Annotated in this window: 54 protein-coding genes and 1 riboswitch (2 of these 55 only partly in view); of the genes, 38 read left to right on the forward strand and 16 right to left on the reverse strand. The window is 64.0% G+C overall.

Annotated features, from left to right (window positions below):
- From BTM36_RS10060 to BTM36_RS10120, 13 genes are all read left to right on the forward strand, one after another.
- Positions 1–673 carry the 3' portion of an ABC transporter ATP-binding protein gene (locus BTM36_RS10060; RefSeq protein WP_077236152.1) on the forward strand. Its footprint begins 134 nt before the window's first position, so the window shows 673 of its 807 coding nt (coding positions 135–807); its start codon lies off the left edge, out of view; its stop codon occupies positions 671–673.
- Complete coding sequence (locus tag BTM36_RS10065) at positions 670–1,407, forward strand: ABC transporter ATP-binding protein (protein ID WP_077236153.1); 738 nt, start codon at positions 670–672, stop codon at positions 1,405–1,407. The genes BTM36_RS10060 and BTM36_RS10065 overlap by 4 nt, the downstream gene beginning before the upstream one ends.
- Positions 1,407–3,068: an AMP-binding protein gene (locus BTM36_RS10070; RefSeq protein ID WP_077236154.1), complete on the forward strand. Its 1,662-nt coding sequence runs from the start codon at positions 1,407–1,409 to the stop codon at positions 3,066–3,068. Before BTM36_RS10065 ends, BTM36_RS10070 begins: the two co-directional genes overlap by 1 nt.
- Positions 3,069–3,090: 22 nt before the next feature.
- Entirely contained in the window at positions 3,091–3,570 is a 480-nt protein-coding gene (locus tag BTM36_RS10075; protein ID WP_077236155.1) for a MaoC/PaaZ C-terminal domain-containing protein, read from the forward strand.
- Positions 3,567–4,322, forward strand: coding sequence for an enoyl-CoA hydratase/isomerase family protein (locus tag BTM36_RS10080; protein ID WP_006461436.1), 756 nt, complete (start codon positions 3,567–3,569; stop codon positions 4,320–4,322). Before BTM36_RS10075 ends, BTM36_RS10080 begins: the two co-directional genes overlap by 4 nt.
- Positions 4,319–5,269: a nitronate monooxygenase family protein gene (locus BTM36_RS10085; protein WP_077236156.1), complete on the forward strand. Its 951-nt coding sequence runs from the start codon at positions 4,319–4,321 to the stop codon at positions 5,267–5,269. The genes BTM36_RS10080 and BTM36_RS10085 overlap by 4 nt, the downstream gene beginning before the upstream one ends.
- Before the next feature lie 325 nt (positions 5,270–5,594).
- Positions 5,595–6,344: a GntR family transcriptional regulator gene (locus BTM36_RS10090; protein ID WP_077236158.1), complete on the forward strand. Its 750-nt coding sequence runs from the start codon at positions 5,595–5,597 to the stop codon at positions 6,342–6,344.
- 55 nt (positions 6,345–6,399) lie between these two features.
- Positions 6,400–7,182 carry a transporter substrate-binding domain-containing protein gene (locus tag BTM36_RS10095; RefSeq protein ID WP_077236159.1) on the forward strand — a complete coding sequence of 261 codons (783 nt, stop codon included), beginning with the start codon at positions 6,400–6,402 and terminating at the stop codon, positions 7,180–7,182.
- A 163-nt stretch (positions 7,183–7,345) separates the two neighbouring features.
- Positions 7,346–8,017, forward strand: a complete 672-nt coding sequence (locus tag BTM36_RS10100) for an amino acid ABC transporter permease (protein WP_006461432.1) — start codon at positions 7,346–7,348, stop codon at positions 8,015–8,017.
- Positions 8,014–8,670: an amino acid ABC transporter permease gene (locus BTM36_RS10105; protein WP_006461431.1), complete on the forward strand. Its 657-nt coding sequence runs from the start codon at positions 8,014–8,016 to the stop codon at positions 8,668–8,670. The genes BTM36_RS10100 and BTM36_RS10105 overlap by 4 nt, the downstream gene beginning before the upstream one ends.
- On the forward strand, positions 8,651–9,385 hold the full coding sequence (locus tag BTM36_RS10110; protein ID WP_077236161.1) for an amino acid ABC transporter ATP-binding protein: 735 nt from the start codon (positions 8,651–8,653) through the stop codon (positions 9,383–9,385). Before BTM36_RS10105 ends, BTM36_RS10110 begins: the two co-directional genes overlap by 20 nt.
- A 242-nt stretch (positions 9,386–9,627) precedes the next feature.
- A complete protein-coding gene (locus BTM36_RS10115; RefSeq protein ID WP_077236293.1) occupies positions 9,628–9,927 on the forward strand; it encodes a type II toxin-antitoxin system HigB family toxin in 300 nt (99 codons plus the stop codon).
- Positions 9,928–9,937: 10 nt separating this feature from the next.
- Positions 9,938–10,309: a type II toxin-antitoxin system HigA family antitoxin gene (locus BTM36_RS10120; protein ID WP_077236163.1), complete on the forward strand. Its 372-nt coding sequence runs from the start codon at positions 9,938–9,940 to the stop codon at positions 10,307–10,309.
- 46 nt (positions 10,310–10,355) lie between these two features.
- On the opposite strand, the gene BTM36_RS10125 is transcribed toward BTM36_RS10120, so the two are convergent.
- A complete protein-coding gene (locus tag BTM36_RS10125) occupies positions 10,356–10,901 on the reverse strand; it encodes a hypothetical protein (protein WP_077236165.1) in 546 nt (181 codons plus the stop codon).
- A gap of 294 nt (positions 10,902–11,195) precedes the next feature.
- Between BTM36_RS10125 and BTM36_RS10130 the strand changes: the two genes are divergently transcribed.
- From BTM36_RS10130 to puuE, 5 genes are all read left to right on the forward strand, one after another.
- Positions 11,196–12,254, forward strand: a complete 1,059-nt coding sequence (locus BTM36_RS10130; protein WP_077236166.1) for an adenosine deaminase — start codon at positions 11,196–11,198, stop codon at positions 12,252–12,254.
- A gap of 457 nt (positions 12,255–12,711) precedes the next feature.
- On the forward strand, positions 12,712–13,470 hold the full coding sequence (locus BTM36_RS10135; RefSeq protein WP_039874068.1) for a GntR family transcriptional regulator: 759 nt from the start codon (positions 12,712–12,714) through the stop codon (positions 13,468–13,470).
- Positions 13,471–13,707: 237 nt separating this feature from the next.
- Complete coding sequence (locus BTM36_RS10140; protein WP_077236168.1) at positions 13,708–15,183, forward strand: NCS1 family nucleobase:cation symporter-1; 1,476 nt, start codon at positions 13,708–13,710, stop codon at positions 15,181–15,183.
- Positions 15,184–15,223: 40 nt separating this feature from the next.
- Positions 15,224–15,958, forward strand: a complete 735-nt coding sequence (locus BTM36_RS10145; protein ID WP_077236170.1) for an aspartate/glutamate racemase family protein — start codon at positions 15,224–15,226, stop codon at positions 15,956–15,958.
- 64 nt (positions 15,959–16,022) lie between these two features.
- Positions 16,023–16,955 (forward strand): allantoinase PuuE, encoded by a 933-nt coding sequence (gene puuE / locus BTM36_RS10150; protein WP_006461423.1) that lies wholly within the window; start codon positions 16,023–16,025, stop codon positions 16,953–16,955.
- An 81-nt stretch (positions 16,956–17,036) separates the two neighbouring features.
- On the opposite strand, the gene BTM36_RS10155 is transcribed toward puuE, so the two are convergent.
- On the reverse strand, positions 17,037–18,290 hold the full coding sequence (locus BTM36_RS10155) for a urate hydroxylase PuuD (protein WP_077236171.1): 1,254 nt from the start codon (positions 18,288–18,290) through the stop codon (positions 17,037–17,039).
- Between the two features lie 225 nt (positions 18,291–18,515).
- A complete protein-coding gene (locus tag BTM36_RS10160; protein WP_077236172.1) occupies positions 18,516–19,340 on the reverse strand; it encodes an outer envelope protein in 825 nt (274 codons plus the stop codon).
- Between the two features lie 710 nt (positions 19,341–20,050).
- On the opposite strand from BTM36_RS10160, the gene BTM36_RS10165 reads away from it, so the two are divergent.
- The 16 genes from BTM36_RS10165 (at position 20,051) to prmC (ending at position 35,065) form a co-directional block, all read left to right on the forward strand.
- A complete protein-coding gene (locus BTM36_RS10165) occupies positions 20,051–21,082 on the forward strand; it encodes an ABC transporter substrate-binding protein (protein ID WP_006461420.1) in 1,032 nt (343 codons plus the stop codon).
- Positions 21,083–21,168: 86 nt separating this feature from the next.
- Entirely contained in the window at positions 21,169–21,954 is a 786-nt protein-coding gene (locus BTM36_RS10170) for an ABC transporter ATP-binding protein (protein WP_077236174.1), read from the forward strand.
- A gap of 27 nt (positions 21,955–21,981) precedes the next feature.
- Entirely contained in the window at positions 21,982–22,761 is a 780-nt protein-coding gene (locus BTM36_RS10175; RefSeq protein WP_006461418.1) for an ABC transporter permease, read from the forward strand.
- Positions 22,762–22,967: 206 nt separating this feature from the next.
- Positions 22,968–24,512: an ABC transporter ATP-binding protein gene (locus BTM36_RS10180; RefSeq protein WP_039873925.1), complete on the forward strand. Its 1,545-nt coding sequence runs from the start codon at positions 22,968–22,970 to the stop codon at positions 24,510–24,512.
- Positions 24,505–25,599, forward strand: a complete 1,095-nt coding sequence (locus tag BTM36_RS10185; RefSeq protein WP_077236176.1) for an ABC transporter permease — start codon at positions 24,505–24,507, stop codon at positions 25,597–25,599. Before BTM36_RS10180 ends, BTM36_RS10185 begins: the two co-directional genes overlap by 8 nt.
- 16 nt (positions 25,600–25,615) lie before the next feature.
- Positions 25,616–26,536 carry an ABC transporter permease gene (locus BTM36_RS10190; protein WP_077236177.1) on the forward strand — a complete coding sequence of 307 codons (921 nt, stop codon included), beginning with the start codon at positions 25,616–25,618 and terminating at the stop codon, positions 26,534–26,536.
- A gap of 94 nt (positions 26,537–26,630) precedes the next feature.
- Complete coding sequence (locus BTM36_RS10195; RefSeq protein WP_077236178.1) at positions 26,631–27,770, forward strand: BMP family ABC transporter substrate-binding protein; 1,140 nt, start codon at positions 26,631–26,633, stop codon at positions 27,768–27,770.
- Positions 27,771–27,827: 57 nt separating this feature from the next.
- Complete coding sequence (locus BTM36_RS27750) at positions 27,828–28,076, forward strand: hypothetical protein (RefSeq protein ID WP_139347118.1); 249 nt, start codon at positions 27,828–27,830, stop codon at positions 28,074–28,076.
- Between the two features lie 12 nt (positions 28,077–28,088).
- Positions 28,089–28,898 (forward strand): septum site-determining protein MinC, encoded by an 810-nt coding sequence (gene minC, locus BTM36_RS10200; RefSeq protein WP_077236179.1) that lies wholly within the window; start codon positions 28,089–28,091, stop codon positions 28,896–28,898.
- A 79-nt stretch (positions 28,899–28,977) separates the two neighbouring features.
- On the forward strand, positions 28,978–29,793 hold the full coding sequence (gene minD / locus BTM36_RS10205) for a septum site-determining protein MinD (protein ID WP_006465130.1): 816 nt from the start codon (positions 28,978–28,980) through the stop codon (positions 29,791–29,793).
- A 1-nt stretch (position 29,794) separates the two neighbouring features.
- Positions 29,795–30,064: a cell division topological specificity factor MinE gene (gene minE / locus BTM36_RS10210; protein ID WP_006465131.1), complete on the forward strand. Its 270-nt coding sequence runs from the start codon at positions 29,795–29,797 to the stop codon at positions 30,062–30,064.
- A gap of 95 nt (positions 30,065–30,159) precedes the next feature.
- Complete coding sequence (locus BTM36_RS10215; protein ID WP_006465132.1) at positions 30,160–30,861, forward strand: response regulator transcription factor; 702 nt, start codon at positions 30,160–30,162, stop codon at positions 30,859–30,861.
- Between the two features lie 223 nt (positions 30,862–31,084).
- A complete protein-coding gene (hemA, locus tag BTM36_RS10220; protein WP_006465133.1) occupies positions 31,085–32,377 on the forward strand; it encodes a glutamyl-tRNA reductase in 1,293 nt (430 codons plus the stop codon).
- 117 nt (positions 32,378–32,494) lie between these two features.
- Positions 32,495–33,574: a peptide chain release factor 1 gene (prfA, locus tag BTM36_RS10225; RefSeq protein WP_006465134.1), complete on the forward strand. Its 1,080-nt coding sequence runs from the start codon at positions 32,495–32,497 to the stop codon at positions 33,572–33,574.
- Positions 33,575–33,737: 163 nt separating this feature from the next.
- Entirely contained in the window at positions 33,738–34,232 is a 495-nt protein-coding gene (locus BTM36_RS10230; protein WP_006465135.1) for a disulfide bond formation protein B, read from the forward strand.
- A complete protein-coding gene (gene prmC, locus BTM36_RS10235) occupies positions 34,232–35,065 on the forward strand; it encodes a peptide chain release factor N(5)-glutamine methyltransferase (RefSeq protein WP_077236181.1) in 834 nt (277 codons plus the stop codon). Before BTM36_RS10230 ends, prmC begins: the two co-directional genes overlap by 1 nt.
- A gap of 41 nt (positions 35,066–35,106) precedes the next feature.
- Here the strand turns inward: prmC and BTM36_RS10240 are convergent, their stop codons facing one another.
- From BTM36_RS10240 to BTM36_RS10275, 8 genes are all read right to left on the reverse strand, one after another.
- Positions 35,107–38,703, reverse strand: a complete 3,597-nt coding sequence (locus BTM36_RS10240) for an indolepyruvate ferredoxin oxidoreductase family protein (protein WP_077236182.1) — start codon at positions 38,701–38,703, stop codon at positions 35,107–35,109.
- 525 nt (positions 38,704–39,228) lie between these two features.
- Positions 39,229–40,263 (reverse strand): cytochrome-c peroxidase, encoded by a 1,035-nt coding sequence (locus BTM36_RS10245; protein ID WP_139347119.1) that lies wholly within the window; start codon positions 40,261–40,263, stop codon positions 39,229–39,231.
- Between the two features lie 163 nt (positions 40,264–40,426).
- Positions 40,427–41,308 (reverse strand): phenylalanine 4-monooxygenase, encoded by an 882-nt coding sequence (gene phhA, locus BTM36_RS10250; protein ID WP_077236184.1) that lies wholly within the window; start codon positions 41,306–41,308, stop codon positions 40,427–40,429.
- An 80-nt stretch (positions 41,309–41,388) separates the two neighbouring features.
- The gene (locus BTM36_RS10255) at positions 41,389–42,114 is read right to left on the reverse strand and encodes a GNAT family N-acetyltransferase (RefSeq protein WP_077236185.1); all 726 of its coding nucleotides are present in this window, start codon (positions 42,112–42,114) and stop codon (positions 41,389–41,391) included.
- A gap of 14 nt (positions 42,115–42,128) precedes the next feature.
- Positions 42,129–43,361, reverse strand: a complete 1,233-nt coding sequence (locus BTM36_RS10260) for a multifunctional CCA addition/repair protein (RefSeq protein ID WP_077236186.1) — start codon at positions 43,359–43,361, stop codon at positions 42,129–42,131.
- Between the two features lie 10 nt (positions 43,362–43,371).
- Positions 43,372–44,073 (reverse strand): glutathione S-transferase family protein, encoded by a 702-nt coding sequence (locus BTM36_RS10265; RefSeq protein ID WP_006465142.1) that lies wholly within the window; start codon positions 44,071–44,073, stop codon positions 43,372–43,374.
- A 44-nt stretch (positions 44,074–44,117) separates the two neighbouring features.
- A complete protein-coding gene (locus BTM36_RS10270) occupies positions 44,118–45,086 on the reverse strand; it encodes a complex I NDUFA9 subunit family protein (RefSeq protein WP_077236187.1) in 969 nt (322 codons plus the stop codon).
- A gap of 59 nt (positions 45,087–45,145) precedes the next feature.
- On the reverse strand, positions 45,146–47,158 hold the full coding sequence (locus BTM36_RS10275; RefSeq protein WP_077236188.1) for a lytic transglycosylase domain-containing protein: 2,013 nt from the start codon (positions 47,156–47,158) through the stop codon (positions 45,146–45,148).
- Positions 47,159–47,192: 34 nt separating this feature from the next.
- Between BTM36_RS10275 and BTM36_RS10280 the strand changes: the two genes are divergently transcribed.
- Positions 47,193–47,789 (forward strand): 5-formyltetrahydrofolate cyclo-ligase, encoded by a 597-nt coding sequence (locus BTM36_RS10280; RefSeq protein ID WP_254426972.1) that lies wholly within the window; start codon positions 47,193–47,195, stop codon positions 47,787–47,789.
- 103 nt (positions 47,790–47,892) lie between these two features.
- Here the strand turns inward: BTM36_RS10280 and metF are convergent, their stop codons facing one another.
- The 4 genes from metF to metK form a co-directional block, all read right to left on the reverse strand.
- A complete protein-coding gene (gene metF, locus BTM36_RS10285) occupies positions 47,893–48,735 on the reverse strand; it encodes a methylenetetrahydrofolate reductase [NAD(P)H] (RefSeq protein ID WP_077236191.1) in 843 nt (280 codons plus the stop codon).
- Positions 48,732–49,085 (reverse strand): phage holin family protein, encoded by a 354-nt coding sequence (locus BTM36_RS10290; protein WP_006465147.1) that lies wholly within the window; start codon positions 49,083–49,085, stop codon positions 48,732–48,734. The genes metF and BTM36_RS10290 overlap by 4 nt, the downstream gene beginning before the upstream one ends.
- Before the next feature lie 145 nt (positions 49,086–49,230).
- Complete coding sequence (gene ahcY, locus BTM36_RS10295; protein ID WP_039876876.1) at positions 49,231–50,649, reverse strand: adenosylhomocysteinase; 1,419 nt, start codon at positions 50,647–50,649, stop codon at positions 49,231–49,233.
- A 31-nt stretch (positions 50,650–50,680) separates the two neighbouring features.
- Positions 50,681–50,770, reverse strand: a riboswitch (S-adenosyl-L-homocysteine riboswitch).
- 142 nt (positions 50,771–50,912) lie between these two features.
- A complete protein-coding gene (gene metK, locus BTM36_RS10300; RefSeq protein ID WP_077236193.1) occupies positions 50,913–52,076 on the reverse strand; it encodes a methionine adenosyltransferase in 1,164 nt (387 codons plus the stop codon).
- Between the two features lie 189 nt (positions 52,077–52,265).
- Between metK and BTM36_RS10305 the strand changes: the two genes are divergently transcribed.
- The 3 genes from BTM36_RS10305 to dapF are packed head-to-tail and all read left to right on the forward strand — an operon-like array spanning position 52,266 to position 54,900.
- Complete coding sequence (locus BTM36_RS10305; protein WP_077236194.1) at positions 52,266–53,114, forward strand: lysophospholipid acyltransferase family protein; 849 nt, start codon at positions 52,266–52,268, stop codon at positions 53,112–53,114.
- A complete protein-coding gene (locus BTM36_RS10310; RefSeq protein ID WP_077236195.1) occupies positions 53,111–53,995 on the forward strand; it encodes a lipid A biosynthesis acyltransferase in 885 nt (294 codons plus the stop codon). The genes BTM36_RS10305 and BTM36_RS10310 overlap by 4 nt, the downstream gene beginning before the upstream one ends.
- Before the next feature lie 41 nt (positions 53,996–54,036).
- Positions 54,037–54,900 carry a diaminopimelate epimerase gene (gene dapF, locus BTM36_RS10315; RefSeq protein WP_006465152.1) on the forward strand — a complete coding sequence of 288 codons (864 nt, stop codon included), beginning with the start codon at positions 54,037–54,039 and terminating at the stop codon, positions 54,898–54,900.
- 93 nt (positions 54,901–54,993) lie between these two features.
- On the opposite strand, the gene BTM36_RS10320 is transcribed toward dapF, so the two are convergent.
- Positions 54,994–56,231: the 3' portion of an SEL1-like repeat protein gene (locus tag BTM36_RS10320; RefSeq protein WP_077236197.1), read on the reverse strand. It continues 382 nt past the right edge of the window; the window shows 1,238 of its 1,620 coding nt (coding positions 383–1,620); its start codon lies off the right edge, out of view; its stop codon occupies positions 54,994–54,996.

Below are 56,231 nucleotides of genomic sequence, written 5' to 3' on the forward strand. Positions count from 1 at the left end.
GGATCTGCGCGCCGGCATCGTCACCACGCTGGTCGGCCCCAATGGCGCGGGCAAGACCACGCTGTTCAACCAGATCACCGGCCACCTGGTCCCGGATGACGGGGAGATCCTGTGGCGCGGGCAATCCCTGATCGGTCGCCGCCACTTCCAGATTGCGCGCATGGGTATCGCCCGTACCTTCCAGGACCTGCGCCTGTTCAACCAGATGAGCGTGGAAGAAAACGTGTTGACTGTGATGGAGCCGGTGTCGTGGATCTGGCAACCGGGCGGGCGTGCCGCGCGCCAGCAGCGCCTGGAACGGGTGCACGATATCCTGGCACGCACCGGCCTGGCGACCAAGGCGCGCACCCGTGCCCTCGACCTCTCCTATGCGGAACGCAAGTTTCTCAGCATGGCCCGCATCATGGCCGCCGATGCCCGCATCTGGCTGCTCGACGAACCGGCCTCGGGCCTGGACCGCAGCTCCTACGAGCGCTTCCTCGGACTACTGCGCAGCGAGGTCGCCAAGGGCGTGACGGTGTGCATCATCGAACACAACCTCGATATCGTGGTCGGGATTTCCGACCGCATCGCCTTCCTCGATCAGGGCAAGCTGCTGGCCGATGGCCTGCCGGACGAGGTACTGAAGAATCCGCACCTCGCCGCCATCTATTTCGGAGACCAGACCTCATGAATGCCCAAGTCCATCCCGACCCTGCCCCGGCCCTGCTGGAAACCCGCCAGCTGGTGGTGGGCTACGGCGGTCGTCCGGTATTGCGCGATTTCGATTTCCGCCTGCTGCCGGGCGAAGTGCTCTGCCTGATCGGACATAACGGCGCCGGCAAGTCGACCCTGTTGAAGACGCTGTTCGGTCTGGTCGCCCGCCAGGAAGGCCAGGTGCTGCTGGACGGCCAACCGCTGGCGGTAGTGGAACCGCGTCGCCTGTGTGCGGCCGGTGTCTCGCTGGTGCCGGAGGGACGCGGAGTGTTTCCCGGACTGACGGTGGCCGAGACCATGAAGATGGGGCTGTGGGCCGCCGGCGTAGCCGAAGGCGAACGCCAGGCACGACTGGACTGGGTGATGTCGGTCCTGCCAGCGCTACGGCAGTTCTACGGGCGCCGCGCCGGCACCCTCTCGGGCGGCCAGCAACAGATGGTTTCCATCGGCCGCGCACTGCTGTCGCGGCCACGCTGCCTGCTGATGGACGAACCCTCGATCGGTCTGGCACCCAAGTTGTTCCAGGACCTGCTGCAACCGATCCGGCAACTGCAGCGCGAGACCGGCATGGCGATCCTGCTGGTGGAGCAGAACGTCAAGCAGGCCCTGAAGATCTCGGATCGGGTGGTGGTCATGAAGTCCGGTGCCATCATCCGCGAAGCCCTGCCCGCCGAACTGGACGACAACGCCAAGCTGATGGAGCTGTACTGATGCCTGACCAAACTCCGCAAACTCTGCAAACTCTGCAAACTCTGCAAACTCCGCAGACCCTGCTGACCCTGCCCGCGCTGCTGGCCCGTCATGTGGCCGAACGCGGCGACGCCACCGCCTTCATCATCGATGAAGAGCGCATTACCTACGCACAATTCGATGACATGGTCCGACGCAGCGCAGCCTGGCTGCAGGCGCGCGGCGTCAAGCCCGGCGACCGGGTGGCGCTGTGGCTGGTCAACCGCATCGAGTGGTTGGCGCTGTACTTCGCACTGGCGCGTCTGGGCGCGGCCGTGATGACGGTCAATACCCGCTATCGCTCGCACGAGCTGGCCTACATCCTGGAACGTTCCCAGGCCAGTCTGCTGGTGTTGCAACTGAACTTCCGCAAGATCGATTTTCCGGCGGTGCTGGCCGATGTGCCGGCGCAAGCTGCAGCAGCGCTGCGTGAGGTGGTGGTACTGGATGCCGGCGATACGCCACCCGCGCAGGTACTGGGCAAACCCGCAGTGCGCTTCGATCTGCATCGGCTGCCGCCGGTGGCCGCCGACGACCCCATCACGGCCGCCGCACCGGATATGGCCAGTATCCTATTCACCACTTCAGGGACCACCAGTGGTCCCAAGCTGGTACTGCATAGCCAGCGCACGATCTGCCTGCACAGCCAGCGCGCGGCGCCGGCCTATGGCTTCAGCGAGGATGGGGTGCGGCTGCTGGCGGCCCTGCCCTTCGCCGGCGTGTTCGGATTCAATGCGGCGATGGCGACCTTCGTTGCCGGCCAGCCCATCGTGATGATGGATACCTTCGATGGAGAACAGGCTGCGCAGCTCATCGTGCGCCACGCGGTCACGCATGTCTTCGGCAGCGACGAGATGTTCCGTCGCATCATCGAACACGGACAGGGCGAACGCCCCTTCCCCAGTGCACGCGTATTCGGTTTTGCCTGCTTCCATCCGGGCGTGGTGGAATTCACCGAGGCCGCCTGGGCCAGAGGCATCCCCCTGATCGGTCTGTACGGCTCGTCCGAGGTGCAGGCACTGTTCTCGCTGCAAGCGCGCGCGTTGCCGCTGTCGGAGCGCATTCTCGGCGGTGGCCTGCCGGCCAGCCACGCTTTCGGCGTGCAGATCCGCATCCGCGACATCGACAGTGGCGAGCTGCTGGGTCCAGGCCAGAGCGGCGCCATCGAAATCCGCGCCGATACCAACTTCGTGACTTATCTGAACAACCCCGAAGCCAGCGCCCGCGCAATGGACGCCGAAGGCTACTTCCGTACCGGCGACGTCGGATACCTGCGCGCCGATGGCAGCTTCGTCTATCTGACTCGCCAGGGCGACGCCATGCGGCTGGGCGGCTATCTGGTCAGCCCGGTGGAAATCGAGGATGTCATCAAGACCGTGGCCGGGGTCGCCGATGTGCAGGTGGTCTCGGTGGATATCGGCTGCCAGGCGCGGCCGGTAGCCTTCGTCATCGCCGCGCCCGACGCCCGTCCCGATACGCAGGCCATCCTGCACTGCGCCAGCCAGAACCTGGCGCCCTTCAAGGTGCCGGCGCATGTCTGGTTGGTCGATGCCTTCCCGACCACCCAGAGTTCGAACGGCACCAAGATCCAGCGCGCCAAGCTGCGCGACATGGCGCTGCAACGGCTGACCGCAGCCGCCTGACCCTTTTGCCCACGGAGCCAGCATGCCTTCCCTCTACCTCGAAGATTTCCAGCCCGGCCAACGCTTCACCAGCGGCGGACGCACCCTCACGGAGACGGACCTGACCATGTTCTCGATGCTGTCCGGTGACTGGAACCCGATCCACGCCGATGCCGAATTTGCGCGCCACACGCGCTATGGTCAGCGCCTGGTGCATGGCACCCTGGGCATCGCCCTGTGTACCGGGATGCTGCACCAGCTGGGCATCTTCGAACACTCCGTGATTGCCATGCTGGGCTTGCGCCAGTGGGAGTTCAAGCAACCCATCCTGGTGGGCGACACACTGCACCTGGAGCTGGAGATCCTGACGGTGGAAGCCGGCAAGAGCGGACGCAGCGGCAAGCTGGGACGGCGCTTCCGGCTGCTGAACCAGCGCGGCGAGGTCGCCCAGGAAGGCGACAGCGATGTCCTCGTCCTCACCCGCGAAGGCGCGCGCCAGCAGGCGCAGGCGGCGCAGTCATGAGCGCGCAGGTGTTGCGGGAGGACTGCGATGGGCTATGCACGCTGACGCTGAACCGGCCCGACAAGCTCAATGCCCTGACGGTAGAGATGTTCCAGCAGTTGCACGCCCACCTGGGTGCGCTGGAGCAGCAACAGGAGCACATCGGTGCGGTGCTGCTGCGTGGTGCCGGCCGCTGCTTCTCGGCCGGCAACGATCTGCACGACATCGCCGCCGGCCAGGCCCTGCCGCTGCCGCATCTGCAGGCGCGCACCATCGATCGCCTGGCGCGGCTGCCGCAGGTGGTGATCGTGGCGGTGCACGGCCATTGCTACACCGGTGCGCTGGAACTGGCGCTGGCTGGCGACCTGATCGTCTGCAGCCGCTCGGCCAGCTTTGCCGATACCCATGCGCGCTGGGCGCTGACGCCGTTATGGGGCATGAGTCAGCGCCTGCCAAGACGCATCGGCGTGGCCCGTGCGCGCGAGATGATGTTGCTGGGCCGGCGTTACGACGGTCAGCGCGCCGCAGAGATGGGGCTGGCCAATCTCTGCTTCGACGATGCGCAGTTCGAGACCGAACTCCAGGCACTGGTACGCGAGCTGCTGGCCGGCTCCTGGTTCTCTCACCGCGCCACCAAGCGCCTGCTGGAAGAGACCGATGGCCTGCCCCTGGCGGCCGGACTGGCGCACGAAGTATTCCGCAATGCCGGCAAGGGCCCGGACATGGCCGCACGCATCGCCGCCTTCGGCCAGGCCAGCGGGAGGACGGCATGAGCGCCGCCACCCTGGCGGCACGGCTGCGCCTGCCGGTGATCGGCTCGCCCATGTTCCTGGTGTCCAATCCGGCGCTGGTGACGGCGCAATGCGGGGCCGGCATCGTCGGCGCCTTCCCGGCCCTCAATGCCCGTCCACAGGAACAACTGGAGCAATGGCTGTGCCGCATCGAAGAGGACCTGGACGCCCTGCGCCTGGCCCATCCTTCGCGCATCATTGCGCCCTATGCAGTGAACCTGATCGTGCATCCCTCCAACCAGCGCCTGCAGGATGACCTGGCCACCTGCGTGCGCCACCGCGTGCCGATCGTCATCACCTCGCTGCATGCGCCCGAGCAGGTAGTGGCTGCGGTACATGCCTATGGCGGTATCGTGCTGCACGATGTGACCACGCTGCGCCATGCGCGCAAGGCCATCGCCGCCGGTGTGGATGGCTTGATCCTGGTCTGCGCCGGGGCCGGGGGGCATGCCGGCGCGCTCAGTCCGTTCGCCCTGGCGGCCGAGGTGCGCCGCCTGTTCGACGGGCTGCTGGTACTGGGCGGCGCCATTTCCGATGGACGCGGCATCCTGGCGGCACAGGCCCTGGGCTGCGACCTGGTCTATATGGGAACACGCTTCATCGCCTCGGAAGAATCGGCGGCGGCCCCGCTGTACAAGCAGATGATCGTGCAGGGCAGCGCCGAGGATATCGTCTATACCCCCTATTTCTCCGGCGTCCCCGGCAATTACCTCAAACCGAGCATCCGCGCCGCCGGCCTCGATCCCGACCAGCTTCGAGAGGCGCCGGCGCAAGGCATGGATGTGGCCCGCCCCAAGCGCTGGAAGGACATCTGGGGCAGCGGCCAGGGGCTGGGCGCCGTCAGCGAAGTGCTGCCGGCCGCACGCATTGTGGAGCAGCTGGTCGAGCAATACCGGCAGGCCAGGGAAGCGCTGGCCCGGTTGCCCTAGCCACGCCATCGTCCCGCAGGCCGGGACAGGCCCGTCGTCGCCCGCCACCAACGATGGCATGACGACAATGCAATGCACAAAACCGGGGCGGTAGCGATGACCCCGGTGTATCTTTTCCTGCACCAAAAAGCAGCAGAAGGTGCAGTATTAAGCTTCACCTCCACTAGCATCGCACTGCAGCACACTTCACCCCCGCAGTATTCCCCCTGCCCAGCACCCAGCGAAAATCCTTGCCACACAAGCTTTTCGCCACCAATAATCGTCGCCGTGTGTTGTATGCCAATCTTGTATATCAGCGTGGCACACAACTTGCTGATGAGGGGACATGAGCACCAATCCTTCCGTCAAGTCGTCGTCGCAGATTGCGATCCGCATCACCGAGGCCATCCTCGCCAAGCAATTGGCGCCGGGTACCCGGCTGGGCGAGCAGCAACTGGCCGACCTGTTCGGCGTTTCGCGCACCCAGGTGCGGGAAGCGCTGACGCGGCTCATGGCACGCGGCATCGTCACGGTCAGTGCGCGGCGCGGCTGGTTCGTCATCGAACCCACGCCGGAGCAGGCGCGCGAGGCCTTCGAGGCGCGCCGCGTGATCGAGCTGGGGCTGCTGCGACAGGCGCGGGTACGTCCGGTCAGCGGCGAGGCAATCCGGCAACTGCGCGAGCACATCGCCCGCGAAGAGGCCGCCATTGCCGGCGCCGACGTCGGGGCGCGCAGCTTTCTGCTGGGCGACTTCCACGTCTGCCTGTGCGAATGCCTGGGCAACTCGCTGCTGTCGGAAACGCTGCGCGACCTGACCGCCCGCACCACGCTGACGGCGATGCTGCACCAGTCGTCGGAGCAGGCGGAGGATTCGTGTTCGGAACATGTCCTGATCGTCGAGGCGCTGGAACGCGGCGATCTGGAACAGGCTGAGCACCTGATGCAGGCCCACTTGCAACACGTGGAATCAGGTCTCAACCAGGTGCGCAGCAGCGATCCGCTGGAACCGCTGCGGCAGGCACTGGCATCGGTCTCGCGGCAGGGGGCCGCCGCAGGGACCGGCGTCGCGGGCCCGCCAGGCAAACGGCCGCAGTAAGCGCCAGCACCGCGCAGGGCCACTCATCAACGTCGTCAACACTAGGGAAACTGCTATGAAACTGACCAAACTCCTGCTCGGCCTGATGGCCGGCGCCATGATGTTCTCCGCTTCGGCTGCCCGTGCCGACGCCCTGGACGATATCCAGAAGAACGGCACGCTGCGCGTGGCCGTGCCGGCCGACTTCCCGCCGTTCGGCTCGGTCGACTCCGACCTCAAGCCACTGGGCCTGGACATCGACGTGGCCACCCTGATCGCCAAGAAGCTGGGCGTGAAGGTGGAACTGATCCCGGTCTCCAGCGCCAACCGTATCCCCTACCTGACCACCAAGAAGGTCGACCTGGTCATTTCCAGCATGGGCAAGAACGCAGAGCGTGAGAAAGTGATCGACTTCTCGGCCGCCTATGCACCGTTCTTCAACGGCGTGTTCGGCCCGGCCGACCTGTCAGTCAAGGGTGCGGCCGACCTGGCCGGCAAGACCATCGCGGTCACCCGCGGTTCGGTGGAAGACCTGGAACTGACCAAGATCGTCCCGCCCACTGCGACAGTGAAGCGCTACGAAGACAACAACAGCACCATCAGCTCCTTCCTCTCGGGTCAGGTGCAACTGGTGGCCACCGGCAACGTGGTGGCCGCTGCCATCATCGCCAAGAACCCGCCCAAGAAGCCCGAAACCAAGTTCCTGATCAAGGATTCGCCTTGCTTCATCGGTTTGAACAAGGGTGAGAAGAAGCTGCAGGACAAGGTCAACGCGATCCTGGCCGAAGCCAAGAAGGATGGCAGCCTCAACGCCATCTCGCAGAAGTGGCTGGGCCTGCCGCTGCCGGCTGGCCTGTAAATTGCAATAGCCCCGCAGTACCCTGCATCGCCGGTCCGATTCCGCCCGGAACCGGCGATGCATGCAACACCAGATACACGTTTTCAGAGCAAGAGCACCATCGCAGGGCAGGCGGACAACCCGGCAGCACGCAGCAATATAAAGGCAGGGCAGACACGATATCATGGCTTATCAATTCGATTTCCTTTCCACCCTCGACTACACCGACGTCATCGTCAAGGGTGTGGTGACCACCATCGAGCTCATTGCCATCGGCGGCGTGCTCGGCGTGGCCGTGGGCATCTTCGGCGCCTGGGCGCGCACGCAGGGACCGGGCTGGCTCAAGCCCATCGTCAGCGCCTATGTGGAGATGATCCGCAACACGCCCTTCCTGGTGCAATTGTTCTTCATCTTCTTCGGCCTGCCTTCGCTGAATATCCATATCAGTGAAATCAGCGCCGCCATCCTGGCCATGGTGATCAACCTGGGCGCGTACAGCACCGAGATCATCCGTGCCGGCGTGCAGGCCATCCCGCGCGGCCAGATCGAAGCGGCGCAATCGCTGTCGATGTCGCGCATGCAGATCTTCCGCCACATCATCCTGCGCCCGGCGCTGCAGAAGATCTGGCCGGCGCTGTCCTCGCAGGTGGTGATCGTCATGCTGGGCTCGGCCGTGTGTTCGCAGATCGCGGTGGAAGAACTGTCGTTCGCCGCCAACTACATCCAGGGCCGCAACTTCCGCGCCTTCGAGGCCTACATCGTGGCCACCGCCATCTACCTGGTACTGGCCATCCTGTTGCGCCAACTGCTGCGCCTGATCGGCCAATACTTCATCACCGCCCGGAGGACCGCATGATCTCGTTCACCACCTGGGACATCGTCCGCAACCTGATGCTGGCGTGGCGCTGGACCATCCTGCTCTCGCTGGTCACCTTCCTGCTCGGCGGCGCGCTGGGCCTGATCATCCTGTTCATGCGCACCTCGCGCCAGAACTGGCTGCGTCAGGTGGCGCGGCTGTACATCGAACTGTTCCAGGGCACGCCGCTGCTGATGCAGCTGTTCCTGGTCTTCTTCGGCATCGCGCTGTTCGGCATCGAAGTGCCGGCCTGGCTGGCGGCAGGACTGGCCTTGATGTGCTGGAGCGCCTCGTATCTCGCCGAAATCTGGCGCGGCTGCGTGGAAGCCGTACCCAAGGGGCAGTGGGAAGCCTCCTCGGTGCTGGCCATGGGCTACTTCCAGCAGATGCGCTACATCGTGCTGCCGCAGGCCTTCCGTATCGCCATTGCGCCCACCGTCGGCTTCGGCGTGCAGATCATCAAGTCCACTGCGGTGACCTCCATCATCGGCTTCATCGAACTGTCCAAGGCCGGCACCGTCATCACCAACGCCACCTTCCGCCCCTTCACGGTGTTCGCCATCGTGGGCGCCTTCTACTTCGTGCTTTGCTGGCCGCTGTCCAAGTACAGCCAGTCTTTAGAAAGGAAATACAATGCCGCTCATCGCCATTGACAACGTCAAGAAACGCTTCGGCGACAACGAGGTCCTCAAGGGCATCAGCCTGGATGTCGAGCCCGGCGAAGTGATCGCCATCATCGGCAAGAGCGGCTCGGGCAAGTCCACCCTCCTGCGCTGCATCAACGGTCTGGAGAGCATCGACGAAGGCAACATCAGCGTGGCCGGCGCCAAGCTGGGCGCCAGCGAACTGGAACTGCGCAACCTGCGCCTGAAGGTCGGCATGATCTTCCAGCAGTTCAACCTGTTCCCGCACCTGTCGGTGGGTCGCAACGTGATGATCGCGCCGATGATCGTCAAGGGCACGTCCGAAGCCGAAGCCATGGCCACGGCCAAGGCCAACCTGGAGAAGGTCGGTCTGGGTCACAAGTTCGACGCCTTCCCCGACCAGCTCTCCGGCGGCCAGCAGCAGCGCGTGGCGATTGCGCGCGCACTGTCGATGAGCCCGCAGGCCCTGCTGTGCGATGAAATCACCTCGGCGCTGGATCCGGAACTGGTCAATGAAGTGCTGACCGTCATGCGCGGTCTGGCCAAGGAAGGCATGACCCTGCTGATGGTGACCCACGAAATGCGCTTCGCCCGCGAGGTCTGCAATCGCCTGGTCTTCATGCACCAGGGCAAGGTCCATGAGATCGGACCGCCGGAAGAACTGTTCGGCAATCCGAAGACACCGGAACTGCAGCAGTTCATCGGCATGACGCAGGGCGCCTGAGCGACGGCACTGTACTGCATCGATTGCCGGATAGAAGACACCCCAGGTACGGAAGATTTTCCGGACCTGGGGTGTTTTTATTGGGCGATGGCGGACTGGAAAGGGGATGGCTGCTATGGTGCACGCGTCCCAGTCATGCCGTCATGTGATTTCGTACCGACCAGGGACACCACACCACCAAGCAAATCTTGAGATAGTCCCATTTTGGGACTAAAATCAAGGACATCAGGATGAGCAGTGCCATGCGTATCATCGCCCTTTCCACCTTACAGGCGTTCTGGAACCATCCAGCGCATATGGATGCCAGAGAGCCCGGGCACGCATGGTACCGGGATACGCTATTGGCGCACTGGAAGAAACCGAGCGACGTCAAAGCCAGTTTTGGCAATGCCAGCATCCTCAAGGATGGGCGGGTGGTATTCAACCTGGGGGGTAACAAATACCGACTGGTGGTTTGGATCAACTACGACTATCGCGTCGTCTACGTCCGCTTCATCGGCACGCACGCCCAGTACGATCGCATCGACGCGCAGACGATTTAAGGGAAAGACCATGGAGATCAAGCCGATCAAGACAAAGGCCGACTATCGTGCCACGCTGGCGGAAATCGACGGCCTCATGTCGGCCAGGCGGAACACGCCTGATGGGGATAGGCTGGACGTCCTGGTGACGCTGGTCGAGGCCTACGAAGCAAAGCATTTCCCTATCGACCTGCCCGATCCGGTGGAAGCGATCAAATTCCGGATGGAGCAAGCCGGCCTGAGCGTGAAGGATCTTGAGCCCTTCATCGGGCGGCCCAACAGGGTGTATGAAATCCTGAATCGCAAACGCCCGCTGACCTTGTCGATGATCTGGAAGCTCAATCAAGGATTGGGCATACCGGCAGAAAGCCTGATCAAACCCATCAAGCTGGCAAGACCCTGAAGCCAGGCCCTGCCTGCCGGGCGCGTGCTTCAGCCAGTGCCGCCGTTCAACGGTCTAGCTCACACACCTTGCGATCATTCTCATAGAACACCACCGGTCCGGTGGTGAAGCGTTCCTTGGGAATGGCCACCATCAGGTAATCCTTGATGCGGTAGGAAGCGCCCGAGGCCGGGGCGCGATAGAGGTAGTTCAGGCGCAGCCGGCCATCGCGCAGGCGGACCGACAGCGGCGTGAAGACATGCGGACGTTCGGCCGCATCCGGGGCGCTCATGGTGCGGGCCACCAGCAGGTATTGCTTGCGTTCGAAGTGATCTGCCGAGGGGCCGGTGGGGCGCTGGTCACCCTTGGTCGGGGCCGGCTGCATCCAGCGGTCCCATTCGCTGCGGCTGCGGATCAGGGCGCAGAAGACCGGTTGGCGCTGGTCATCCCAGTTCTTCAGGAAGCCCTGGTAGGAACCGCTGAGAATGGTCTTGTAGGGGACCACGGTGGGGTCCTCCTCTTCGGTCCACGGCATCATGGAACAGCCGGCCATGGTGGCCAGCATGGTTCCGGTCAACATCCACTGCACAGTACCCCTGATCGTGTTGCGCATTCGTTTCCCCCAAGAAGCTTAGCATTTAATCATGTCTTGCCGGTCGCTGGCGATATTTCCTTGCATCCCCGTCAAAGTCCCGTCTGACGGGATGCCTGATACCGTGCTACTCAGAGCCTGGCGCCTGCGGATGGTTCAGCATCGCGTACGCAGATGGAGCCCGGTATGGGATTTGCGTGATAATGCGGGGTCCGGAAGGCGGCCATACTGGCGCGAACCCCGTTTGCTTGAACTGGCCCGGGGCCAGCCTATGCCCGCCTCCCCTGTTACCGCCATTTTTGAAGGGTCGTCTCCATGAGCTCAGCAGCCATTTCCTCCACCGCCACCGGCACCGCCCTCGACGGCTTCATCGCCGGCATGCCGAAAACCGAACTGCATCTGCATATCGAAGGCACGCTGGAACCCGAGCTGATGTTCGCCCTGGCCCAGCGCAACCAGGTCGATCTGCCCTACGCCTCGGTGGAAGACCTGCGCGCCGCCTACAACTTCAGCGACCTGCAGTCCTTCCTCGACCTCTACTACGCCGGCGCCAACGTGCTGCGCACCGAGCAGGACTTCTACGACATGACGGCTGCCTACATCGCCCGCGCCCAGGCCGACCAGGTGCGTCATGCAGAGATCTTCTTCGATCCCCAGACCCATACCGAGCGCGGCATTCCAATCGCCACCGTGTTTGCCGGCATCGCCGGTGCGCTGCGCGATGCGCGTCGTCGCGATGGTTTCGGCAGCGTGATGATCATGTCCTTCCTGCGCCACCTGTCGGAAGAAGATGCCTTCGCCACCCTGGAGGCCGCCCTGCCGCTGCGCGAGCAATATGCCGACCTGTGGCTGGGCATCGGCCTGGATTCCTCCGAGCGCGGCAACCCGCCGGAGAAGTTCGAACGCGTCTATGCGCGCTGCCGCGAACTGGGCTTCCGCCTGGTGGCCCATGCCGGCGAGGAAGGCCCGGCCGCCTACGTCATCGGTGCGCTGGACGTGCTGCACGTGGAGCGCATCGACCATGGCGTGCGCAGCGAGGAAGACCCGGCCCTGATGCAACGCCTGGCGCAGCAGCGCACGCCGCTGACGGTGTGTCCGCTGTCCAACCTGAAGCTGTGCGTGGTCAAGGACATGGCAGAACACAACCTGGCGCGCCTGCTCGATGCCGGGCTGGCGGTGACGGTCAACTCCGACGACCCGGCCTACTTCGGTGGCTACATGAATGCCAACTACCACGCCGTGGCGCGCTCGCTCGATCTGTCGCGCCAACAGGTACTGCAACTGGCACGCAATGGCATCGACGCCTGCTTCCTGTCGGACGAGGACAAGGCCATCCTGCATCAGGAACTGGAACAGTACGCCGCCGCCCACTGAGCACAGCCCGCTTTGCCCCGCTTTCCGCCTTCCACGCCCGGCCCTGGCCGGGCGTTTTTGTTGGGCGTGACGCCGGCAAGCACGCTTCTTGCATGCGTGTGGCCCTGAATTGGCAACCGTCCCGTCCGTGAATGACGGCAACTGGACTACGCCATTGAGCAGGATTTTTGCCGGGAATCACGAGACGGATTGCCGACAATCTGTGGAACGCAGATCATGCCCTGCAACATGCCGACAAGCACTGGCCTTCAAGGCAGTACAGGCTGAGCGGCGCTGCATCGCAGCATCGAAACGCGACAGATGGCTGAACCAAAGGGGGACACATTCCTCTCTTTTTGGTGCAGAATAAGCCCCGTTTTGTTGCACATCTGTTCCGCGATTGTTGACGATTCCTGCACTCCCTCGTCATCCGGCGAAGACCTTCCAGACCAGAATGACCAGCCAGAGCACGATCACCATGAACAAAGCCAACAAGACCGCCCGCCCCCCTGCCCCCGCCACGCGTGCCAGTGCCAGTTCCGGTACCAGCGCCCGCGAGCGTGAACACACCGGGGCGGTCGAGGAGAGGATGTACCAGGACATCTACGACGCCATCATGGAACACCGGCTGCCGCCGCGGACCAAGCTGACCGAGCAGACGCTGTGCCAGATCTACGACACGGCCCGCCACACGGTGCGCAAGGTGCTCTCGCGACTGGCCTCGGAGGGCATGGTGGACCTGGAAGCCAATCGCGGCGCCTTCATCGCCAGTCCCTCGCACGCCGAGGTGCGCGACATGTTCGAGTTGCGCAACATCCTCGAACACGCGGTGCTGGAAAAGGTCGGGCAGGCCGCCGGGACGCGCCAGATCGCCGGCCTGCGGCGCATGGTGGAAGAAGAACGGGATTGCTATCTCAACGGCGACCGGCCGCGCTGGATCAGGCTCTCGGCCCAGTTCCACCTGGCGCTGGCGGAACTGACCGGCAACGCGTTGCTGGTGGAGACGCTGCGCAAGCTGGTCTCGCGCACCACGCTGATGATTGCCAAGACGGAGGCGCCGGGCCACAACGCCTGCTCCTTCGATGAACACGAGACCGTGCTGGAAGCGCTGGAACAGGGCGACATCGCCGCAGCCCAGTCGCATATGGCACATCACTTGCATTTGTGCGAGGACCGGGTACGGCCGGATGCGGATGACCAGTTCGATCTGCGCGCCGTGCTCGGCAAGGGACTGTGAACCACGGGCCGGCGCGCATATCCTGATTTCCCCCGACAGGGGGCGTCGGGAAGATGGAAGAAGGAAGTGAAAAAGGAAGTCAGCAACAGACAGGGCCACGTCGCGCGGCTCGCTGCAGCACCGACCGTGTGACCACCACCATGCCGCCAAGAGCATGCAGGAAGTCCGTTGAACAGCCCGGCCCCGGCCGGGCGTGATTCGTTTCGCCCCACCCTTTCTCTCTGATGGAGACCGGCCATGACTACCGATGCTTCCCCCTCTGCTTCCGGCCCTGCGCTTGCTGGCGCCACCGGTGCCACCGGTGCCACCGGCGGCAATGATGCGCGCCTGACCAATGAAGACCTCGCCCCGCTGAAAAAACAGACCTGGGGTTCCTACAACATCTTCGCCTTCTGGATGTCCGATGTGCACAGCGTGGGCGGCTATGTCTTCGCCGGCAGCCTGTTCGCACTGGGCCTGACCAGCTGGCAGGTGCTGATCTCGCTGCTGATCGGCATCAGCATCGTCTACCTGCTGTGCAATCTGGTGGCGCGTCCCAGCCAGGCGCATGGCGTGCCCTATCCGGTGATGAGCCGCTTGTCCTTCGGCGTGCTGGGGGCCAACGTGCCGGCCATGATCCGCGGCCTGATCGCGGTGGCCTGGTACGGCATCCAGACCTACCTGGCCTCGGCCGCCTTCGTGGTGGTGGTGCTGAAGTTCTTCCCCGAACTGAAGCCCTATGCCGATGTCCACGTGCACTCCTTCGCCGGCCTCTCGGCGCTGGGCTGGGGTGGCTTCCTGCTGCTGTGGGTGCTGCAGGCGCTGGTGTTCTGGAACGGCATGGAGACCATCAAGAAATTCATCGACTTCGCCGGACCGGCGGTGTACGTGGTGATGTTCCTGCTGGCCGGCTGGATGATCTACAAGGCCGGTTGGCAGAACGTCGGCCTGAACCTGGGCGAGATCAAGTACAGCGGCTGGGCGGCAGTCTCGGTGATGATCACGGCCATCTCGCTGGTGGTGTCCTACTTCTCCGGGCCGATGCTCAACTTCGGCGACTTTTCGCGCTACTGCCATAGCTTCGCCGATGTGAAGCGCGGCAACTTCTGGGGCCTGCCGGTGAACTTCCTGGCGTTCTCGATCGTCACCGTGGTGACCACCTCGGCCACCATTGCCGTCTTCGGTGAACTCATCACCGACCCGGTGGAAACCGTTTCGCGCATCGACAGCACCACGGCCGCGGTGATCGGCGCACTGACCTTCCTGACGGCCACCATCGGCATCAACATCGTGGCCAACTTCGTCTCGGCCGCCTTCGACTTTTCCAACCTCTCGCCGAGCCGCATCAGCTGGCGTGCCGGCGGCATGATCGCGGCCACGGCCTCGATCTTCATCACGCCCTGGAACCTGTTCGGCAATCCGGAAGTGATCCACTACACCCTGGATGTGCTGGGCGGCTTCATCGGCCCGCTGTACGGCATCCTGCTGGCGGACTACTACCTGGTCAAGCAACGCCAGGTCAAGGTCGAGGACCTGTACACCATGCGTCCGGAGGGTCGCTACTGGTACACCAACGGGATCAACCGCGACGCCGTCAAGGCGCTGGTGCTGGCCGCTGCCGTCTGCGTGGCCTGCGTCATGCTGCCGCAATTGCGCAAGGCGGCCGACTTCTCCTGGTTCATCGGCGCGGCGCTGGGCTCGGTGTTCTACCTGATGTTCACGCGCAAGCGCTGAACGCCGTCGACATCGTCTCCCCTTGCATCAAGGAACAAGCATGCGCATCAAGCTGATCAATCCCAACACCACCATGAGCATGACCGCGGCCATGACCGCCTGCGCCCGCCAGGTGGCCGCGCCCGGCACCGAGATCACGGGCGTGAGTCCGCAGATGGGGCCGGCCTCGATCGAGAGCCACTATGACGAGGCGCTGGCCGTGCCGGGGCTGCTACAGGAAATCGAAGAGGGCGAGCGCGCCGGCATGGATGCCTACGTGATCGCCTGCTTCGGCGACCCGGGACTGTCGGCGGCACGCGAGCTGGCCCGTGGTCCGGTGATCGGGATTGCCGAAGCGGCCATGCACATGGCCAGCCTGGTCGCCCCTTCGTTCTCGGTGGTGACCACGCTGGCGCGCACCAGCGGCATGGCCTGGCACCTGGCCGAGCGCTACGGCATGCAGCGCTTCTGCCGCAACGTGCGCGCCTGCGAGATCGCGGTGCTGGAGCTGGAGAACCCGGCCTCCGATGCGCGTGCCCGCATCACCGAGGAATGCCGGCGTGCGCTGGCCGAAGACGGCGCCGAGGCCATCGTCCTGGGCTGTGCCGGCATGGCCGACCTGTGCGCGGCAATCGGTCGCGACATCGGTGCGCCGGTGATCGATGGCGTCACCGCCGCCGTCAAGCTGGCCGAGTCGCTGGTGGCACTGGGCCTGGGTACGGCCAAGGGTGGCGAATGGGCGCGCCCGTTGCCCAAGGCTTATCATGGTTTGCTCAGCGGTTTTGCACGCATCTGATTTCCCACGCAGCGCCGTTGTCGGGCGCTGCGGTTTTCTTTCTTGATAGCCAAACGAAGAACTTATGTCACAGCAACAAACTTACCCACGCGACCTCGCCGGCTACGGCCGCAACCCGCCGCACGCACACTGGCCCGGCCAGGCGCGGGTGGCGCTGCAATTCGTGCTGAACTACGAAGAAGGCGGCGAGAACTGCGTATTGCACGGCGACCCCGCCTCGGAGCAGTTCCTCTCGGAGATCGTGGGCGCGGCGGCGTATCCGGCGCGGCACATGTCGATGGAATCGATCTACGAATACGGCTCACGGGTGGGTGTCTGGCGCATCCTGCGCGAATTCGAGAAACGCGGCCTGCCCATGACCATCTTCGGCGTGGCCATGGCATTGCAGCGTTCACCCGACGTCACGCAGGCGTTCCAGGAGCTGGGTCACGAGATTGCCTGCCACGGCCTGCGCTGGATTCATTACCAGAGCATGGACATCGAGACCGAACGCGCCCACATGCGCGAGGCCGTGCAGATCTTCCGTGAACTCACCGGATCGGCCCCGCTGGGCTGGTACACCGGCCGCGATTCACCCAATACCCGGCAACTGGTGGTGGAGCATGGCGGTTTCGCCTACGACTCGGATTACTACGGCGATGACCTGCCGTTCTGGACCGAGGTCGAGACCGCCAGCGGCGAAAAGCGTCCGCATCTGGTCGTCCCCTATACGCTGGACTCCAACGACATGCGCTTTGCCACGCCGCAGGGCTTCAACACCAGCGAGCATTTCTACCAGTACCTGAAGGATAGTTTCGACGTGCTGTACGAGGAGGGAGAAGAAGCGCCGAAGATGCTCTCCATCGGCATGCATTGCCGCCTGCTGGGACGTCCGGGGCGCTTCCGCGCCTTGCAGCGCTTCCTGGATTACGTGCAGTCACACGACAAGGTCTGGATCTGCCGCCGCATCGATATCGCCGAGCACTGGCAGAAGACGCATCCCTTCGCGCAACGCTGAAGAGAAGGGCGTCGGATGGCCGGACGCCCTGCATGACATCAACATCAGGACCGATGCCGCCAGCTTCTGCTGGCGGCATTTTTACTTGATGGAGGCACCGCTCTCGAACCACTTGCCGATCACCGCCCGCTCGTCATCGGTGATGTGGGTCATGTTCCCCAGTGGCATGGACTTCTGCACCACGGCCTGTTGATAGATCTGCTGCGCATGCTGGGCGATGTTGTCGGGGCTATCCAGCAGCACGCCCTTGCCCGGCACCGGCATCAGCGTCGGCTTGGCCGCATGGCACTGGATGCAGCGCGCCTGTATCACCTGCTGCACCTGGGCAAACCCGCCAGCCGATGGCGATGGCGCTGCCGCCGCGCCAGCAGCCTCGGCAGGCGTGGCAGCAGCAGCGGCCGGGGCAGCCGGTCTGGCCTGCATCGCCGGGCTCATCCAGATGATCACCGCCAGCAGCAGCAGCACGGCAGCTCCGGGATACCACCAGTTGTAGACGCCCTTGTGGCGCAACACGAAGAACTGCCGGATCAGGGCGCCGGCGGCCATGATGAACAGCAGCACCAGCCAGTTATGTGGCGCGCTGTAGGTCATGCTGTAGTGATTGGAGAGCATCGCGAACAACACCGGCAGGGTGAAGTAGGTGTTGTGCACGCTGCGCTGCTTGCCGCGCTTGCCGTGGATGGGGTCGGGCGCCTGCCCGGCGCGCATCGACGCCACCATCTTGCGCTGGCCCGGGATGATCCACATCAGCACATTGGCACTCATGATGGTGGCCAGCGAGGCACCGCTGATCAGAAAGGCCGCCCGTCCCGAGAACAGATGGCAGGCCGCCCACACCGAGACGATCACCTGCAGGCCCACCAGCAGGTTGACCAGCCGGTCCGCACCGGGACGGTCGCCGATGGTGCTGCAGATGGCGTCGTAGATCAGCCAGTTGAAAAGCAGGAAGGCGATGGCAGTGCCGCCGGCCATCGAGGCCGACATGTCGAACACGTTGCGGTCCACCAGGAACACATTGGCATTGAACAGGTACAGCAGTGAAAACAGGGCGAAGCCCGACAGCCAGGTACTGTAGGACTCCCAGTAGAACCAGTGCAGATGCTCAGGCAAGGCCTTGGGCGCCAGCAGGTATTTCTGCGGATTGTAGAAGCCGCCACCATGGACCGCCCACAGTTCGCCACCGACGCCTTTTTCCTTCAGCTCGGGATCGGTGGGCGCCACCAGGCTGTTGTCCAGCCAGACGAAATAGAAGGATGAACCGATCCAGGCAATGGCCGTGATCACGTGCAGCCAGCGCAGCAGCAGGTTCAGCCAGTCGAGTAGATATGCTTCCATGATGTTCCGCTCTCAAGTACCGCCGATCATTCCCCTCACGACCCGGGGGTGATCCATTTCCGGGATTGCCGCCCCGCCGTTCCGGGCGCGCCATCCATGCACCCGGGGACCGACAGTGTAGCCAATTCCGGCTCGCGCCACGCAGGCGGCGCGCCAACAAAAAATGCCGGATCGAATGATCCGGCATCGCCATGATGCTGCCAGCAGCGGCAGCGACCGGACCGCTTAGAAGTGGTACTCGGCGCGCACCATCGGGGTCTTGGCCAGCGAGCCCGGGACGTTGGACGGGTTGCCGAACTTGTTGCGCCAGTACTGGTATTCCAGGCCGACGCGCAACTTGTTTTTACCCATGCCCATCGAGGTACCCAGGTCGTACATGACCTGGCCATCGAAGTTGACTTCGGGACCGGTGGAGCCACCGAATTCGTTCTTGCCCTTGGCCGCGATGTAGTTCATGTAGCCTTCGAAGGCCCAGCCGGAAGCGCCCAGAGGGATACCCCAGGCCAGGTTCAGCATCGGGTGCGTGTCATACTCATAGCGACTCGCCACGCCAACGGGCTTGTTGCTTTCGAAGAGCGCCAGCACACTCACATTCAGGAAGCCAGGCACATCCATCATCAGGGTCGGACCAATCACCCACATGCGCTTCTTGGACCCGTAGCCCTTGTCGTTCTTGGTGTTCCAGTCAAAACCCAAGGTCAGGCCAACCCCACGCGCCGGGCCAAAGGACAGGTCCTTGCCGCTGATCTTGCCGATATCCAGCGTGTTGCGATAGACGACGTAGAATTCCCGGGCATTGTCATCCTTGTTATCCGACAGCAGCATGTCAATGTTGAGGAAATTGGTGCCGTACTTGTAGCCGCTTGCATGCTGGAAGTTGACGATGTTCTTGCTGATATCCTGCGAATTGTAGGGCTCGGCAAAACGGGTACCGTAACGGTAGCCGATTGAGTTGTCCGCCCAGTCCAGTGCATGAGCTGACATGCTGCATGCCGCCGAGGCGACTACCGCCGCCATCATCCAGTACTTCCCCTTGATACCCGTCTTCATAGTTTCTCCCTGTGTTGCTTGTCTAAAAAATGACTGTTGACCCGGAGCCCGGTTCGATCCTGCGGCGTACTGCACTCTCCCCGCCACAGCATCGAGATCCGCCCCCTTAAGTGCTTGCACTCGTCAAATAAGGCCTGGCAAATTGCTGACAGCACTGCCGACACCCGCACCGACGGCAGCCATTACGCAAAGCCCGTGCCAGCCCTTCCGGGGCTTCGGTTGACTTGTCTGCGGCGGTCTAAAACACGAGTCGCTTTCCCCCGAAAGGACAGGCATCGGCCCGCGCAGGGGCGCAATCCTAGCCGAGTCCGGGCCGAATCCCAAGGGCTCGCGGGCGACACCCCGGGTCCGTCACTTCGATTGTCAACAATCAAACCGCTCTGCCCACAACCGACAGGGAACTGGCAAAGGCGCAGCCGATAAGCCTTCCAGCCTCGTCATCGTATTTTTTTTAGTGCATTTTTATCTATGAAGGTGCAGACAAGCACCAAATTGTCGCAAATGGATTTTTTGATTGTCGACAAAAAATCCAGGCGCTGTCGATCATTGCCCAGTGGCTTGCTGACCGGCCTGCCGACCGGATTGCACTTGCGGCCGCGAGCCGCGGGGAGCGTGAGGGTGCTCAACGGGGTGGGTCGGCGCTTGGCACATTAAATGCTTTTAACCGGTGGGAATCTGCCATTCAAACGAACCAGGAAGGGAAGTCCACCGTGCATTCCAGCAAGTTCTTCAAATTCGGCATCAGCCTGCTGCTGGGCGCCAGCTGCACCCTCGCGGCCGCCCAGGAAACCAGGATCAAGTTCCAGCTCGACTGGCGTTTCGAGGGTCCGTCGGCCCTGTTCCTGGTAGCAAAGTCCAAGGGTTACTTCGCCCAGGAAAAACTGGATGTCACCATCGACGCCGGCAATGGCTCGGGCAATGCGGTCAACCGCGTGGCCTCGGGCACCTATGACATGGGCTTTGCCGACATGGCCGCGCTGATGGAATTCACCGCCAACAACCCGGATGCGCCGGGCAAGCCGGTGGGCGTAATGATGGTCTACAACGACACGCCGGCGGCGATCTTCTCGCTCAAGAAATCCGGCATCAAGAAACCGGCCGACCTGGTCGGCAAGAAGCTGGGGTCACCGGTATTCGACGCCGGTCGCCGTGCCTATCCCATCTTTGCCAAGGCCAACGGCCTGGATGCCACCAAGACCCAGTGGACCAGCATGGACCCGCCGCTGCGTGAAACCATGCTGGCCCGCGGCGATGTGGATGCCATCACCGGTTTCTACTTCACCTCCCTGCTGAACCTCAATGCCCGCGGCATCAAGGATGAAGACATCAACGTGATGATGTATCCGGACTATGGCGTGCGTCTGTACGGCAACGCCATCATCGCCTCCGACGCCATGGTCAAGCAGAAGCCGGAAGCCATCAAGGGCTTCCTGCGCGCCTTCGCCAAGGCCAGCCGTGACGTGATGGCCAATCCGGACGCCGCCATCAAGGTGCTCAAGGAGCGCGACGGCCTGATCGACGAAAAACTCGAACTGCGTCGCCTGAAGCTGGCCATTGCCAGCGCCATCGCCACGCCGCATGCCAAGTCGGAAGGCTATGGCCAGGTCTATGGCCCGCGCCTGACGCTGATGGCCTCGCAGGTCTCGGATGCCTACGGCACCAAGACGCGGGTCAATGCCGACAAGATCTGGAATGCCAGCTTCCTGCCCTCCAAGGCCGAGCTGGACGTGTTCCCGAAGTAAATCATTTATATTTTTTCCGGCCACGACCCTGGCTGGCCACAAAGGGCCAGCCAGGATCCAGGCCGCATCCTTGGCAGACCGTTTCCATGAGCGAACCCTTCGTCGATTTCCGCCACGTCTACCTGGCCTATGATGGCGCCACCGATTTTGCGGTGGAAGACATCGACCTGCAGACCCGCGCGGGCGAATTCATCGCCATCGTCGGCCCCTCCGGCTGTGGCAAGTCGACCTTCATGAAACTGGCCACGGGCCTCAAGCAAGCCAATCGCGGCAGCGTCGTCATCGATGGTCAGCCGGTGACCGGGCCGCTGAAGTTCGTGGGCATGGCCTTCCAGGCGCCGACCCTGTTGCCGTGGCGCACTACGCTGGACAACGTGCTGTTGCCGCTGGAGATCGTCGAGCCCTACCGGCGCGACTTCAAGCAGAAGAAGGCCGAATATACCGAGCGCGCCCTGAAATTGTTGAAGACCGTAGGCCTGGAGGGCTACGCCGACAAGTTTCCCTGGCAACTGTCGGGCGGCATGCAGCAACGCGCCTCGATCTGCCGGGCGCTGATCCACGAACCCAAGATGCTGTTGCTGGACGAGCCCTTCGGCGCGCTCGACGCCTTCACCCGCGAGGAACTGTGGTGCGTGCTGCGCGACCTGTGGGCCGAGCGCCGCTTCAACGTCATCCTGGTCACGCATGACCTGCGCGAAGCCGCCTTCCTGGCCGACACCATCTACGTGATGAGCAAGCGCCCGGGGCGCATCGTGGTGCGCCGCGAAAACCCGCTGCCGCGTCCCTGCGACCTGGAAACCACCTATACCGACGGCTTCAGCGCGCTGGTGCATGAACTGCGCGAGCACATCGGCCATGTGCGCAATACCTGACCCTGATCGACCGGCCAAGGACCCAACATGAAAACACCGTTCAACGGCAAGCTCAACCAGGCCGCCACCACGCTCGCGCCGTGGTTCCTGCTGATCGTCATCCTCGGCATCTGGCAGTTCATCTGCAGTGTCTGGCAGGTCTCGGACTTCATCTTCCCCAGCCCGGCCTCCATCCTGCAGGCCATGGTGGACTATGCCGGGCCGATCACCGAGCATGCGCTCTCGACCTTCTGGGTCACCATGGTGGGCTTTGCCATTGCGGTGTTCGTGGGCGTGACGCTGGGCTTCGTGATCGGCTCCTCGCCCATGCTGTATGCCGCCGCCTATCCCCTGATGACGGCCTTCAATGCCCTGCCCAAGGCGGCCTTCGTGCCGGTGCTGGTGGTCTGGTTCGGAATCGGGGCGGGCCCGGCGATCCTGACGGCCTTCCTGATTTCCTTCTTCCCCATCATGGTCAACATCGCCACCGGGCTGGCCACGCTGGAGCCCGAACTGGAGGACGTGTTGCGCGTGCTGGGCGCGCGCCGCATGGATATCCTGCTCAAAGTGGGCCTGCCGCGCTCGATGCCCTACTTCTTCGCCTCGCTGAAGGTGGCCATCACGCTGGCCTTCGTGGGCTCCACGGTGTCCGAGATGAATGCGTCCAACCAGGGCATCGGCTATCTGCTGGTATCGGCCGGGTCGTCGATGAAGATGCCGCTGGCCTTTGCCGGGCTGGTGGTGATCGGCGCCATGGCCATGGCGATGTACGAACTGTTTGCGATCATCGAACGGCGCACCACCGGCTGGGCGCATCGCGGAAAATGAAACAAATCGGGCTTTGCGCCACAGCGCCGGGGCCAACACGGCGAAAGCGGTATGCGGCGCGGCCCAATTTGTCTATGATGTCGCGCGGACGCGCCGGCTGCTCGCTACCGGCACGGTAGGCCGCAGCAGGCAGTTGAAGAAACCGGGGCAGAGGGGCTGCCCGCGACCATCGAAGCAACAACGATACGAAACCACAGGGAAATCACGTGAGCGCAGTTCCACTCCGTCTTGAAATCAGCCACGTGCGCAAGTCCTATCCGGGCGTGCTGGCCAACGACGATGTCAGCCTGGCGGTCGCGCCTGGCGAGATCCACGCCGTGCTCGGAGAGAACGGCGCGGGCAAGTCCACCTTGATGAAGATCATCTTTGGCGCGGTCAAGCCCGATGCCGGCGAACTCCGCTGGAACGGCGAGACCGTGCAGATCGCCAATCCGCAGGTGGCGCGCAAGCTGGGCATCGCCATGGTGTTCCAGCATTTCTCGCTGTTCGATACCTTGACGGTGACCGAGAACATCGCCCTGGGCCTGGATGCCAAGACCGACCTGAAGGAACTGGCCGAGCGCATCACCCGTACCGGCGAGAAATACGGCCTGGAACTGGAACCGCAACGTCATGTGCACACCCTGTCGGTGGGCGAGCGCCAGCGCGTGGAAATCGTGCGCGCCCTGCTGACCGAGCCGCAACTGCTGATCCTGGACGAGCCGACCTCGGTGCTGACCCCGCAGGCGGTGGAAAAACTGTTCGTCACCCTGCGTCGCCTGGCCGACGAGGGTTGCAGCATCCTCTACATCAGCCACAAGCTCGACGAAATCCGCGCCCTGTGCCATAGCGCCACGGTGATGCGCGGCGGTCGCGTGACCGGCAACTGCGATCCGCGCAATGAAAGCAGCGCCAGCCTGTCGCGCATGATGATCGGCGACGAACTGGTGCGCCTGCAGCGCGAGCGCAATCCCGATTCGCAGCGCAATGAGCGCAAGCTGCACGTCAATCGCCTGTCGCTGCCCAAGGCCCACCTGTTCGCCACAGAACTGAAGGACATCGAGTGCGAAGTGCGGGCTGGCGAGATCGTCGGCATCGCCGGGGTGTCCGGCAATGGCCAGCAGGAATTGCTGGCGGCGCTCTCGGGCGAGGACCAGCGCGCCGCGCCCAACATGATCATGCTGGGCGGCAAGGCGGTCGGTGATCTGTCGCCCAACCCGCGTCGCGCCGCCGGCCTCGGCCTGGTGCCGGAAGAACGCCTGGGACGCGGTGCCGTCCCCACGCTCTCGCTGACGGCCAACATGCTGCTGTCACACCAGAAGGCGCCTTACGTGAAGCGCGGCATGATCGATTTCGCCTTCACCCGGCGCGCCGCAGCCTCCATCATCGAACGCTTCAAGGTCAAGGCGGCAGGCCCCGATGCGCCGGCCAAGAGCCTCTCGGGCGGCAATCTGCAGAAATTCATCGTCGGCCGCGAGATGGAGCGCAAGCCCGCCGTCTTCGTGGTGGCACAGCCGACCTGGGGCGTGGACGTCGGCGCGGCGGCACAGATCCACGGCGAAATCTTGAAACTGAAACAGGAAGGGTGTGCGGTGCTGGTGATCTCGGAAGAACTTGACGAATTGTTCGCGTTATGTGATCGCCTGCACGTCATCGCCAAGGGTCGGCTGTCGCCCTCCATTCCCATTGAGCAAGCCACCCGCGAGCAGGTCGGCGTGTGGATGAGCGGCCTGTGGGATGCCCCCGCCGCCACGGAGGTGGGTCATGGCTGAGCGCATGAGTTTCCCGCTGCGCCTGGAGCTGCGTGGCGCACCGTCGAAGACGATGACCTACCTCTCGCCGGTGATCGCCATCGTCGCCACGCTGCTGCTTGGCGCGCTGCTGTTCCTGGCGCTGGGCAAGGACCCGCTGGCCGGGTTGAAGGTGTTCCTGGTCGATCCCTTCAGTGGCAAGCGCGCCATCAGCGAACTGTTGCTCAAATCGATACCGCTGATCCTGTGTGCGCTGGGACTGGCGGTGTGCTTCCGCGCCAGCATCTGGAACATCGGTGCAGAGGGTCAGTTCACGGTCGGCGCGCTGTGCTCGGGCGCCATGCTGGTCTGGCTGGATGTGCCGGGACATGGTATCTCCGGCGGCATGGGTCTGGTGCTCATGATCCTGGCCGGCGTGGTCGGCGGGGCGCTGTGGGCGGCGGTGACGGCCTACCTGCGCGACCAGTTCAATGCCAATGAAATCCTGGTGTCGCTGATGCTGACCTATGTGGCGCAGCTGTTGCTGATGTGGGCCGTCAATGGTCCGCTGAAGGACCCCAATGGCATGAACTTCCCGCAATCGAAAGTGTTCTCCAGCGAGTTCATGCTGCCCATGCTGCTCTCCGGCACACGCCTGCACGTGGGCTTTGCGGTGACGATCGTGCTGGCGGTGCTGATGGCGATCTTCATGATGCGCAGCCTGCGCGGCTTTTCGCTGATGGTGGGCGGAGTGGCGCCGCATGCGGCGCGTTACGCGGGTTTCTCGGCACGCTCGGCGTTGTGGGTGTCGCTCCTGATCTCGGGGGCCTTCGCCGGCCTGGCCGGGGCGTTCGAGATCGCCGGACCGATCGGCCAGTTGCTGCCGTCGGTATCGCCGGGCTATGGCTTCGCGGCCATCATCGTGGCCTTCATCGGCCGCCTGCATCCGATCGGCGCGATCCTGGGCGGGCTGATCATGTCGCTGCTGTATCTGGGCGGCGAGCTGGCGCAGTCGCGTCTGGGCCTGCCATCGGCCATCACCGGGGTCTTCCAGGGCATGCTGCTGTTCCTGCTGCTGGCCTGCGATACCTTGATCGATTACCGCCTGGCGTGGAAAAAGAAAGTCTAAGGAATCAGGACAGGACATGGAACAACTCGCTCCTCTCATCGCAGCCTCCATCAATGCCGGCACACCCTTGCTGCTGGCGGCCATCGGGCTGTTGATCAATGAACGCTCCGGCGTGCTCAACCTGGGCGCCGAGGGCATGATGCTGGTGGCGGCCATCGCCGGTTTCGCCGTGGGCTATGCCACCAAGAGCCCGCTGCTGGGCTTCATGGCCGGTGCCGTGTGCGGCATGCTGATGGCCACGCTGTTCGCCTGGCTGGCGCTGCGCCTGGCCACCAACCAGGTGGCCACCGGCCTGGCGTTGTCGATCTTCGGCGCGGGGTTGTCGGCGTTCGTCGGCCAGCGCTTCGTCGGACTGGCGCTGCCGGCCCAACCCAATTCGATTCCCCTGCTGGCAGACATTCCCTTCCTGGGCAAGGCGCTGTTCCACCAGCACTGGATGAGCTACGTGGCGCTGGCGCTGTGTCTGGCCAGCATCTGGTTCCTGTATCGCACGCGCGCCGGCCTGGTGCTGCGCGCGGTGGGCGAGTCGCCGGAGTCGGCCCATGCGCTGGGCTATTCGGTACGCGGCATCCGCTATCTGGCGCTGCTGTTCGGCGGAGCCTGCTGCGGACTGGCCGGGGCCTATATGTCGCTGGTCTATACCCCGATGTGGGTGGAGGGCCTGGTGGCCGGACGTGGCTGGATCGCGCTGGCCCTGACCGCGTTCGCCACCTGGCGCCCGGCGCGGGTACTGCTGGGTTCACTGCTGTTCGGCGGCGTCACCATCGCCCAGTTCTACCTGCAGGGCATGGGCGTGACGGTGCCGTCGCAGATCCTGTCGATGGCGCCCTATCTGGCCACCATCGTGGTGCTGGCGCTGATCTCGCGCAACCCCGACTGGATCCGCCTGAACATGCCGGCCTCGCTGGGCAAGCCCTTCCGCCCCGGGGCGTCCTGATCGGCGCAGACGGTCTTTGCGGCTTTCGTTTTTGCTTTCGTTTCGTTTTTGTAGCAGCACCTGTATTTATCCACTGACCTTGAGGGAGAACACAATGAAGATTTCGCGCAGGGCATCCTTGACGATGCTCGCCACCCTGGCGGCAGCAACCCTGATCGGTTGCGGCAAGAAGGAAGAACCCGCTGCCGCCGCGCCCGCTGCTGCGCCGGCCGCCGCCGCTCCCGCCGCCGATCCGCTGAAGGTAGCCTTCGTCTACATCGGCCCGGTGGGCGATGCCGGCTGGACCTTCGCCCACGACAAGGGTCGCAAGGCCGTCGAGGAAAAGTTCGGCGACAAGGTCAAGACCACCTTCGTGGAAAACATTCCTGAATCCGCAGCCGACGCCGAGCGCGTGTTCCGCCAGCTGGCCACCGATGGCAACAAGCTGATCTTCGGCACCACCTTCGGCTACATGGAAGCCATGTTGAAGGTCGCCAAGGAATTCCCGGACGTCAAGTTCGAACACGCCACCGGCTTCAAGACCGCCGACAACCTGGCGCAATACGACGTGCGTACCTATGAAGGTGCCTACCTGGCCGGCGTGGTCGCGGGCAAGATGAGCAAGTCCGGCAAGCTGGGCGTGGTGGCCTCGGTGCCTATCCCCGAAGTGATCCGCAATATCGACTCCTTCACCCTGGGCGCGCGTTCGGTGAACCCCAAGGCGACCACCGCCGTGGTCTGGGTGAACAAGTGGTTCGATCCGGGCAAGGAACGTGAAGCTGCGACCACCCTGATCGGCCAGGGCGTGGACGTGCTGATGCAGAACACCGACTCCGCCGCCGTGGTCCAGACCGCACAGGAAAAGGGCGTGTATGCCTTCGGTTGGGACAGCGACATGACCAGCTTCGGCCCCAAGGCCCACCTGGCCGCCTCGATGATCAACTGGGGCGTGTACTACACCGCCCGCGTGCAGGCAGTGCTGGATGGCTCGTGGAAGAGCAGCACCAGCTGGATCGGCCTGAAGGAAAACGGCATCGACCTGGCCGCCTTCAATCCGGAACTGCCGGCTGACGTGAAGACCCTGGTGGAAGAGCGCAAGAAGGGCATCGTCGATGGCTCCGCGCCGATCTGGAAGGGTCCGATCAAGGACAACGCCGGCAAGGAAGTGCTGGGCAAGGACGCCGTGGCCGATGACGGCTTCCTGCATGGCATCAAGTTCTACGTCGAAGGCGTGGACGGCAAGGTTCCGGGCTGATTGTTACGGTATTACCGTGGTACGGGCGCAGTCACGGCGCCCGTACCGGGAGTGAGCATGAAAGGCCGCTGGCACCGCGAGGTGTCGGCGGCTTTTTTTTGGCAAATCGGCATTCCACAGAGGACGCTTCTCGTCTATATATTGCCTCCATACAATTTTTTGATAGGCGATTTCGGCTTCCGGGCGGTGCGGCGGATATCCGCTGAAAGCCGCGATCCACCGCTATCGCAGCCGCATCCTGCCTGTATAATGCACAGCCAGCCCGGGCGGAAAGCTGGCTTTTTCCTTCACTTTCTGCCGCATTGAACTACAGGATTTATGCAAAAAGCCCGCAAACCGATCGAAATCAAAATTTCCACTGTGGTTGCCATTTCGGCAATCCTGCATGAAACTGATCCGACTTCGCTGGAATCCGCCTTGAAGGAAATGACCGGTGGCGTGGCCGACTTCTTCGAAGACGAGTTCGCGGTCCTCGATATCGGCTCCCTGGACGCCGAGGCGGCTGCCGGCATCGACTGGAGCGCCGTGGTGGCGCTGTTCAAGCGCTTCCGCCTGAACACGGTGGCGGTGCGCAACGCGCCCGAGCAATTGCACCCCGGCATCGTCGGCCACGGACTGGCCATCGATACCTCGGCGGTGTCCGGCGCCGGCGCGGCCAATGCCCGCGCCCAGGAGGCCGCCCAGGAAGCCGTGGCTGCACCCGCACCGGCTCCCGCGCCTGTCGCTGCGGCACCGGCACCCGCCTCCTCCGCACCGGCTGCCGCGCCTGAAGCGCCCGCCGCCCCCCAGGCCCGTACCGTGGTGGTCGATACTCCGGTGCGTGCCGGCCAGCGCATCTATGCGCGTGGCGCCGACCTGGTGGTGCTGGCTGCGGTCAACAACGGTGCCGAACTGATCGCCGACGGCTGCATCCACGTCTACGCGCCCTTGCGCGGCCGGGCGCTGGCCGGTGCGTCGGGCAATACCGAGGCGCGCATCTTCGCCGCTTCACTGGAAGCGGAACTGGTTTCCATTGCCGGAGTCTATCGAACCTTCGAGAACGGTCACGCGCCGGAGCTCGCGGGCAAGCAGGTGCAGGTGCGCCTGCAGGGCGAACGCATCGACGTGCTGCCGATGTCGGCGTCGTGAGCCTCCGGTGACCATCATCATCTAAACGAATAATCGGGCCGGACCCCACCGGCGTACTGTTCTTCTTAAGGAGTTTTTCGTGGCAAAAATCATCGTTGTGACTTCGGGTAAGGGCGGCGTCGGCAAAACGACGTCCAGCGCCAGTTTCGCATCGGGCCTGGCCATGCGTGGCCACAAGACGGCCGTGATCGACTTCGACGTCGGTCTGCGCAACCTGGACCTGATCATGGGCTGCGAGCGCCGCGTGGTCTACGACCTGATCAACGTGATCAACAAGGAAGCCACGCTGAACCAGGCCCTGATCAAGGACAAGCACTGCGACAACCTGTTCATCCTGCCGGCCTCGCAGACCCGCGACAAGGACGCCCTGACCGAAGAAGGCGTGGAGCGCGTGCTGGGCGACCTGTCGAAGATGGACTTCGAATACATCATCTGCGATTCGCCGGCCGGCATCGAGCATGGCGCGGTGATGGCACTGACCTTCGCCGACGAGGCCATCGTGGTGTCCAACCCGGAAGTGTCGTCGGTGCGCGACTCGGACCGCATCCTGGGCATCATCCAGGCCAAGTCGCGTCGTGCCTCGGCCGGCGGCGAGCCGGTCAAGGAGCATCTGCTGATCACCCGCTATTCGCCCAAGCGCGTGGAAGACGGCGAGATGCTGTCCTATACCGACGTGCAGGAAATCCTGCGCATTCCCCTGATCGGCATCATTCCCGAGTCGGAAACCGTGCTGCAGGCCTCCAACCAGGGCTCCCCGGCGATCCACATGAAGGATTCCGACGTGGCGCAGGCCTACCAGGACGTGGTGTCGCGCTTCCTCGGCGAGACCGTCGAACTGCGTTTCACCACCTACGAAAAGCCGGGTCTGCTGCAGCGCATCTTCGGAGGTAAGTGACATGTCCCTGCTTTCTTTCCTGTTCCCCAGCAAGCCCAAGAGCGCGGTGGCGGCGAAGGAGCGGCTGCAGATCATCATCGCCCGCGAGCGCTCCAATGGCCGTCAGGGTCCGGACTTCCTGCCGGCCCTGCACAAGGAACTGATCGAGGTCATCTCCAAGTACACCAAGGTCAATGCCGACGACATCAAGATCTCGCTGGACCGCCAGGGCAACCTGGAAGTGCTGGACGTGAACGTGGTGCTGCCCGACAGCGACGTCCCGGCGGCCTGACGCGACGGTCGCCACCGATGCAAGGGCAGCCCTGGCTGCCCTTTCGTCCATCTGAGTCTCCTTGTCGATAACCTGCCCTTGTCCAGCCTGATGCCATGAAGATCGGGATCATCTCTTCCGACGCCGATACCGTCACGCTGGTGACGCAACTGGCCGAACGTCACGACGCCACCGTCTATCGTGGCGCCGATGGCTTTGCTGCGGCCTGCGACGATGGCGCCCAGCTGGTGGTGCTGGACCTGGATGACGTGCAACGGCATCTCCAGGCGATCACGACCCTGGTGCAACGCCATCGCCCGCCGGCGGCCGCCAAGGCCAGGCCGGTATTGCTGCTGTTGTGCACACCGGCGCACCAGGCCTGGCTGCGCAGCCTGCTGCTGGCCGGTGCCGACGATTTCCTGGTCAAGCCGGTGCGGCGCCAGGAACTGGCTTTGCGCCTGGACCTGCTGCTGCTGGCAGCGCAGCCCTATGAGGCGCCGCCCAGCATCGTCGAGGCCGGTGGTTTCATGGTCGACCTGGCGCGCCTGCGGGTGACCCATCCGGGGCTGCCGCATCTGGATGCCACGCTGACCCGCAAGGAGGCCGAACTGGCGCTGCTGTTCATGCAACACCTGGGGCGCCCGCTGTCGCGTGCCTTCCTGCAGGAGCGCATCTGGGGCGCCGAGCCGGAGACCCCGACCCGCACCATCGATACCCATGTCTCGCGCATCCGGACCAAGCTGGGGCTGCAACCGGCCAATGGCTACCAGCTGGCGACCGTCTATGGCTACGGTTATCAGCTGGAACGGCTGGAATAGCCGCCGGGGCCGGCCGGCGGGCTGTTGTTTTTGTCGTTTCCAGTGCACGCCAAACCTGATCCATGTCACAGACATATACCGATTATCGGGGACCGTCCCAACCCGGAATGGCCCGAAGAGTATAATTATTCCCAAAACCGGGGCCGAAACTGTTCGAAATTGTCCGTTTCGGGACTCATAGATCGCACCATCCCAGCTCATCGGCACTGCTGCCGCGCACTCCATGCACTTGCTCGCTGTCGGACTCAACCACACTACCGCGCCTGTCTCGCTGCGCGAGAAAGTGGCCTTCCCCGCTGACCAGATCGGTCAGGCGGTGTCGTCCGCGCGTGCCTGGTTTGGCGGCAATGACAAGATCATCGCCAGTGGTGAAGCGGCCATCCTCTCCACCTGCAACCGCACCGAGCTGTATGCCGCGGCGGCGGCCGGGCGCGACGGGGTGGAGTTCGCCATCGACCGCACCGCGCAGTTCCTGGCCGATTACCATCACATCCCCTACGCCGACCTGCGCCCCTATCTGTATTCGCTGCCGCAGGACAATGCCGTGCGCCACGCCTTCCGCGTCGCTTCCGGCCTGGATTCGATGGTCCTGGGCGAGCCGCAGATCCTGGGCCAGATGAAGGATGCGGTGCGCCAGGCCGATGCCGCCGGCGGGCTTGGTACCTACCTGCACCAGCTGTTCCAGCGCACCTTCGCGGTGGCCAAGGAAGTGCGCACCACCACCGAGATCGGCGCCCATAGCGTATCGATGGCGGCAGCGGCGGTGCGGCTGTCGCAGCGCATCTTCGATTCCATCTCGGGCCAGAACGTGCTCTTCATCGGCGCCGGCGAGATGATCGAACTGTGCGCCACCCACTTCGCCGCACAGAATCCCAAGACCCTGACGGTGGCCAACCGCACCATGGAGCGCGGCGAAACCCTGGCCCATCGCTTCAACGGCCGTGCCATCCGCCTGGCCGACCTGCCGGCGCAGCTGGCCAGTTTCGACATCGTGGTCTCCTGTACCGCCTCGCAACTGCCCATCATCGGCCTGGGGCTGGTGGAACGGGCCGTCAAGGCGCGCCGCCACAAACCCATCTTCATGGTCGACCTGGCCGTGCCGCGCGACATCGAAGCCGAAGTCGGCCGCCTGGATGACGTCTTCCTCTACACCGTGGACGACCTGGCCTCGGTGGTCCAGAGCGGCGTCGAGAACCGCCAGGCAGCGGTGGCGCAGGCCGAGGCCATCATCGAGACCCGCGTGCAGTCCTTCATGCACTGGATCGACAGCCGCGCCATGGTGCCGCTGATCCAGGACCTGCAGGAAACCGGTGAGGCCCTGCGCCTGGCCGAACTGGATCGCGCCCGTCGCATGCTGGCCAAGGGCGACGACGTGGAAGCCGTCCTGGAAGCCCTCTCCAAGGGCCTGACCGCGAAGTTCCTGCACGGCCCGCAACAGGCCCTGCACCATGCTCAGGGCGAACAGCGCAGCCAGCTGGCTTCGCTGCTGCCGCAACTGTTCCGCGCCAAGCGTTAGCGTTCCCCTCTCCCGCCGCCTGCGTCCTTGCCTGATGCAGACGGCTGATCGTGCTGCCTTTCCCGGGCCGCCGATATCTCCTTCTTCCCCTGTTTTACGTTACCGGATTCGACACCCATGAAACCATCGATGCTCGCCAAACTCGACCAGCTTGCCGAACGGCTGGAAGAGCTCAACAGCCTGCTGGCCCAGGAAGATGCCACCGCCAACATGGACAACTTCCGCAAGATGACCCGCGAACACGCCGAACTGGGGCCGCTGGTGGCGCTGTATCACGACTACGTGCAAGCCGGTGACGACATCCGCACCGCCCAGGAACTGCTGTCGGACCCTGACATGAAGGCCTTCGCCCAGGAAGAGATCGACGGCGCCAAGGCACGCATGGAGGCGCTGGAACTGGACCTGCAGAAGATGCTGCTGCCGCGCGACCCCAATGACGAACGCAACATCTTCCTGGAAATCCGCGCCGGCACCGGTGGCGATGAATCGGCCCTGTTTGCCGGCGACCTGCTGCGCATGTACACGCGTTATGCCGAACGCCAGCGCTGGCAGGTGGAGATCGTCTCGTCCTCCGAATCGGAACTGGGCGGCTACAAGGAAGTGATTGCCCGCATCGTCGGCTTCGGTGCCTATTCGCGCCTGAAGTTCGAATCGGGCGGCCACCGCGTGCAGCGCGTGCCGGCCACCGAAACCCAGGGCCGCATCCACACGTCGGCCTGCACGGTGGCGGTGATGCCCGAGGCCGACGAGGTCGAGGATGTGGACATCAACCCGGCCGATATCCGCATCGATACCTACCGCGCCTCCGGCGCCGGCGGCCAGCACATCAACAAGACCGATTCGGCCGTGCGTATCACCCACCTGCCCACCGGCATCGTGGTGGAGTGCCAGGATGACCGCAGCCAGCACAAGAACAAGGCCCAGGCCATGAAGGTGCTGGCCGCACGCATCAAGGACGTGCAACTGCGGGAACAGCAGTCCAAGGAGGCGGCCACCCGCAAGTCCCTGATCGGCTCGGGCGACCGCAGCGAGCGCATCCGCACCTACAATTTCCCGCAGGGGCGCATGACCGACCACCGCATCAATCTCACGCTCTACAAGCTGGACTTCATCATGGATGGCGACCTGGACGAACTGACCAATGCGCTCATCACCGAACACCAGGCCGAACTGCTGGCGCAGCTGGGGGATGACTGAGCGGTCACGGAACCAGGTTTTCCTGCACCGGTCTCAGGCTGACCATGCGGCCTGTTCGGGGGAACAGAGTGCAGGGTCCCCGGGATGTCTCTACAATCGCGTCATGGCCGGATTGCCGCAGCCATGAGAATCCCACCAACCAAGACAATTTCGAACAACAACCATGAAATCATCCAAACCGGTTTTCCTGCTGGTGGCGCTGGTGTGCGCCGGCCTGCTGGGCTTTGCCATGTATCTGCAGATCGTCGAGGAAATGCAGCCCTGCCCGCTGTGCGTGATCCAGCGCTACATGTTCGTGCTGGTGGGCATCTTTGCGCTGATCGGCGCCGGCCTGCCGGCCGGGGCGCGTCGCGGTAGCGCGGCACTGGGCCTGCTGGCCGCGCTGGGCGGCGCCGGCACGGCGATCTGGCATCTGTATGTGAAGGCGCATCCGGGGGTCTCCTGCACCACCGATCCGCTGGAAACGGCCCTGAACCAGCTGCCCACCGCCAAGCTGCTGCCACAGATGTTCACTGCTGACGGTTTCTGCTCGGCCCCGTGGCCGCCGGTATTCGGACTGCAGATCCCGACCTGGTCGCTGATCTGGTTCGGCGTGCTGGCCGTGGTGCTGGCAGTCCAGGCCTTCAAGCGCGCGCCGCGCACCACCATCTGGAAATGATGGAACCGCTGTCCAGCTACGCCGGCTGCACGCTGGCCACCGTATTGAAGACGGCGCCGCTGGACCCGCTGGAAAACCGCATCCTGCTCTGCCATGCACTGCGTCTGACGCGGGTGCAACTGATCACGCAATCGGAACGGCGCCTGGACCAGGCCGAGTCCGATGCGCTCAAGGCCCTCTTCGCACGCCGTCTGCGGGGCGAGCCGATCGCCTACATCGTGGGTCTGCGCGAGTTCTATGGACTGGATTTCCGGGTGACGCCGGACGTGCTGATCCCGCGCCCGGATACCGAACTGCTGGTGGAGCTGGCCATGGAGCGCCTGCCCACCGGCGGCGCCTTGCTGGACATGGGCACCGGGTCGGGCGCGATTGCTGTCTCCATCGCCCATAGCCGCCCCGATGCGGTGGTCACGGCGCTCGACGCCAGCGCGGCAGCATTGGCCATCGCACGCGAGAACGCCGCCGCCCATCAGGCCCGCGTGACCCTGCTGGAGAGCGACTGGTACGGCGCCCTGGCCAAGAACCAGCGTTTTGCCGTGATCGCCTCCAACCCGCCCTACATCGTCGAAGGTGACGTCCATCTGTCGCAAGGCGACCTGCGCTTCGAACCGGTGGATGCCCTCACCGACCACGGCGATGGCCTCTCCGACCTGCGCACCATCATCGATGGCGCCCCGGCACATCTGCTACCGCAAGGCTGGCTGTTGCTGGAACACGGCTACGACCAGGCCGCCGCGGTGCGCGCCCTGCTGGCCGGTACCGGTTTTACGGACGTGCAAAGCTGGCGCGACCTGGCCGGCATCGAACGCGTCAGCGGCGGCCGCCTGGCCTGACGCGCTCCCGCCACACCCTCAGTTCACTCCACAGGGGCCACTCAGGCCGCCTGTTTTCCTCCATCCTGCGGTGATTGCGGTGCTTGCGACGGCCCCTGGCCCAGTTGAGCCAGCAATGAAGCCTCCTTCAGTTTTGCATCCTGCAAGTGACGCTCCTTGACATGCCCATAGCCCCGAATCCCTTCCGGGACGCGGGCCACGGCAATGACCTGCTCCAGATTGGCCGATGTCAGTTGTGACAAAAGGCGCATGAGGGTGTCGCGATAGGCGCCGATCAGGGCGCGCTCCTGCCTGCGTTCCTCGGTATAGCCGAAGGGATCGAAGGCCGTGCCGCGCAGGAAGCGCAAGCGGGCCAGCACGCCAAAGGCCGGCATCATCCAGCTGCCGAAGGCCTGCTTGCGCAGGTGGCCCTTTTCGTCGCGGCGGGCCAGCAGCGGCGGCGCCAGGTGGAAGCGCAGCTTGTAGTCGCCCTCGAACATGCCGGCGATCTTGGCGTGGAAGGCCGGATCGCTGTGCAGGCGCGCGACCTCGTATTCATCCTTGTAGGCCATCAGCTTGAAGAGGTAGTTCGCCACTGCCCGGCTCAGCTTGAGGCCGCGACCGGCCTCGCCCAGCGCGCTCTCACGCTGGCGCACCTGTTCGACGAAATCACGATAGCTGCGGGCATAGGCGGCGTTCTGGTAATCGGTCAGGAAGGCCACCCGGCGCTCCACCAGTTCATCCAGCGATGGCGTGCGCTTGAAATCGATCACTTGCGCACTCGTGCCGTTGCGGCCGGCCGCATTGAGGACGAACTCGACGTCATGCGCCGCCACCCGGCCCCAGGCGAAGGCCTGCTTGTTGAAGTCCACCTGCAGGGCATTGAGCTCGATGGCGCGCAGCAGGGCGGCTTCCGACAAGGGGACCCAGCCCTTTTGCCAGGCATAGCCCAGCATGAACATATTGGTCGCGATGGCGTCCCCCATCAGGGCGGTAGCGATCCGGCCGGCATCGACCAGCGACAGGTTGTCGCGCCCGCAGGCCTGGGCGATCTCGCCCTCGCTGGAGGCGGTGGGGAATTGCCAGTCGGGATTGCGCACGAAGGCTGCCGTCGGCATCTGCGTGGAATTGACGGCGGCATGAGTACGCCCCTCTCCCATGCGTGACAGGGCGTCGCGGCCCGCCGTGACGATCACGTCGCAACCGATGACCAGATCCGCCATGCCGGTACCGACACGGGTGGAATGGATATGCGTCGCATCCTCGGCCACACGCACGTGCGACATCACCGGCCCGCCCTTCTGTGCCAGGCCGCTCATGTCCAGCACCGAGCAGGCGCGTCCTTCCACGTGCGCGGCCATGGCGATGATCTGGCCGATGGTGATCACGCCGGTGCCACCGACGCCGGTGACCAGGATGCCGTAGGGCTGGGCCAGTCCCGGCAGCACGGGCTGCGGCAGCGCCGGCAAGCTCGGGCCGGCGGCGGCCTTGGCACGGGCGGGCTTCTTCAACTGCCCGCCTTCCACCGTCACGAAGCTGGGGCAGAAGCCGTTGACGCAGGAATAATCCTTGTTGCAGGACGACTGGTTGATCTGGCGCTTGCGGCCGAACTCGGTTTCCAGCGGTTCCACCGAGAGACAGTTCGACTGCACGCTGCAATCGCCGCAGCCTTCGCACACGGCTTCGTTGATGACGGCGCGCTTGGCCGGGTCCGGGTAGGCATTGCGTTTGCGTCGACGACGCTTTTCCGAGGCGCAGGTCTGGTCGTAGATCATGGCCGAAACACCCGGCTTCTCACGCAGCTCGCGCTGGACCGCATCGAGTTCGCTGCGATGGCGGATGGTCACGCCCTCGGCCCAGCGGGTGTCGGCCGGATACTTGTCCGGCTCGTCGGTGACGACGATGATCGGCCCCACGTTCTCGGCGGCCAGCTGGCGCGAGATCATGGCCGGATCGAGCGGGCCATCGAACTCCTGGCCGCCAGTCATGGCGACCGCATCGTTATAGAGAATCTTGTAGGTGATATTGACCTTGGCGGCGACCGAGGCACGCACCGCCAGCAGACCGGAGTGGAAGTAGGTGCCATCGCCCAGGTTGGCGAACACGTGCTTCTCGCTGGTGAAGGGCGCCTGCCCGACCCAGGTCACACCCTCCCCGCCCATGTGGGTGAAGAGATTGGTTTCACGGTCCATCCAGGTCACCATGTAGTGGCAACCGATACCGGCCAGGCCACGGCTGCCATCGGGCAGTTTGGTGGAAGTATTGTGCGGGCAACCTGAACAGAAATGCGGGGTGCGATCCTTGTCGGGATCGGGCTTGCTGCTGATGTTGAGTGCGGCTTCCTTGGCTTCCAGATAGGCCACGCGGGTGCGCACGCGCTGCTCCACTGGATGGCCGGCAAAGTAGCGCGAGATGCGGGTGGCGATGGCGCGCGCGATCTGTGCCGGGTTCAGTTCATAGGTGGCCGGCAGCAGCCAGTTGCCATGGCCTTCACGCTGCGATCCGCTCCATTCGCCGGTGTCGTCGAACTTGCCGACCACGCGCGGACGCACATCGTCGCGCCAGTTGTAGAGCTCTTCCTTCAACTGGTATTCGAGGATCTGGCGCTTCTCTTCCACCACCAGGATTTCATCCAGTCCCTGGGCGAATTCACGCACGCCTTCGGCTTCCAGCGGCCAGGTCATGCCGACCTTGTAGAGACGGATACCGATGTCGGCGGCGACCTGTTCGTCGATACCCAGGTCTTCCAGGGCCTGGCGCGTATCGAGATAGGACTTGCCGGCAGTGATGATGCCGATGCGCGCACGCGGGCTGTCCCAGATGATGCGGTTGAGCTTGTTCACGCGGGCGTAGGCCAGCGCGGCATACCACTTGTAGTTGATCATCCGCGCTTCCTGGCCCAGCACGGTGTCGGGCTGGCGGATGTTGAGGCCGTCAGGTGGCAGTGCGAAGTCTTCCGGCAGCTGGATCTTGACGCGATCGGGATCGATCATCACCGACATCCCGGACTCCACCAGGTCGGTCACGCACTTCATGGCCACCCACAGGCCGGTATAGCGGCTCATGGCCCAGCCATGCAGGCCGTAGTCGAGATACTCCTGCACCGAGGACGGATAGAGCACCGGGATACCGCAGGCCTTGAGGATGTGTTCGCTCTGGTGCGCAGCCGTGGAGGACTTGGCGGCATGGTCGTCGCCGGCGATCACCAGCACGCCGCCATGCCTGGAGGTGCCGGCCATGTTGGCATGCTTGAACACGTCGCCACAGCGGTCCACGCCCGGCCCCTTGCCGTACCACAGCGAGAAGACGCCATCGTATTGCGCGTCCTTGAAGAGATTGACCTGCTGTGTGCCCCACACGCTGGTGGCCGCCAGGTCCTCGTTCATGCCAGGGTGGAAGCGGACCTGTTTCGCTTCGAGGTATTTGCGGGCCTTCTCGGCGGTCTGGTCCACCGCGCCCAGGGGCGAGCCGCGATAGCCGGTGATGAAGCCGGCGGTATTGAGCCCGGCGCGTTCATCGTATTGCCGCTGCAGCATCGGCAGGCGCACCAGCGCCTGGATGCCGGTCATGAAGACGCGGCCGCGCTCCAGCGCATATTTGTCGTCCAGGGATACATCGTCCAGCAGCAGGCGTTGCCCGGCGGGTAGGGGTGCGTTCATGTGGTCTCCGTGCCAAAAATCTTGTTTTTGCCTGCACATGCTCCCGGCAGCAGAATCAGAATCTCGAAATCCGTCGCGCTGTCGGGAAAAGGGAACACCTCGGCCTTGTGGGCCGGGTTTTCTTAATGTTGTGGTATCAAGTTAGCACAAGGGTGATCGCCCCGCTACGCACGCTGCAGCAGGGTTTCCGGGCTTTTTTGACATACCGGAAACACTTTCCGCAGGTCCTGCGGCAATCCCGGTGATAGGGAGGAGAAAATGCCGGAAAGGTGAAAACAACAATATTTCCGGCTGAAAAAAAAATGGGCGACAAGTTCAGTTGTTACAAGCAAGACGTGAATGTAACAACCAGTAAAAGCCATTGGACGAGGTTCTGCGCTGACGTTTAATAGACCTCACTTGAACAGCGATTGATTGGTTATCCGTTACTGTGCAAGGTTCCTCCCCTCTAGTGTTGAAAGCACCACTAGCTCGCGGATCCGGCCCCCCCTGCCGGGTCCGCTTTTTTTATGTCTGCAGGGTTGATCAGGGCTGGTCGAAGGGTCGTGGAGGCGGCGTCTTCCCGGTCGAAGGTGGCAACAATGGCAGGCTCACGCGCGGCTGCTCGCCGGTCAGGGTCTTGAGGAAAGCGACGACCTTGGCGTTTTCATCGGCACTGAACTGCCGACCCAGCTGCAGGCGGGCCATGGTATCGACGGCTTCGGTCAAGGTGGCGGCAGCGCCGTCATGGAAGTAGGGATAGCTCAGCTCGACGTTGCGCAAGGTCGGTACCTTGAAGTGGTGACGGTCTTCGTCCTTGCCGGTGACATCGGCGCGCCCCAGGGCCGGATTGCTGGTCAGGTAGGGAGCGACCAGGCCCATCTTCTGGAAGGAATTGCCGCCCACCGCAGGACCGTTGTGACAGGCCACGCAGCCGGCCGATTTGAACAGCTTGTAGCCGTCCAGCTCGTTCCTGGTGAGCGCCTTGCGGTCGCCCTTGAGCCATTTGTCGAAACGCGAATTGGGCGTGACCAGGGTTTCTTCGAAGGCGGCAATGGCCTGGGTCACTTCATCGATACCCAGACGGTCGTTACCGAAAGCCTGCCTGAAGGCAGCCACATAACCCGGAATGGACTGCAGCACGTCCACCGCCAGGGCATGCGAGAAGGCCATCTCCTTTGGGTTGGCAATGGGGCCAGCGGCCTGGGCCTTGAGATCGGCGGCACGTCCGTCCCAGAACTGCGCGGCATTGAACCTGGCATTGAGCACCGTGGGCGAATTGATCGGTCCCTGTTGCCACTGGTGGCCGATGGAAGTCTTCAGGTTGTCCGTCCCACCCATCGACAGGTTGTGACAGGAGTTGCAGGAGATGGCGCCGGAGCGCGAGAGGCGGGGATCGAAGAACAGCTGCTTGCCCAGTTCGACCATGGCGCGATTGCTCACGCGGGCGGGCTGGATGGGCGTGATCGGCTCTTTCCCGGCGGTGGTGGCAGTGGCGGTGGTGGGGGCCGCGTGGGCGGGCGGCACCAGCAAGGTGCTGGCGGCCAGCAGCAAGGTGGACAGGATGGGCTTGAAGGACATGGCTTACTCCTTGGTGACGGACAATGAAGCCGATCATTGTCTGTAGCCAAGGCGCCCCTTTCTTGACCTGCATCATCTCCCCGTGAAGGGTCAGCAAGCTGACCGGCGACCTCGAAGTTCTTCTGTGGTTTTCAACGAGGCCGCCTGCCGATGTCTTCAGGTTTCAGCGATTCGGTGGCAGGTTGGTCTCGCCCGGCAGCAGGCTGTGGGCGGACAACGCTTCCTGTTGCTTCAGTCGCTCGTAGATGGGCGTGAAATCGGGCGCGGTGTCATTGAACAGTTGCTCGAAATCGCGGATGACGAAATAGGTTTCCTGGTAGGTATCGATCTTGTAGAGCGTGCGCATGATGCGCTCCACGTCGAAAGGCACGCGGCGCGGCTGCTCGCTGGAGAGGCAATATTCCACCTCGCCGCCGGAAGACAGAATGCCGGCGCCGTAGATGCGCAAACCCTGTTCGCTCTGGATCAGGCCGAACTCGATGGTGTACCAGTACAGGCGCGCCAGATAGGCCAGGCCGTCGAGCTTGAGCGCCTTCAGGCCGCCCTTGCCGTATTCCTGCAGGTGATTGGCGAAGACCGGATTGAACAGCAGCGGTACGTGACCGAAGAAGTCGTGGAACACGTCGGGTTCGACGATGTAGTCGAATTCGTGTTCTTCGCGCAGCCAGACCGTGACCGGGAAGCGGCGGTTGGCCAGATGCTCGAAGAAGGTGTGGTCCGGTACCAGGCCCGGCACAGCCACCAGCTGCCAGCCGGTGGCCTTGAAGAGTGCTTCGGTGGTCTGGTCGAAGCGCGGGATGCCTTGCGAAACATCCAGAGCCTTCAGGCTGTCGATGAAGACGTCGCAGGCACGCCCCGGGATCATACGCGCCTGGCGTTCATACAAACGCCGCCACAGTGCGTGCTGGGCCGGCGTATAGGCTTCCCAGTTCTGGGCCACGACATAGTTGGCGTCGGCCTGGCTGTAGTCGCCGCGCAAGGCGCCGCTATCGGACTTGGTGGCGACGGTGGCAAAGAAATCGTCAGTGTTGGGATTGGTGCTCATGGCATACCCGTTATCAAAGTGAGGCGCATATTATGCGCCCCCTTGCCGGTATGGTCATGCGTGGCGGTGCGGGAGTGAATCTATGCGCCGGGCGGAGGCGGCGTCCGGTCCTTCTTGTCGCTGCCGATGCCGGTCACGCGGGCGCCCCATTTGAGCAGGGCCTTGAAGTTGGCCTTGACGATGTAGTCGAGCATGGCGACCTGTTCTTCCACGGCCTCCTGGAACACCGTGGCCGAATTGGCGGGCTTGATCTTGAGGTAGGCATCGGCTTCGCCGTAATCACGATGGATTTCCATGCCGGCCTTCTTGGCGATGTGCATCATCACCTTGTTGGAGGAAAGGCAGTGCATGTACAGCGTATCGACGTCGGCATTGCGGCAGCGCATGGAAGCCCGCATGAACAGGCGCGTTCCCACGCCCAGCCCGCGTGCGGCGGCCGTGACGGAGACCCCGAACTCGGCCACCACCGGCTTGATGGTGGCGCCGCTGATGCGCGTGCTTTCCTTGGGCGCGAAAGCCAGGTGCCCCACCCCCAGCAGGCGCAGGCGCCGGTCGTAGACGCCGAAGACGGTATCGCGTTCGAAGTTGATGCCTTCGACGTAGCGCGTCACCATCTCGTCGGAGAGCTTGGAGCCGAAGCGCAGCAAGCGATCCTTTTCTTCCAGCGCCAGGAAGTGGCGCAACAGGTGACGCCGCGAGCGGGGTGACAATTCCTTGACGAAGACATGCGGCTTCTCATGCCGCTCACCAGCGGCCGCAGAGGCGCCGCGCAGTCGTTGCATCCAGCGGGTGAAGGGGTTGCTCATGGTCGGCCTCTGCTTCAGTGCTGCACCGGCCGGTGCTGCGCGACGAAGGCCTCGACCTGGGCGGTACGGGCTGCCAGGATGGCCTCGGGGATGCGTTGCGGCTGCGTCTGCTGGCCTGCAATGGCGCCGGCATCGATCTGTTGCGCGGCCTGCAGCGCACCCTCCAGATAGGGCGCCTGCGGGAAGGGCTGCAGCTCCAGGCCGGTGCGGCCGCGATGATCACACTCGGCGGCGCGCAGCATGTCGATGAAGCGCTGCGGCTTGCGGAAGGCGTCGCAACGGGCAAAGAACCTGACCAGCGTATCGGGACGCATCTCGAAGGCGCGGCCGACGTTGCCGTGCTCGCGGGCCGTCATCAGCGCCAGGTCGCGGCATTCACCGGGTACCTTCAGGCGGGCGCAGACCTGCTCGGCCAGGCGCTCGCTGCGTGCTTCATGACCATGATGACGTGGCCACATCTCGGGCGGCGTGCTGCCCTTGCCGAGGTCGTGCAACAGCGCGGCGAAGCGGATGGGCAAGGAGAAGCCCTGTGCCGCTGCCCAGTCCACCACCAGCATGACATGCACGCCGGTATCGATCTCGGGATGCCATTTTTCGGGTTGCGGCACGCCCCACAGCGCGGCCAGCTCGGGCAGGATGCGCTGCAATGCGCCGCAGTTGCGCAATACCTCGAACATGCGCGAGGGCTTGCGCTCCATCAGGCCACGTGCAAGCTCCTGCCATACACGTTCAGGCACCAGGGCATCGACTTCGCCCTCTTCGACCATGCGCTGCATGAGCGCCTGGGTCTCGGGGGCCACGGTGAAATCGGCGAAGCGCGCCGCAAAGCGCGCCAGCCGCAGGATGCGTACCGGGTCCTCGATGAAGGCATCGGAGACATGGCGAAACACGCGGCGCTCGATATCGGCACGGCCCTGATAGGGATCGACCAGGGTGCCATCCTCGTCCTGGGCGATGGCGTTGATGGTCAGGTCGCGGCGAGCCAGGTCCTCTTCCAGCGTGACGTCGGGCGCGGCATGAAAGGCGAAGCCCTTGTAACCGGGCGCGGTCTTGCGCTCGGTGCGGGCCAGGGCGTATTCCTCCTGGGTCTCGGGATGCAGGAACACCGGAAAATCCTTGCCCACCGGACGAAAGCCCCGCTCCAGCAACTGCTGCGGGGTGGCGCCGACCACCACGTGGTCGCGGTCCTTCACCGGCAGGCCCAGCAAGCCGTCGCGCACTGCGCCGCCGACGGTGTAGATCTTCATCTTGCTTGCCTCACTTGTGATCGGGAAGGACTTCCTTCTCGGCCAGCGCCTCGGCGATCCAGCGTGCCACCGCCGGATGCGCGCACACGCGGTCGGCGTAGGCTTGCAGGGCCGGGGCCAGCGGCACCTGGTAGCTGATGAAGCGCATCACCACGGGCGCGTAGAAGGCGTCGGCGATGGAGAAATCGCCGAACAGGAAATCGTGATGGCCGAACTGCGACAGGCATTCTTCCCAGATTTCGCAGACGCGGCCGATATCGGCCTGCGCCTCGGGAGTACGGCCCTGGCCGGGGTAACGACCGCGGATGTCCATGCTCATGGCGCTGCGCAGGCCGGTAAAGCCGGAGTGCATCTCGGCGCAGATGCTGCGGGCGATGGCGCGGGCATCGGTGCGTGCCGGCCACAGACCACGGTCGGGGAATTGTTCGGCCAGGTATTCGCAGATGGACAGCGAATCCCAGATCGCGATGTCGCCATCCAGCAGCACCGGCACGCGGCCGGAGCCGGTGTAGCGGGCGATGTCGGCGGCGGTATCGGGCTGGTCCAGCAACACGCGCACTTCCTTGAAGGGGATGTCGAAGGCGACCATGGCCACCCACGGTCGCATCGACCAGGACGAGTAGTTCTTGTTGGCGATCACCAGCGTGGGCATGTGGCGGCCGGCTTTTTGCAGCGTCTCGGACAGTACCGGATCAAGTTCAGTGTCTTGCATGGGGGCTCGTTTCTTGAAGGTCAAAAGCGCGGTGAGCGACAGGCTCAGCGCCGCGCGGTGCTGCGAAAAAGGTCGAACTGCTGTTGCGGGCTGCGCGAGGACAGGTAGCCGGGGACGATCTCCTCGACCGACCGGGGGGCAAGCCGCAGTTCGGCTGCGATAGGGCCGTGCAGTACGTTGTCCACTTGCATGGAGGCCACGTTGTCGCGGCTCATCAGCTTGCCGGGCAGGTGTTCCAGGACGAAGGCCTGCAGCCAGCCCAGGGCATCCGGCAAGCCCACCACCGGGCGCGGATGGCCACTGTACCAGCCCGCCAGACGCACCAGATCACGCAGGGCGTATTGCCTGGGCCCGCCCAGCTCGAACACCTTGCCGCCCAGGCGCGGCAACGCCAGCGCATTGACGAAGGCCTGTGCCACGTCACCCACATAGACCGGCTGGAAGCGCGCCTGGGCGCTGCCCAGCGGGATCACGGGGAACATCCGGTTCAGGCCGGCAAACATGTTGAGGAAGTTGTCGCCCTCGCCAAACACCACCGACGGCCGGAAGATGGCCACGTCCAGCGCCGGCGAGGCCAGTGCCTCCTGTTCGCCGGCTGCCTTGGAGCGCAGGTACATCGACGGCCCCTGGGCATCGGCGCACAGCGCGCTCATGTGCAGGTAGCGCGGTACGCCTTGCTGCGCGCAGGCGGCGACGATGCGGCGCGGCAGCAGGACATGCTGGCGTTCGAAGTCGGGCCCATAGGGCGCGCCACCGCGTGCCGGGCGCGACTGCAGGATGCCGACCAGATTGATGACTGCATCAGCCTCGGCCACCAGCCGCGCCAGCACGGCGTCGTCATGGATATCGGCCTGTACCACGCTGACCACCGGCGACACCAGCAGATGCTTGGCGCGCTCGTAGCGGCGCGTGGGGACCATGATGCGATAAGCGGTGCTGCTGCCCAGCAGTTCCACCAGCCGCGTGCCGATGAAGCCGGAACCACCGATGACGAGGATCTTCCTGACTGCCATTTGTCACTCTCCGATTTCCTGTTGGCCGCCGGCCATTGCCGACGGCGCGGGCGACGGGATCAGGGCAGGTCGGTGGCGACGCTGGAATTGGGCGCCACCGTGCCCATGCGCTGCTTCAGCGATTGCGGGCGGTTCTCGAACATGGCCGCATAGTAGGTCGCATTGGACATCACGTTCTTGACATAGCCCCGGGTTTCATTGAAAGGGATGATCTCGGCGAAGATCGCGCCTTCCACCGGACGCGGCAAGGTCGCGCGCCAGGTACGGGGGCGGCCGGGGCCGGCGTTGTAGCCGGCGGTGGCCAGGGTTTCCGAACCTTCCATGTTGTTGAGCACCATGTCGAGATAGCTGGTGCCCAGCAGCAGGTTGGTGTTGATGTCATTGACCTGGTCGGCGGTGAATTCACTCATGCCGATCTTCTTGGCGACGAACTTGGCGGTAGCCGGCATCAACTGCATCAGGCCGGAGGCACCCACATGGGAACGGGCCGACTTGATGAAGCGCGATTCCTGGCGGATCAGGCCATAGACCCAGGCGTTCTCCATGCCCAGCGGCTTGGTGGCGGCGTTCATCTCGGGCAGGTGCGGGGCCGGGAAGCGCTGGGTGAAATCGAATTCACTGCGGGTGCGATCAGAGGTATTGACCATGCGGTCCAGCACGTCGCTCTGGCGCGCGTACTCGGCGGCGGCCAGCAGCTGGCGGTCGCTCATGTTGCGCAATTCCCAGTTCCACTCGCGGATGGCTTCGAAGCGCAGGTTCAACTGATAGAACTTGAGCGAACGCTTGAAGCCGGCATTCTGCGAATACAGCGCCACCTCGCCTGCACCGGGCGGGGTCGGTCCGGGCGGGATGCTGATCTTCTGGCCCAGCTCTTCCAGGGCCAGCTGACCGTAGAAGCTGAAGTTGGGCGCGATCGATTCGAACAGGCGCCGCGCGGCGTCGGTCTGCCCTTCTTCCTTCAGCGCACGGCCCAGCCAGTAGACCCAGGCGGTGTCGCTGCGCAGCGGGGCCGGCATGGCTTCGATGGTCTTGCGCACGGTCTTCCAGTCGCCATCGCGCAGGGCCATGCGGACCTTCCACTGCATGGCATCTTGTGTGAGCGCTGCATCCTTGGCGCGGCGCCAGTAATCGGAAGCTTCCGGCGCCAGCTTGTAGGACGCCGCCAGCGCAATCTGCGCCCAGCCCTGGGCGACTTCCTGTGCCGTCATGTTGCGCCCGGCATCGCCGAGATAGGTGGCGGCCTGGGTCGGATTGCTCTTGGCGATGCGGCCCAGCGCGATGATGTAGAGCTGGTGGTTGGCAGCCCCCTTGCCCGGCCCCTTGGCCAGCATCAGCGCCGGGCGGTCCATGACCTGGGTGACGCCGACATCGCCGCTATCGACCAGCACGGCAGCGCGACGGGCGACGGTGGCATTGCCGTTCTCGGCCGCCTGGCGGATCTGGAACCAGACATCGGCCTGGCTGAACTGGCCGTTCTGGGCCAGCGTGGAGATCAGGTCGCTGCAGCCCTGGCCATAGTCCTTGGGGTTGCTCAACAAGGCACGTGCTTCTTCGGCCACGTTCTCACCCTTCAGGGCGCGCGAGTTGAGGGCGAAGCACTTGACCTGGACATCGTCGTTGAGCACGAACTTGGGGTATTGCTCGTCGAAGACGGTCCAGTTGCCGGTCTTGCCCAATGCCAGCAGCCAGTCGTTGCGCAGGCGGTCGACGATGGCCTGGCCATCCCAACGTGCCAGGAAATCGCGGATTTCCTGTTCACTGGCGCTATAGTCGCGCACGCGCGGCTTGAGGCGGTAGTAGTCGACGTAGGAGGCCAGTTCGTAACCGGACAGGCGCGCGGCCAGGTCCTGCGCCAGCGCGGCATTGTCGCTGGCAGCGGCCTGGCGCAGGGCGAGGAAGAGATCGTCGGGCGCGGCGTCCGGCGCCAGGCGTTTCTGGGCATGGGCCGCTGGCGCCGCGATCAGGACGGTGCCGGTCGCCACGACCAGGGGCAGCGCCAGCGAGGTAGCCAATGAGGCGGCCAGCGCGCGCAGGCGCTGGTTGAACGGATGTTTCTTCGGACGCATACTCATGCAAGCTTCTTCATGCAGATTGATGGAACAAATAATGAACCCAAGCATAGCACGCGATGCACCCGCGCCGGAGACCGAACAGGCCCTCGCGGTGCTGCGCAAGAATGCCCTGCGCGCCGACCTGCTGGGACGTCGCAAGGCCCTGGGCGACACGGACAAGCTGCACGCCGAACAGCGCATCGGCCAGCGTGTGGTGGATTGGTGCGTCGGCTCGGCCATCACCAGCCTGGCGGTATATCAGCCGATACGGCGTGAACCCGACCTGGCTGACGCCTATAACGCGCTGGCAGCGTACGGCGTGGACCTGTGCCTGCCGGTGGTGGTGGGGCGGGAGATGCCGCTGGAGTTTCGCCGCTGGCGCCCGGGTGATGTCCTGGAAAAGGATGCCATGGGTACCAGGGTGCCGCCGGCGGGTACCGCAGTGGTCCATCCGCAGGCCCTGCTGATTCCCTGCCTCGGCTTCAACGAGGCCGGGTTCCGGCTGGGTTACGGGGGTGGCTTCTATGACCGCACCCTGGCCGGCCCGGTGCGGCCGCTGGCGGTGGGCGTGTGTTATGGCTTCGGGCTGGTGGTGTTCGAACCGCAGGCGCATGACGTGCCGCTGGATGCCATCCTCACCGATGGCGGCTGATGTCGGCTGATGTCTTCCAACCATTCGCCATTATCGATTGAACAATGAAAAAGCCGGGCCAAGGCCCGGCTCTGCAACTGGCACCCGCTTGCCAGGTGGGGCGTTACTTGACCAGTTGCTGCCAGATCGCCTCGGTGGGGGCGGCCTGGTTCAGTGAATAGAAATGCAGACCCGGTGCGCCACCGGCCAGCAGGCGCTCGCACAGTTGCGTGACCACATCCTGGCCGAAGGCGCGGATCGATTCCGTATCGTCGCCATAGCTGGCCAGCTTGAGGCGGATCCAGCGCGGGATCTCGGTGCCGCACATGTCCGAGAAGCGCATCAGCTGCGAGTAATTGGTGATGGGCATGATGCCGGCGATCACCGGTACGGTAGCGCCCAGGCGAGCAGCCTCGTCCACGAAGCGGAAGTAGGCATCGGCGTTGTAGAAATACTGGGTGATGGCCGCATTGGCGCCGGCCTTGACCTTGCGCGCGAAATTCTGGACATCGTCCTCCGGCGAACGGGCCTGGGGATGCATTTCGGGGTAGGCCGCCACTTCGATGTGGAACCAGTCGCCGGTCTCGGCGCGGACGAACTCGACCAGTTCGTTGGCATAGCGGAATTCGCTGGATGCCTGGTCCATGGCGCCATAACCACTGGGCAGGTCACCGCGCAGCGCCACCAGGCGCTTGATACCGTTGGCGCGGTAATCGTCCAGGATGGCACGCAGGCTGGCACGCGAGCTGCCGATGCAGGACAGGTGCGGTGCAGCCTGATGGCCTTCGCCGATGATCTCCAGCACGGTGTCGCGGGTGCCCTGCTGGGTGGAGCCGCCGGCGCCGAAGGTCACCGAGAAATAGCGGGGCTGCAGTTGGGCCAGCCGGGCGCGGGTGGCGCGCAGCTTTTGCGCGCCTTCGGCGGTCTTGGGCGGGAAGAATTCGATACTGAAATTATGCGTACTCATTGATTCGATCCCGATTTCAGCAACAGCGTCGACAAGGCCCAGGACACGATGCTATAGAGCAGCGCGCCGCCCACGGCAGACCAGAATCCGGCCACGTGGAAGCCGCCCACCAGTTGCGCCACGACCCAGAACATCAGGCCATTGATGACCAGGATGAACAGACCCAGCGTGACCACCGTCACCGGCAGGGTCAGCACGACCAGCACCGGGCGCACGATGGTATTGACGAAACCCAGGATGAGCGCCGCCAGCAGGGCCGAGCCGAAGCTGTCGACCTGCACCGAGTGCATCAGGTAGGGGACGGCCAGCAAGGCCAGGGCATTGATGAGCCAGGTCAGCAGCAGGCGCACGGAGATTCCTTTCGACCCCGTCAGGGGAGTGATGAAGACAGCAGCGGCCACTGTGAGCGCGGCGCCCCTCGGGACGCCGCACAGGCCGCTGGATCAAACGTTGCCAACCATGCAGGGCCGGCGTGAAGCCGGCCGCTGGCATGGATCAGTAGCGGTAGTGTTCCGGCTTGTACGGACCTTCCAGCTTCACGCCGATGTAGGCGGCCTGCTCTGGCGTGAGTTCGCTCAACTGGGCGTTGAGCTTCTTCAGTTGCAGGCGGGCGACCTTCTCGTCAAGGTGCTTGGGCAGGGTGTACACGCCGACCGGGTAGGCCTTGGTGTTGACGAACAGTTCGATCTGGGCAATGGTCTGGTTGGCAAACGACGAGCTCATCACGTAGGACGGGTGACCGGTGGCGCAACCCAGGTTGACCAGACGACCTTCGGCCAGCAGGATGATGCGCTTGCCGTCCGGGAAGATCACATGGTCGACCTGCGGCTTGATGTTTTCCCAGGTGTACTGCTTCAGGGCGGCGACTTCGATTTCGTTGTCGAAGTGGCCGATGTTGCAGACGATGGCCTGGTCCTTCATCTTCTTCATGTGCTCATGGGTGATCACATGGTAGTTGCCGGTGCAGGTGACGAAGATGTCGCCATGTTCGGCGGCATAGTCCATGGTCACCACGCGATAGCCTTCCATGGCGGCCTGCAGGGCGCAGATCGGGTCGATCTCGGTGACCCAGACCTGGGCCGACAGCGCGCGCAGGGCCTGGGCCGAACCCTTGCCGACGTCACCGTAGCCGGCCACGATGGCGACCTTGCCGGCGATCATCACGTCGGTGGCGCGCTTGATGCCGTCCACCAGCGATTCGCGGCAGCCGTACAGGTTGTCGAACTTGGACTTGGTGACCGAGTCGTTGACGTTGATGGCCGGGAAGGCCAGCTTGCCTTCCTTGTGCATCTGGTACAGGCGATGCACGCCGGTGGTGGTCTCTTCGGTGACGCCCTTGATTTCCTTGAGGCGCTTGGAGTACCAGTTGGCATCCTTGGCCAGGTAGCGCTTGATGGCGTTGAAGAGGCAGACCGCTTCTTCGGAGTCCGGCTTGGCCAGGACCGAGATGTCGGTCTCGGCGCGGGCACCCAGGTGCAGCAGCAGGGTGGCGTCGCCGCCGTCGTCCAGGATCATGTTGGAATAGCCACCGTCGGTCCATTCGAAGATGCGGTGGGTGTATTCCCAGTATTCGTCCAGGTTCTCGCCCTTGACGGCGAACACCGGGGTGCCGTTGGCAGCAATCGCGGCAGCGGCATGGTCCTGGGTCGAGTAGATGTTGCAGGAAGCCCAACGCACTTGCGCGCCCAATGCTTCCAGGGTCTGGATCAGCACGGCGGTCTGGATGGTCATGTGCAGCGAACCGGTGATGCGAGCGCCCTTCAGGGGCTGGGAAGCAGCGAATTCCTCGCGGATCGCCATCAGGCCCGGCATTTCGGTCTCGGCGATCTTGATTTCCTTGCGGCCCCAGTCAGCCAGGTTGATGTCGGCGACGATGTAGTCTTGTTGAGTAGTCATGGCAATGGCGCTGTTCACGCCCTCCTTTCATGAAAAAGCCAGAAAAAAAGTAACGTGAGCGCGGTTGCCAGGCGCGGTGCGCCTGTTCATCGCTGCAAGCCTGGCAGGGGTTGTCCCTGTCGCAACGCTCCTTGCGGCGGTGAGGCATTGTGAGGATTGACGTACCGGACGCAATGCCGACATCGGTACGGGCAGCGGATGAAGATGTTCATCCGCGGGAACAGCATTGTAGCGCGGGCCGGGCGTTAGTCAATGCCCGGCCCGCGCTGGCAGGGTGCGTATTACAGACCGGCCGAAGCACGCAGGGCGGCGACCTTGTCGGTACGCTCCCAGGTGAATTCCGGCTCTTCGCGGCCGAAGTGACCATAGGCGGCGGTCTTGGCGTAGATCGGGCGCAGCAGGTCCAGCATCTGGACGATGCCCTTGGGACGCAGGTCGAAGTGTTCCATCACCAGTTGCGCCAGCTTTTCGTCGCTGATCTTGCCGGTGCCGAAAGTGGTCACCATCACCGAAGTCGGCTTGGCGATGCCGATGGCATAGGACACCTGGATCTGGCAACGCTCGGCCAGGCCGGCAGCGACGATGTTCTTGGCCACGTAACGACCGGCGTAGGCGGCCGAACGGTCGACCTTGGACGGATCCTTGCCGGAGAAGGCGCCACCGCCGTGGGGTGCAGCACCGCCGTAGGTATCGACGATGATCTTGCGGCCGGTCAGGCCGCAGTCACCCTGCGGGCCACCGATGACGAAACGGCCGGTGGGGTTGATCAGGTAGCGGGTGTTCTTGAGCCATTCGGCCGGCAGCACCGGCTTGATGATTTCCTCGATGGCAGCTTCGTGGATATCCTTCTGCTCCATCTCGGGCGAATGCTGGGTCGACAGCACCACGGTGTCGATGGCGACCGGCTTGCCGTCCACGTACTTCAGGGTGACCTGGGACTTGGCGTCCGGACGCAGCCAGGGCAGGCGGCCGTCCTTGCGCAGTTGCGACTGGCGTTCCACGATGCGGTGCGCATAGTAGATAGCAGCCGGCATCAGTTCCGGGGTTTCGTTGCAGGCGTAGCCGAACATCAGGCCCTGGTCGCCGGCACCCTGCTCCAGGTCCACTCCCTTGCCCTCGTCGACGCCCTGGGCGATGTCAGGGGATTGCTTGTCGTAGGCGACCAGCACGGCGCAGCTCTTGTAGTCGATGCCGAAGTCGGCATTGTCGTAGCCGATGCGCTTGATGGTTTCGCGGGCCACATCGATGTAGTCGACATTGGCGCGGGTGGTGATTTCACCGGCCAGCACCACCAGACCGGTGTTGCACAGGGTTTCGGCGGCCACGCGCGATTGCGGATCCTGGGTGAAGATGGCATCCAGGATGGCATCCGAGATCTGGTCGGCGACCTTGTCGGGATGACCTTCGGAAACGGATTCGGAAGTGAAGAGATATTCGTTGGACATGCAAGCCTCTGACTGAAAACGATTTAGCAATGTCGCGGCCCATCGTTAGTCGTGCCTGCGACGCTTTAGCGAAATTTGTACCCCGTCTCGCAAGTTGTCATTAACTCGACGGCTTGTGCTATTTTACGCGTCTTGCGATTTTATGCAATTTGGCGGCGGAAGCGCCCCGCTCAACCGTTATCGGCACGTATGCTCGTTTCTTTATTCCGCCTGCTGTCCTTCCTGCCCTTGCCAGTATTGCATGCCATCGGCGTGGTGACGGGCTGGCTGGTGTTCCTGCTCTCGCCGTCCTACCGGCGCCGTCTGCAGAACAACATTGCCCTGGCCGGACATCGCGCCAGCCTGTTCAAGGCGGTCGGCGAGGCGGGCAAGGGCATGTTCGAGCTGCCGTTCATCTGGTGTGCCTCTCCCCGCCGGGTTCTGCGCACGGCACGCCTGCGCAACTGGGAGATGGTGGAGCAGGCGCTGGCGGCCAAGTCCGGTGTCATCTTGCTTACGCCGCACCTGGGTTGCTTCGAAATCTCGGCCCAGGTCGTGGCGCACCATACCAGCCTGAGTGTCCTCTACCGCCCCCCGCGCAAGGCTGCCCTCAAGCCCCTGATCGAGGGCGCCCGTGCCCGCGCCAACCTGCACCTGGCCCCGGCCAACCTGGCGGGCGTACGCATCCTGCTGAAGGCGCTGAAGAATAGCCAGGCCATTGGCCTGCTGCCGGACCAGGTGCCGCAAAACGGCGAAGGCGTCTGGGCCGACTTCTTCGGCAAGCCGGCCTACACCATGACCCTGCCCGCCAAGCTGCAACAGATGAGCGGTGCGCCCTTGCTGCTGGTCTATGCGGAAAGGCTGTCCTGGGGACGCGGCTTTGACGTGCACTTCGTTCCATTTGAAGGTGAACTTCCCGAGTCGCCGGTACAACAGGCCCGCGCCATCAACGCCGCCATGGAAAAACTGATCGCCCACTGCCCGGCCCAATATATCTGGAGCTACAACCGCTACAAGACACCGCCCGGCGTGACCCGCCCCGGGGAGGCATCCTCATGAGACTGCTCCTGGCCATCATGTGGCTGCTGCACTGGTTGCCCCTGCCCATCCTCGGCCGCCTGGGCGAAGGTATCGGCGCGCTGCTCTATATCTATATGCGTCCCCGGCGTCATATCGCGCTGACCAACCTGCGCCTGTGCTTCCCGGAGAAGACCGAAGAAGAACGCGTACGCATTGCCCGCGAGCATTTCCGCCTGTTCGCCCGCAGTGCACTGGAACGCGGCATCCTCTGGTGGGCGCCGGTATCGCGTCTGCGCCGGCTGATCCAGGTCGACCCGGGCATGCCGCTGGAGACCTTCGCCAAGGGCCCGACCATCCTGCTGGCGCCGCATTTCGTCTGCCTGGAAATTCCCGGCGCGACCCTGGGCGTGTTCTCCGAATATTCGGCCTGTACCATCTATACCAAGCAACGCAATGCCGTCATCGACCGCGCACTGCTGAAGGGCCGTCTGCGTTTCCGGCCAGCAACCCTGCTGGCGCGCGAACAGGGCGTCAAGCCCATCATCCGCGCCATGCGCAAGGGCCTGCCCTTCCTGATGTTGCCGGACATGGACTTCGGCATCCGCGACGCCGAATTCGTGCCTTTCTTCGGGGTACCCGCCGCCACCCTCACAGCCACGGCCCGCATCGCCGCGGCTACCGGTGCCGCGGTGGTGCCTGTGGTCTGCACCTTCCTGCCCAACTACAAGGGCTGGAAAGCCACCTACTATCCCGCCTGGACCGACTATCCGGGCGAGGACATCGTGGCCGCCACGCGCCGCATGAATGCCTTCATCGAAGAACGCGTACGTGAGCATCCGGCTGAATACTTCTGGGCCCACAAGCGCTTCAAGACCCGTCCGCCGGGCGAGCCGGACGTCTATGGACGTGACGCGGACTGAGCAGCGAGCGCGACGGCCAGCAGCCGTCCTATAATCTGCACATGAAAATCAAATTTACCAAGATGCATGGCGCCGGCAACGACTTCGTCGTCCTCGACGCCGTCAACCAGGCCATTTCGCTTACCCCTGCCCAGTGGCAGTTCATCGCCGACCGTCGCTTCGGCATCGGTGCCGACCAGATGCTGGTGGTGGAAAAAGCACAGGGTGCCGGCATCGATTTCCGTTATCGCATCTATAACGCCGATGGCGGCGAGGTCGAGCAATGCGGCAATGGCGCGCGCGCCTTCGTGCGCTTCGTCACCGAAAAGGGGCTCACCGACAAGCGCGCCATCCGTGTGGAAACCATGTCCGGCGTGATCGAACCGCGCCTGGAAGACGACGGCCAGATCACCGTGGATATGGGCGCCCCCATCCTGACCCCGGCCGACGTTCCCTTCGACAGCCATGGCCTGCAGCATCGCAGCGAGGCCGAAGACAATTTGTGGCCGCTGGACGTGGCCGGCAAGACCACCTGGATCTCGGTGGTGTCGATGGGCAATCCGCACGCGGTGCAACTGGTCGATGACAGTGAAGCAGCGCCGGTACTGACCGACGGTCCGCTGATCGAACATCACCCGCGCTTCCCCAAGCGCGTCAATGCCGGTTTCATGCAGGTGGTCGATCGCCATCACATCAACCTGCGTGTCTATGAACGCGGTGCCGGCGAAACCCTGGCGTGCGGCACCGGCGCCTGTGCCGCAGTGGTGGCCGGCATCCGGCGCGGCCTGCTGGATTCACCGGTGGCGGTGCAGACCCATGGCGGCGTGCTCAACATTGCCTGGGCCGGCCCGGGCGAACCGGTGATGATGACCGGACCGGCGGTGACCGTGTTCGAAGGCGAGATCGATTTGCCGGATCAGCTCTGAGACAATTTAATACACATATGAAAACGGCTTGCTGAACACATCAGCAAGCCGTTTTCATTTGCCTGCGACCTTGGAAGGCCGTGGCGCGGCGGTTCAAGCAGCCAGATCCTGTTCTTCCACCTCGTCGTCCTCCTGCACCTGCGGCAACACGCTCTTGAGGCGGTACAGCCGCTGACGATAATTGCCTTCCGGACCGGCGGGGCCACAATCCATGTCTTCGAACAGGCGTCCGATGCGATTGAGCGTACCGCGCTGCTCTCCCGTCTCCACCAGGATCAGGCGCCGCTTGCTGCGCGCATACTGGCTGCGGATGTCCACCATCAGGCAATGACCGCAATCGGCCTGTTTCAGATCGATCAGCAGCGCTTCCGGCCGGGTCAGCCCGAACAGGGCCGCCAGTTCGATGCGTGCCGCCAGGAAGGGATGCGCATTGATCTGCTCGCGACTGAGCTGCGCGCGCGCCCGCATCGCCCATTCGGCAGCCAGGGGGCGATCGGCGACCTTGTCCAGCAAGGTCCGCGCCTGCTGCGCTCCCTGAGTGGCGGCCTTCTGCAACCAATACAGGGCACGCACGTCGTTGCCCGGATCATCGCGACGGTTACGCCAGGCGCCCACCCCGCATTCGACCTGCGCTTCCACATGGCCCATCTCGGCAGCACGCTCGAGGTAATGCTGCACGTCAGCCAGATTGCGTTGCGAAAACTCGGGCTTCAGATAGATACGCGACAGGACATACCAGGCCGCTGCCATGCCCTGCTCCCCGGCCAGGGTGAGCCAGCGGATGGCCTTCTTGTAGTTGGCCGAACCCTGGCCGGCAAAGCGCCGCACGCCCGCCTGGTCCAGACGTCCATATAAAAGACCCAGGGCCAGCTGCGCGTCACGGTCGCAGGCCAGCGCGGCCAGTTCCAGCAATTGCTGGGCGTGCAACAGGTCGGGACGCTTGTCAGCCATATGGACCTGGGCCAGGCGATACAGCAGCTGGATGTTCTGCGCGCCCAGCGCCGCCGCCAGGGCCTCGGAGGGGGCATTGAGTTGCGCCACCGTGCCCTCGTGCTGGCGCAATAGGGCGTCAGCCAGGGGCTGGGCCCGCTGGCGGAAGGTGGCGAAGTCGGATTGCCGCCAGGCCGCGTCGGCCAGCGCGTGCTGGGCTTGTTCGACGCCGGCGTCAGCGGCTTTCTTCGTCCACTGATGCAGCTCCTCGGCCTTGTCCGCCGGCGCGGGCGACTGCGCTTCGCCAGGGATGGCGTTCGAAGAGGCTGCAGTGGCGGGAGCCAGCATGCGCTCGCCCTGCCGGGCTAATAACCACTGCGCGTCCGGATCCCCCTCGCGGG

Origin of the sequence: Herbaspirillum sp. VT-16-41 (assembly GCF_001994935.1) — a bacterium.
Taxonomy (GTDB): Bacteria; Pseudomonadota; Gammaproteobacteria; order Burkholderiales; family Burkholderiaceae_D; genus Herbaspirillum; species Herbaspirillum frisingense.

What these genes read in the sequence shown, in the direction of transcription:
- BTM36_RS10275 (WP_077236188.1), bottom strand. Translation starts at nt 47,158, where the DNA reads ATGAGTATGCGTCCGAAGAAACATCCGTTCAACCAGCGCCTGCGCGCG.
- BTM36_RS10095 (WP_077236159.1), top strand. Translation starts at nt 6,400, where the DNA reads ATGAAACTGACCAAACTCCTGCTCGGCCTGATGGCCGGCGCCATGATG.
- puuE (WP_006461423.1), top strand. Translation starts at nt 16,023, where the DNA reads ATGTCACAGCAACAAACTTACCCACGCGACCTCGCCGGCTACGGCCGC.
- BTM36_RS10065 (WP_077236153.1), top strand. Translation starts at nt 670, where the DNA reads ATGAATGCCCAAGTCCATCCCGACCCTGCCCCGGCCCTGCTGGAAACC.
- BTM36_RS10130 (WP_077236166.1), top strand. Translation starts at nt 11,196, where the DNA reads ATGAGCTCAGCAGCCATTTCCTCCACCGCCACCGGCACCGCCCTCGAC.
- BTM36_RS10080 (WP_006461436.1), top strand. Translation starts at nt 3,567, where the DNA reads ATGAGCGCGCAGGTGTTGCGGGAGGACTGCGATGGGCTATGCACGCTG.
- BTM36_RS10145 (WP_077236170.1), top strand. Translation starts at nt 15,224, where the DNA reads ATGCGCATCAAGCTGATCAATCCCAACACCACCATGAGCATGACCGCG.
- BTM36_RS10280 (WP_254426972.1), top strand. Translation starts at nt 47,193, where the DNA reads ATGAACCCAAGCATAGCACGCGATGCACCCGCGCCGGAGACCGAACAG.
- BTM36_RS10105 (WP_006461431.1), top strand. Translation starts at nt 8,014, where the DNA reads ATGATCTCGTTCACCACCTGGGACATCGTCCGCAACCTGATGCTGGCG.
- metK (WP_077236193.1), bottom strand. Translation starts at nt 52,076, where the DNA reads ATGTCCAACGAATATCTCTTCACTTCCGAATCCGTTTCCGAAGGTCAT.
- dapF (WP_006465152.1), top strand. Translation starts at nt 54,037, where the DNA reads ATGAAAATCAAATTTACCAAGATGCATGGCGCCGGCAACGACTTCGTC.
- BTM36_RS10190 (WP_077236177.1), top strand. Translation starts at nt 25,616, where the DNA reads ATGGAACAACTCGCTCCTCTCATCGCAGCCTCCATCAATGCCGGCACA.
- BTM36_RS10120 (WP_077236163.1), top strand. Translation starts at nt 9,938, where the DNA reads ATGGAGATCAAGCCGATCAAGACAAAGGCCGACTATCGTGCCACGCTG.
- BTM36_RS10100 (WP_006461432.1), top strand. Translation starts at nt 7,346, where the DNA reads ATGGCTTATCAATTCGATTTCCTTTCCACCCTCGACTACACCGACGTC.
- minE (WP_006465131.1), top strand. Translation starts at nt 29,795, where the DNA reads ATGTCCCTGCTTTCTTTCCTGTTCCCCAGCAAGCCCAAGAGCGCGGTG.
- minC (WP_077236179.1), top strand. Translation starts at nt 28,089, where the DNA reads ATGCAAAAAGCCCGCAAACCGATCGAAATCAAAATTTCCACTGTGGTT.
- BTM36_RS10310 (WP_077236195.1), top strand. Translation starts at nt 53,111, where the DNA reads ATGAGACTGCTCCTGGCCATCATGTGGCTGCTGCACTGGTTGCCCCTG.
- prfA (WP_006465134.1), top strand. Translation starts at nt 32,495, where the DNA reads ATGAAACCATCGATGCTCGCCAAACTCGACCAGCTTGCCGAACGGCTG.
- BTM36_RS10230 (WP_006465135.1), top strand. Translation starts at nt 33,738, where the DNA reads ATGAAATCATCCAAACCGGTTTTCCTGCTGGTGGCGCTGGTGTGCGCC.
- BTM36_RS10255 (WP_077236185.1), bottom strand. Translation starts at nt 42,114, where the DNA reads ATGAGCAACCCCTTCACCCGCTGGATGCAACGACTGCGCGGCGCCTCT.
- metF (WP_077236191.1), bottom strand. Translation starts at nt 48,735, where the DNA reads ATGAGTACGCATAATTTCAGTATCGAATTCTTCCCGCCCAAGACCGCC.
- BTM36_RS27750 (WP_139347118.1), top strand. Translation starts at nt 27,828, where the DNA reads ATGAAAGGCCGCTGGCACCGCGAGGTGTCGGCGGCTTTTTTTTGGCAA.
- BTM36_RS10245 (WP_139347119.1), bottom strand. Translation starts at nt 40,263, where the DNA reads ATGTCCTTCAAGCCCATCCTGTCCACCTTGCTGCTGGCCGCCAGCACC.
- BTM36_RS10270 (WP_077236187.1), bottom strand. Translation starts at nt 45,086, where the DNA reads ATGGCAGTCAGGAAGATCCTCGTCATCGGTGGTTCCGGCTTCATCGGC.
- BTM36_RS10140 (WP_077236168.1), top strand. Translation starts at nt 13,708, where the DNA reads ATGACTACCGATGCTTCCCCCTCTGCTTCCGGCCCTGCGCTTGCTGGC.
- phhA (WP_077236184.1), bottom strand. Translation starts at nt 41,308, where the DNA reads ATGAGCACCAATCCCAACACTGACGATTTCTTTGCCACCGTCGCCACC.
- BTM36_RS10110 (WP_077236161.1), top strand. Translation starts at nt 8,651, where the DNA reads ATGCCGCTCATCGCCATTGACAACGTCAAGAAACGCTTCGGCGACAAC.
- BTM36_RS10170 (WP_077236174.1), top strand. Translation starts at nt 21,169, where the DNA reads ATGAGCGAACCCTTCGTCGATTTCCGCCACGTCTACCTGGCCTATGAT.
- BTM36_RS10125 (WP_077236165.1), bottom strand. Translation starts at nt 10,901, where the DNA reads ATGCGCAACACGATCAGGGGTACTGTGCAGTGGATGTTGACCGGAACC.
- BTM36_RS10240 (WP_077236182.1), bottom strand. Translation starts at nt 38,703, where the DNA reads ATGAACGCACCCCTACCCGCCGGGCAACGCCTGCTGCTGGACGATGTA.
- BTM36_RS10135 (WP_039874068.1), top strand. Translation starts at nt 12,712, where the DNA reads ATGAACAAAGCCAACAAGACCGCCCGCCCCCCTGCCCCCGCCACGCGT.
- prmC (WP_077236181.1), top strand. Translation starts at nt 34,232, where the DNA reads ATGGAACCGCTGTCCAGCTACGCCGGCTGCACGCTGGCCACCGTATTG.
- BTM36_RS10155 (WP_077236171.1), bottom strand. Translation starts at nt 18,290, where the DNA reads ATGGAAGCATATCTACTCGACTGGCTGAACCTGCTGCTGCGCTGGCTG.
- BTM36_RS10175 (WP_006461418.1), top strand. Translation starts at nt 21,982, where the DNA reads ATGAAAACACCGTTCAACGGCAAGCTCAACCAGGCCGCCACCACGCTC.
- hemA (WP_006465133.1), top strand. Translation starts at nt 31,085, where the DNA reads ATGCACTTGCTCGCTGTCGGACTCAACCACACTACCGCGCCTGTCTCG.
- BTM36_RS10215 (WP_006465132.1), top strand. Translation starts at nt 30,160, where the DNA reads ATGAAGATCGGGATCATCTCTTCCGACGCCGATACCGTCACGCTGGTG.
- BTM36_RS10115 (WP_077236293.1), top strand. Translation starts at nt 9,628, where the DNA reads ATGCGTATCATCGCCCTTTCCACCTTACAGGCGTTCTGGAACCATCCA.
- BTM36_RS10160 (WP_077236172.1), bottom strand. Translation starts at nt 19,340, where the DNA reads ATGAAGACGGGTATCAAGGGGAAGTACTGGATGATGGCGGCGGTAGTC.
- BTM36_RS10085 (WP_077236156.1), top strand. Translation starts at nt 4,319, where the DNA reads ATGAGCGCCGCCACCCTGGCGGCACGGCTGCGCCTGCCGGTGATCGGC.
- BTM36_RS10070 (WP_077236154.1), top strand. Translation starts at nt 1,407, where the DNA reads ATGCCTGACCAAACTCCGCAAACTCTGCAAACTCTGCAAACTCTGCAA.
- BTM36_RS10265 (WP_006465142.1), bottom strand. Translation starts at nt 44,073, where the DNA reads ATGCAAGACACTGAACTTGATCCGGTACTGTCCGAGACGCTGCAAAAA.
- BTM36_RS10075 (WP_077236155.1), top strand. Translation starts at nt 3,091, where the DNA reads ATGCCTTCCCTCTACCTCGAAGATTTCCAGCCCGGCCAACGCTTCACC.
- BTM36_RS10090 (WP_077236158.1), top strand. Translation starts at nt 5,595, where the DNA reads ATGAGCACCAATCCTTCCGTCAAGTCGTCGTCGCAGATTGCGATCCGC.
- BTM36_RS10305 (WP_077236194.1), top strand. Translation starts at nt 52,266, where the DNA reads ATGCTCGTTTCTTTATTCCGCCTGCTGTCCTTCCTGCCCTTGCCAGTA.
- BTM36_RS10195 (WP_077236178.1), top strand. Translation starts at nt 26,631, where the DNA reads ATGAAGATTTCGCGCAGGGCATCCTTGACGATGCTCGCCACCCTGGCG.
- BTM36_RS10185 (WP_077236176.1), top strand. Translation starts at nt 24,505, where the DNA reads ATGGCTGAGCGCATGAGTTTCCCGCTGCGCCTGGAGCTGCGTGGCGCA.
- BTM36_RS10260 (WP_077236186.1), bottom strand. Translation starts at nt 43,361, where the DNA reads ATGAAGATCTACACCGTCGGCGGCGCAGTGCGCGACGGCTTGCTGGGC.